Annotated in this window: 46 protein-coding genes (1 of these 46 running past the window's edge); 41 read left to right on the top strand and 5 right to left on the bottom strand. The window is 39.4% G+C overall.

The annotated features are described in order from the left end of the window. Positions 1 to 93 carry the beginning of an IclR family transcriptional regulator gene (locus EKM82_RS07180; protein WP_125767621.1) on the bottom strand. It extends 687 nt beyond the left edge of the window, so only the first 93 of its 780 coding nucleotides appear in the window; its start codon is at positions 91 to 93; its stop codon lies off the left edge, out of view. Positions 94 to 253: 160 nt separating this feature from the next. Between EKM82_RS07180 and kduI the strand changes: the two genes are divergently transcribed. The 19 genes from kduI (at position 254) to EKM82_RS07085 (ending at position 23,753) form a co-directional block, all read left to right on the top strand. Next, on the top strand, positions 254 to 1,099 hold the full coding sequence (kduI, locus tag EKM82_RS07175; RefSeq protein ID WP_125767620.1) for a 5-dehydro-4-deoxy-D-glucuronate isomerase: 846 nt from the start codon (positions 254 to 256) through the stop codon (positions 1,097 to 1,099). Positions 1,100 to 1,172: 73 nt separating this feature from the next. Then, entirely contained in the window at positions 1,173 to 1,988 is an 816-nt protein-coding gene (gene kduD / locus EKM82_RS07170) for a 2-dehydro-3-deoxy-D-gluconate 5-dehydrogenase KduD (protein ID WP_125767619.1), read from the top strand. 15 nt (positions 1,989 to 2,003) lie between these two features. Then, positions 2,004 to 2,651: a bifunctional 2-keto-4-hydroxyglutarate aldolase/2-keto-3-deoxy-6-phosphogluconate aldolase gene (locus EKM82_RS07165; protein ID WP_125767618.1), complete on the top strand. Its 648-nt coding sequence runs from the start codon at positions 2,004 to 2,006 to the stop codon at positions 2,649 to 2,651. Between the two features lie 16 nt (positions 2,652 to 2,667). Next, positions 2,668 to 3,699, top strand: coding sequence for a sugar kinase (locus EKM82_RS07160; protein WP_125767617.1), 1,032 nt, complete (start codon positions 2,668 to 2,670; stop codon positions 3,697 to 3,699). A 229-nt stretch (positions 3,700 to 3,928) separates the two neighbouring features. Continuing rightward, positions 3,929 to 5,548, top strand: a complete 1,620-nt coding sequence (locus tag EKM82_RS07155; RefSeq protein WP_125767616.1) for a mannitol dehydrogenase family protein — start codon at positions 3,929 to 3,931, stop codon at positions 5,546 to 5,548. Then, on the top strand, positions 5,548 to 6,627 hold the full coding sequence (uxuA, locus tag EKM82_RS07150; RefSeq protein WP_125767615.1) for a mannonate dehydratase: 1,080 nt from the start codon (positions 5,548 to 5,550) through the stop codon (positions 6,625 to 6,627). The genes EKM82_RS07155 and uxuA overlap by 1 nt, the downstream gene beginning before the upstream one ends. 22 nt (positions 6,628 to 6,649) lie before the next feature. Then, positions 6,650 to 8,062 (top strand): glucuronate isomerase, encoded by a 1,413-nt coding sequence (gene uxaC, locus EKM82_RS07145; RefSeq protein ID WP_125767669.1) that lies wholly within the window; start codon positions 6,650 to 6,652, stop codon positions 8,060 to 8,062. Positions 8,063 to 8,326: 264 nt separating this feature from the next. Continuing rightward, entirely contained in the window at positions 8,327 to 9,421 is a 1,095-nt protein-coding gene (locus EKM82_RS07140; protein ID WP_125767614.1) for a glycoside hydrolase family 88/105 protein, read from the top strand. 20 nt (positions 9,422 to 9,441) lie between these two features. Further along, positions 9,442 to 10,746, top strand: coding sequence for an ABC transporter substrate-binding protein (locus EKM82_RS07135; protein WP_125767613.1), 1,305 nt, complete (start codon positions 9,442 to 9,444; stop codon positions 10,744 to 10,746). Positions 10,747 to 10,865: 119 nt separating this feature from the next. Beyond that, on the top strand, positions 10,866 to 11,729 hold the full coding sequence (locus EKM82_RS07130) for a carbohydrate ABC transporter permease (RefSeq protein WP_125767612.1): 864 nt from the start codon (positions 10,866 to 10,868) through the stop codon (positions 11,727 to 11,729). A gap of 1 nt (position 11,730) precedes the next feature. Beyond that, complete coding sequence (locus EKM82_RS07125; RefSeq protein WP_125767611.1) at positions 11,731 to 12,603, top strand: carbohydrate ABC transporter permease; 873 nt, start codon at positions 11,731 to 11,733, stop codon at positions 12,601 to 12,603. A 5-nt stretch (positions 12,604 to 12,608) separates the two neighbouring features. Next, positions 12,609 to 13,307 (top strand): hypothetical protein, encoded by a 699-nt coding sequence (locus EKM82_RS07120; RefSeq protein ID WP_125767610.1) that lies wholly within the window; start codon positions 12,609 to 12,611, stop codon positions 13,305 to 13,307. Between the two features lie 19 nt (positions 13,308 to 13,326). Continuing rightward, positions 13,327 to 14,205, top strand: a complete 879-nt coding sequence (locus EKM82_RS07115) for a sugar phosphate isomerase/epimerase family protein (protein WP_125767609.1) — start codon at positions 13,327 to 13,329, stop codon at positions 14,203 to 14,205. Positions 14,206 to 14,221: 16 nt separating this feature from the next. Then, complete coding sequence (locus EKM82_RS07110) at positions 14,222 to 15,385, top strand: Gfo/Idh/MocA family protein (RefSeq protein WP_125767608.1); 1,164 nt, start codon at positions 14,222 to 14,224, stop codon at positions 15,383 to 15,385. Positions 15,386 to 15,403: 18 nt separating this feature from the next. Continuing rightward, positions 15,404 to 16,432: a Gfo/Idh/MocA family protein gene (locus EKM82_RS07105; protein WP_125767607.1), complete on the top strand. Its 1,029-nt coding sequence runs from the start codon at positions 15,404 to 15,406 to the stop codon at positions 16,430 to 16,432. Then, on the top strand, positions 16,426 to 18,240 hold the full coding sequence (locus EKM82_RS07100) for a glycoside hydrolase family 2 protein (RefSeq protein ID WP_125767606.1): 1,815 nt from the start codon (positions 16,426 to 16,428) through the stop codon (positions 18,238 to 18,240). The genes EKM82_RS07105 and EKM82_RS07100 overlap by 7 nt, the downstream gene beginning before the upstream one ends. A 141-nt stretch (positions 18,241 to 18,381) precedes the next feature. Then, positions 18,382 to 20,166: a sensor histidine kinase gene (locus EKM82_RS07095; protein WP_125767605.1), complete on the top strand. Its 1,785-nt coding sequence runs from the start codon at positions 18,382 to 18,384 to the stop codon at positions 20,164 to 20,166. After that, on the top strand, positions 20,156 to 21,619 hold the full coding sequence (locus EKM82_RS07090) for a response regulator transcription factor (RefSeq protein WP_125767604.1): 1,464 nt from the start codon (positions 20,156 to 20,158) through the stop codon (positions 21,617 to 21,619). Before EKM82_RS07095 ends, EKM82_RS07090 begins: the two co-directional genes overlap by 11 nt. 286 nt (positions 21,620 to 21,905) lie before the next feature. Further along, positions 21,906 to 23,753, top strand: coding sequence for a DUF2264 domain-containing protein (locus EKM82_RS07085; protein ID WP_125767603.1), 1,848 nt, complete (start codon positions 21,906 to 21,908; stop codon positions 23,751 to 23,753). A gap of 100 nt (positions 23,754 to 23,853) precedes the next feature. Here the strand turns inward: EKM82_RS07085 and EKM82_RS07080 are convergent, their stop codons facing one another. Continuing rightward, positions 23,854 to 24,834 carry a LacI family DNA-binding transcriptional regulator gene (locus tag EKM82_RS07080; RefSeq protein ID WP_125767602.1) on the bottom strand — a complete coding sequence of 327 codons (981 nt, stop codon included), beginning with the start codon at positions 24,832 to 24,834 and terminating at the stop codon, positions 23,854 to 23,856. A gap of 292 nt (positions 24,835 to 25,126) precedes the next feature. Here EKM82_RS07080 and EKM82_RS07075 point away from each other — a divergent pair, with 292 nt between their 5' ends. The 6 genes from EKM82_RS07075 (at position 25,127) to EKM82_RS07050 (ending at position 32,196) form a co-directional block, all read left to right on the top strand. Next, a complete protein-coding gene (locus EKM82_RS07075; RefSeq protein ID WP_164508164.1) occupies positions 25,127 to 26,452 on the top strand; it encodes an ABC transporter substrate-binding protein in 1,326 nt (441 codons plus the stop codon). Between the two features lie 65 nt (positions 26,453 to 26,517). Beyond that, positions 26,518 to 27,387, top strand: a complete 870-nt coding sequence (locus tag EKM82_RS07070; protein WP_125767600.1) for a carbohydrate ABC transporter permease — start codon at positions 26,518 to 26,520, stop codon at positions 27,385 to 27,387. Beyond that, positions 27,374 to 28,198, top strand: coding sequence for a carbohydrate ABC transporter permease (locus EKM82_RS07065; RefSeq protein ID WP_125767599.1), 825 nt, complete (start codon positions 27,374 to 27,376; stop codon positions 28,196 to 28,198). Before EKM82_RS07070 ends, EKM82_RS07065 begins: the two co-directional genes overlap by 14 nt. 161 nt (positions 28,199 to 28,359) lie before the next feature. Beyond that, complete coding sequence (locus EKM82_RS07060; RefSeq protein WP_125767598.1) at positions 28,360 to 29,487, top strand: glycoside hydrolase family 88 protein; 1,128 nt, start codon at positions 28,360 to 28,362, stop codon at positions 29,485 to 29,487. A 32-nt stretch (positions 29,488 to 29,519) separates the two neighbouring features. Further along, positions 29,520 to 30,344: a hypothetical protein gene (locus EKM82_RS07055; protein WP_125767597.1), complete on the top strand. Its 825-nt coding sequence runs from the start codon at positions 29,520 to 29,522 to the stop codon at positions 30,342 to 30,344. Between the two features lie 19 nt (positions 30,345 to 30,363). Beyond that, complete coding sequence (locus tag EKM82_RS07050; protein WP_125767596.1) at positions 30,364 to 32,196, top strand: DUF2264 domain-containing protein; 1,833 nt, start codon at positions 30,364 to 30,366, stop codon at positions 32,194 to 32,196. Between the two features lie 59 nt (positions 32,197 to 32,255). Here the strand turns inward: EKM82_RS07050 and EKM82_RS07045 are convergent, their stop codons facing one another. After that, positions 32,256 to 32,942: a GntR family transcriptional regulator gene (locus EKM82_RS07045; protein WP_125767595.1), complete on the bottom strand. Its 687-nt coding sequence runs from the start codon at positions 32,940 to 32,942 to the stop codon at positions 32,256 to 32,258. Positions 32,943 to 33,168: 226 nt separating this feature from the next. Between EKM82_RS07045 and EKM82_RS07040 the strand changes: the two genes are divergently transcribed. Together EKM82_RS07040 and EKM82_RS07035 are read left to right on the top strand one after the other, a co-directional pair. After that, positions 33,169 to 34,689: a glycoside hydrolase family 43 protein gene (locus tag EKM82_RS07040; protein WP_125767594.1), complete on the top strand. Its 1,521-nt coding sequence runs from the start codon at positions 33,169 to 33,171 to the stop codon at positions 34,687 to 34,689. A gap of 197 nt (positions 34,690 to 34,886) precedes the next feature. Beyond that, entirely contained in the window at positions 34,887 to 37,562 is a 2,676-nt protein-coding gene (locus EKM82_RS07035) for a glycoside hydrolase family 3 protein (RefSeq protein ID WP_164508163.1), read from the top strand. A 106-nt stretch (positions 37,563 to 37,668) separates the two neighbouring features. Here EKM82_RS07035 and EKM82_RS07030 read toward each other — a convergent pair whose 3' ends face one another. Next, complete coding sequence (locus EKM82_RS07030) at positions 37,669 to 38,280, bottom strand: YesL family protein (protein ID WP_125767592.1); 612 nt, start codon at positions 38,278 to 38,280, stop codon at positions 37,669 to 37,671. A gap of 99 nt (positions 38,281 to 38,379) precedes the next feature. Here EKM82_RS07030 and EKM82_RS07025 point away from each other — a divergent pair, with 99 nt between their 5' ends. The 14 genes from EKM82_RS07025 to EKM82_RS06970 all read left to right on the top strand — a co-directional run bounded on the left by EKM82_RS07025 (position 38,380) and on the right by EKM82_RS06970 (position 54,569). Then, positions 38,380 to 39,342 carry an ABC transporter permease gene (locus tag EKM82_RS07025; protein ID WP_125767591.1) on the top strand — a complete coding sequence of 321 codons (963 nt, stop codon included), beginning with the start codon at positions 38,380 to 38,382 and terminating at the stop codon, positions 39,340 to 39,342. A 37-nt stretch (positions 39,343 to 39,379) separates the two neighbouring features. Continuing rightward, complete coding sequence (locus EKM82_RS07020) at positions 39,380 to 40,294, top strand: carbohydrate ABC transporter permease (RefSeq protein ID WP_125767590.1); 915 nt, start codon at positions 39,380 to 39,382, stop codon at positions 40,292 to 40,294. Between the two features lie 27 nt (positions 40,295 to 40,321). Then, entirely contained in the window at positions 40,322 to 42,070 is a 1,749-nt protein-coding gene (locus EKM82_RS07015) for a type 2 periplasmic-binding domain-containing protein (RefSeq protein WP_225419683.1), read from the top strand. Positions 42,071 to 42,724: 654 nt separating this feature from the next. After that, complete coding sequence (locus tag EKM82_RS11455) at positions 42,725 to 42,925, top strand: hypothetical protein (protein WP_164508162.1); 201 nt, start codon at positions 42,725 to 42,727, stop codon at positions 42,923 to 42,925. 19 nt (positions 42,926 to 42,944) lie between these two features. Continuing rightward, positions 42,945 to 43,610: an SGNH/GDSL hydrolase family protein gene (locus EKM82_RS07010; RefSeq protein ID WP_225419682.1), complete on the top strand. Its 666-nt coding sequence runs from the start codon at positions 42,945 to 42,947 to the stop codon at positions 43,608 to 43,610. Next, a complete protein-coding gene (locus tag EKM82_RS07005) occupies positions 43,610 to 45,073 on the top strand; it encodes an alpha-L-fucosidase (protein ID WP_125767588.1) in 1,464 nt (487 codons plus the stop codon). The genes EKM82_RS07010 and EKM82_RS07005 overlap by 1 nt, the downstream gene beginning before the upstream one ends. A gap of 15 nt (positions 45,074 to 45,088) precedes the next feature. Beyond that, positions 45,089 to 45,910, top strand: coding sequence for an alpha/beta hydrolase (locus EKM82_RS07000; RefSeq protein ID WP_125767587.1), 822 nt, complete (start codon positions 45,089 to 45,091; stop codon positions 45,908 to 45,910). A gap of 27 nt (positions 45,911 to 45,937) precedes the next feature. Then, positions 45,938 to 46,822 carry an ROK family protein gene (locus EKM82_RS06995; RefSeq protein ID WP_125767586.1) on the top strand — a complete coding sequence of 295 codons (885 nt, stop codon included), beginning with the start codon at positions 45,938 to 45,940 and terminating at the stop codon, positions 46,820 to 46,822. Positions 46,823 to 46,826: 4 nt separating this feature from the next. After that, positions 46,827 to 48,302, top strand: coding sequence for a glycoside hydrolase family 1 protein (locus tag EKM82_RS06990; protein ID WP_125767585.1), 1,476 nt, complete (start codon positions 46,827 to 46,829; stop codon positions 48,300 to 48,302). 470 nt (positions 48,303 to 48,772) lie between these two features. Further along, positions 48,773 to 49,927, top strand: coding sequence for an ROK family protein (locus tag EKM82_RS06985; RefSeq protein WP_125767584.1), 1,155 nt, complete (start codon positions 48,773 to 48,775; stop codon positions 49,925 to 49,927). 608 nt (positions 49,928 to 50,535) lie between these two features. Next, positions 50,536 to 50,769, top strand: coding sequence for a hypothetical protein (locus EKM82_RS11450; protein WP_164508161.1), 234 nt, complete (start codon positions 50,536 to 50,538; stop codon positions 50,767 to 50,769). A gap of 107 nt (positions 50,770 to 50,876) precedes the next feature. Further along, positions 50,877 to 52,217: a xylose isomerase gene (gene xylA / locus EKM82_RS06980; protein ID WP_125767583.1), complete on the top strand. Its 1,341-nt coding sequence runs from the start codon at positions 50,877 to 50,879 to the stop codon at positions 52,215 to 52,217. Between the two features lie 132 nt (positions 52,218 to 52,349). Continuing rightward, a complete protein-coding gene (gene xylB / locus EKM82_RS06975) occupies positions 52,350 to 53,858 on the top strand; it encodes a xylulokinase (protein ID WP_191988111.1) in 1,509 nt (502 codons plus the stop codon). Positions 53,859 to 53,906: 48 nt separating this feature from the next. After that, positions 53,907 to 54,569: a YczE/YyaS/YitT family protein gene (locus tag EKM82_RS06970; protein WP_125767581.1), complete on the top strand. Its 663-nt coding sequence runs from the start codon at positions 53,907 to 53,909 to the stop codon at positions 54,567 to 54,569. An 804-nt stretch (positions 54,570 to 55,373) separates the two neighbouring features. Here EKM82_RS06970 and EKM82_RS06965 read toward each other — a convergent pair. Next, positions 55,374 to 57,347 carry a glycoside hydrolase family 127 protein gene (locus EKM82_RS06965; protein ID WP_125767580.1) on the bottom strand — a complete coding sequence of 658 codons (1,974 nt, stop codon included), beginning with the start codon at positions 57,345 to 57,347 and terminating at the stop codon, positions 55,374 to 55,376. Positions 57,348 to 57,671 lie beyond the last annotated feature (324 nt).

Below are 57,671 nucleotides of genomic sequence, written 5' to 3'. Positions count from 1 at the left end.
CGTTAGTGTCTGGCCGTGGGTGGTTGCTAAGGTGTCGAGGATGGCATCGGCTTTAATTAATACGGTGCCGTAAGTTGGTTTAGTTGTGGTCATAAGGACCTACCCTTTCTTGAAACGAATCATTGAATTAAAAATTAACCTGATATTCATTGTAAATCATTCTTGATTTCTTGTTAATAATAGTATATATTGAAAACGTAATCAAGAAAACCGTTTTCTTATTTGGAAAATAAAATTTAGGAGGCTTTTTTCAATGAGTTTTAAGATGATCACTAAATATGCACATGCACCTGAGGATATTGCCCACTACGATACTGACAAATTACGGGAAGAATTTTTGGCCCAACATTTATTTACGGCTGGTGATATTAGCTTAATTTACACTTACAACGATCGGATGATTTTCGGTGGGGTCACACCAACTGACCAACCTTTGGAAATCAAATTAAGTAAAGAATTAGGCGTCGACTATTTCTTACAACGCCGTGAACTCGGTATGATCAATATCGGTGGTGATGGCTTCATTACTGTTGATGGCGAGAAAGAACCAATGGTCACTCATGATGGTTTCTATGTTGGCGTTGGTACTAAAGAAGTTATTTTTGAATCAAAGGATCCTAAGAATCCTGCAAAATTCTACGTGGTTTCCACACCAGGTACGACCAAGTTTCCTAATAAGAAATTACCATTTGCTAATGCAATTGCTATGCCTAAGGGCGACCAAGCGCACATGAACAAGCGGACAATTTACAAGTACATTGACGCGTCACAAATGGATACTTGTCAATTACAAATGGGCTACACCGTTTTGGAACCAGGTAATTCTTGGAACACGATGCCAGCTCATACTCATGCGCGGCGGATGGAAACTTATTTGTACATTGAATTTGCTGAACCTGATACGCGGGTGATTCATTTCATGGGCAAGCCAGACGAATCGAAACATATTTTCTTGAATCCAGAAGATGCCGTAGTTAACCCAAGTTGGTCAATTCACTGTGGCGTTGGTACTGGTAGTTATGCCTTTATTTGGGCAATGTGCGGCGAAAACCAAACTTATGATGATATGGATGAAGTTCCAATGAAAGATTTGAAGTAAAAAGTCAATTTTTGCGCATTAGCTAACTAACATTGGTTAGCGCGACAGACAATTAATTAGAGGAGACAGAATGATGGCACAATCAGCTGAAGAAATTAAGCAAAATGAATTAGCACTTGATAAATTTAAAATGGATCTTTTTTCGTTAAAAGGAAAAGTGGCAATTGTTACTGGTGGTAATACTGGTTTAGGTCAAGGCTATTCAGTAGCTTTAGCTGAAGCTGGTGCTGATATTTTCGTCGCCACTTATGGCAAGGCTGAATGGGACGAAACCCGCAAAATGGTCGAGAAGCGTGGTCGGCGGATCGAATTTACTGATGTTGACTTAACAGCAGCCGGTGTCGCTGAAAAAGTGGTTGCTGAAGCAATCGCAAAATTCGGTCATGTTGATATTTTGATCAATAACGCTGGGATGATCAAACGAAATCCAATTCTGGAATCAAAAGATGAAGATTGGGATCGCGTGATCAACATTAATTTGAACGCGGTTTATCACATGTCAATGGCAGTTTCCAAGGAATTCGCGAAACAAAAATCTGGCAAGATTATTAACATTGGTTCAATGCTTTCCTTCCAAGGTGGCAAATTTATCCCCTCATACACTGCTTCTAAACATGGTGTTGCTGGCTTGACCAAGGCTTTTGCCAGTGAAATGGGTGCTTATGGTGTTCAAGTCAACGCCATTGCACCAGGTTATATCAAGACAGCCAACACGGCTCCAATCCGCGCTCAAAAAGATCGTAACGACGAAATTCTTGGCCGGATTCCTGCTGGTCATTGGGCAGAACCAAGTGAATTAATGGGCGTCGCTGTTTTCTTAGCAAGTCCTGCAGCCGACTATGTCAACGGGATCATTATGCCAGTTGACGGTGGTTATCTCGTTAGATAGGGAAGGTAAAAGTCGATGAATAAAGAAGAAATTCTGACTAGAATTGGTCAAGCCGGCATTGTCGCTGTCGTTCGTGCTGATTCCGTTGAACGTAGTATGGCCGTTGCTAAAGCTTGTATTAGTGGTGGCGTCAAAACAATTGAATTAACTTTCACGGTACCTCATGCTGATCAAGCCATTGCTAACTTGGTCACTGATTATGCTGACGATCCCGAAGTTTTGATTGGTGCTGGTACAGTGATGACCAGTTTCCAAGCCGAATCAGCTATTCAGGCTGGTGCGAAGTTTATTGTCAGCCCTGCTTTCAATGCGGAAGTCGCGATTGCTTGTAACGCTGCGATGGTGAACTACACTCCTGGCTGTTTCACACCAACTGAAGTTTACCAAGCTAAGAAATACGGTGCTAGCCTGGTTAAGATTTTCCCAGCTAGTGTGGTTGGCCCGGCAATCATTAAAGAATTACACGGTCCATTCCCAGAAGTTCGCATTATGACTACTGGTGGTGTTAGTTTAGCTAATTTGACCGATTGGTTTGATGCTGGCGCTTATGCTGTAGGGATTGGTGGCAGTTTAGTCGGTAATGCTCAAACGCCATTGACTGAAATTCAACAACATGCTGAACAATTTACCCAGAAATTAACTGAGTGGCGCGCGCAGAAGTAGTCAGGAGGAAATCGCCATGAAGAAAGTACTGACTTTTGGAGAGATGATGTTGCGGTTAAAACCGCTGGATCATCAACGAATCTTGCAAACTAGTCAATTTGAGGCTGTCTATGGTGGCGCCGAAGCCAATGTTGCTATTTCGTTGGCATTGCTTGGTGATCAGGCCACCTTTATGACGAAGTTCCCTGACAATCTTTTGGGTCAAACAGCACTGAGCAATTTGCGCAAGTATAATGTGGATACGGACCGAATTATTTTCGGTGGACCACGACTCGGTGTCTATTACTTCGAAAAAGGCGCCAGTGTGCGGAATACCAATGTGGTTTACGACCGTGCCGGTAGTTCCTTTGCCGTTTCTCAGGCTCAAGAATACGATTGGCCCAACATTCTTAGTGATGCCGATTATTTTTATTTCTCCGGGATCACACCAGCTATTTCTGATGAGTTGTTTCAGGCGGTTTTGGCTGCTTGTCGCTATGCTCATGAGCACGACATTACGATTGTCTGCGACATGAACTACCGTGGGAAAATGTGGTCGACTGAAAAGGCTCAAGCATCAATGGGACAATTGATGCAGTATGTCAATATTTGCATTGCCAATGATGAAGACTTTGAGGAAACGTTAGGCATTCGTGCTTTCGATGGCGATATGACTCGCGGTATTGATCAACGTCATGATTTCGAGGCGGCCATGCGCGAAGTCACCAAACGTTATCCAAATTGTACGATGGTGGCCAGCGTGCTGCGTAATATTTATTCTGTGGAAAAGAGTCAGTGGACTGGTCTGTTGCTGCGTGACGATGAGTTCTATGAAGCCCCAGTTTACGACATGCACGTCATGGAAGGCGTTGCTGGCGGCGATGCCTTCTCCGGCGGCTTACTCCACAGCTTAGTCAATGACTTTGACCCTCAAGAAATGATCAATTACGCCACTGCAGCCAGCGTGCTTAAACTGACAATCAGCGGCGACCAGAATCTAGTTTCCGATAGCGATATCCGTTCAGTCATGGGCGCAGCTAGCGGTGCTAGTTCTAGTGTGAATCGGTAGAAGAATAATTATAGAAAGACTAGTTGTTATTTCAGCTAGTCTTTTTTTATTGCGATCAATAGCACCATAACAAATGATGGTCACGATTATCCCATAATCATCTTCTCACTAATCAACAAAAAACCTATTAATTCAATTGACAGCGGTTACAGTCTGTGATAATTTAAAGATGTTCAGTTCCTAATATACTAATATATCAGTGGAAATTATTAAATGAGAGGAATTCGCAATGGTTAAATTAACAACAGATTATCAACAACAGGCGGCCGATTTTAAAGTGGCTGGAATCCAAGTGCCAAGTTATGTTCAGGCCCAAATGATGGCGACGACAGCGCAACAGCCAATTTGGGTTCACTTCGGTGGCGGCAATTTGTTCCGCTGTTTTCATGGGGAGATTGCCCAGAAATTATTGAACACTGGTGAGCTGACCAGTGGCGTGATTGTCGCTGAAACTTATGATGATCAGGTGATTGAGCAGATTTATCATCCCTATCAAAATCGGTTCTTACAAGTGGTGATGGCGCAAAATGGTCAACTTCAAAAAACGTTAATGGCCAGCGTGGCTGAAAGTATTTATTACAATCAGACTAATGCTGCTGGTTGGCAACGGTTGGCCGAAATCTTCGCTAATCCTTCATTACAAATGGTGACAATGTCCATTACTGAGAAGGGTTATGGCCTGACTGATAGTCATGGTGAATTAACGGCCGCTGCCAAACACGATATCAGTCAGCAACCTGATCAGGCTCAAACCAATATGGGTGCCATTGCTCGCTTATTATTGATTCGTTTCAATCAGGGCCAGTTACCCATTGCCATGGTCAGCACCGACAATTTCTCTGAGAATGGTCAACGATTCCAAGATGGTATTTTAACCATTGCTCGGGGTTGGGTGGCCAACCAACTAGCACCACAAGCTTTTGTAGATTATTTGTTGGATTCGCAAAAAGTTAGTTTTCCGTGGTCAATGATCGATCGCATCACCCCTAATCCTGCAGAAAAGGTTGCCCAACAGTTAGCTCAGGATGGCTTTGAGGATACGACGATTGTGCACACGGCGAAGCACACGAACATTGCGCCGTTTGGGAATGCGGAAGAAACGCATTATCTTGTGATTGAAGATAGTTTTCCTAACGGTCGTCCCGCGCTGGAGAAATCCGGAGTGATCATGACTGATCGAGCGACGGTTAATGACGCGGATCAAATGAAGGTTACTGCCTGCTTAAATCCGTTGCATACGGGCTTGGCCATTTTCGGTTGTTTGTTGGGCTATCAATCGATTGCGCAAGAAATGACTGATGCGGAATTGGTCGCCTTGACGAAGCAACTAGGCTATCAGGAAGACTTGCCAGTGGTCACCGATCCGAAGATTATTAATCCGCGCCAGTTTATTGACGAAGTGATTAATAAACGGCTCCCTAACGTCAACATTCCAGATACGCCCCAACGAATTGCCAGTGACACCTCGCAAAAGTTAGCGATTCGCTATGGCGTGACATTACAGCATTATTTGGACCAGCAGGCTGATTTGCAGCAGTTAGTGGCCATTCCTTTGATTATTGCCGGTTGGTTGCGTTACTTACTGGCAGTTGATGATAATGGCGCAGAATTTGCGCCAAGTCCTGATCCTCTATTGCCGGAACTCCAAGCAAAATTGGCGGCGATTCAAGTTGGCCAGAAAAATCCCGATTTAGCAGTAATTGCTGATATTCTCGCTAATCAGAACTTATTCGGCGTTGATCTAGTAGCGGCAGGCCTGACTGATAAAATTAAAGAATATTTTGTTGAAATGCTGGCTGGAAAGGGTGCTGTTCGCCAAACTATTCAACAAGCATTGGAGGAAAAATAATGACCGATTTGAAAATGGGTTTTCGCTGGTATGGCGAACAAGATGACCCAATTAAATTACAACAGATTCGCCAAATCCCCGGAACTACTCAAGTTGTGGGCGCCTTGTTCGATGTACCCGTCGGCGAGGTTTGGCCCAAAGAAAAAATTGCAGCCTTGAAGAACCAGGTTGAAGCAGCCGGTTTGAAGCTTGAAGTTATTGAATCAGTGAATATTCATGACGATATTAAGATTGGTCTGCCAACCCGTGATCGTTATATTGAGAACTATCAACAAACGATCCGTAATTTGGCCGAATATGGTATCAAAGTAATTTGTTACAATTTTATGCCGATTTTTGATTGGTTACGGACTGATTTACATTATCAATTAGCTGACGGTTCCAACGTCTTGGCTTTCGAGGCTGATAAATTGGCTGATGATCCTCAGGATATTATTGACCGAGTGAAGAATAACTCGCAAGGTTACGTTTTGCCAGGTTGGGAGCCAGAGCGGTTAGCAGAAATTCAACGGTTATTTAAAGCTTATGCTGATGTTGACGAGACGAAACTGGCTGCCAATATGAAGTATTTCTTAGATGCGATTATTCCAGTTTGCGAAGAATGCGACGTGCGCATGGCGATGCATCCCGATGACCCACCACGTTCATTATTCGGCCTACCAAGAATTTATAAAAACCGTGAAGATATGCTGAAAATCGAACAGATGCATGAATCGCGTTATAACGGCTTCACGATTTGCACTGGTAGCCTCGGCGAAAATCCCGAGAATGATGTGCCGGCAATTATTCGCGAATTCGTTGGGAAAGATCGGGCGCCATTTATTCATGCTCGTAACATTAAGTTTATGGAAAATGGCCGTGATTTCCATGAGGCTGACCACTTATCCAAAGACGGTTCCTTAGATATGTATGAAATTATGAAGGCCTTGCACGATTGCAATTTTGCTGGCTACATTCGTCCCGATCACGGCCGCAATATTTGGGGTGAAGATGGTCGCCCCGGCTATGGCCTATATGACCGCGCATTAGGGATCACTTATTTAAATGGCTTTTGGGAAGCACTGGAGAAGCAAAAATAGAAAAGTTAAAGAGGTTAGTCAATTGAGTTTTTTAGATAATAATTTTTTACTCGAAACTACATCTGCACAAAAGCTTTATCATGATTATGCAGCAAAAATGCCGATTATTGATTTTCATTGTCATTTGAATCCTGAAGAGATTTATGAAAACAAAAATTTTGCGAATATTACAAAAATTTGGCTCAATGAAGGTACTTATGGTGATCATTATAAGTGGCGTTTAATGCGAGCAAATGGTGTGCCAGAACAATTAATCACTGGTAATGGTTCTGATTATGACAAGTTTATGGCTTGGGCAGCAACTATTGAGAAATCAATGGGGAATCCCCTCTATGAATGGACTCATCTCGAACTCCGACGTTTCTTTGGGATTGATACTATTCTCAGTACGAAAACGGCGCCACAAATTTGGGAAAAAGCAAATGAACTTTTGCAAGCAGATTCTTTTAGACCACGAAATTTGATTAAGAACTCTCAAGTAAAAGTAATTTGTACAACTGATGATCCAGCCTCTGAGTTAAAGTACCATCAGTTATTGCAAAAGTCTGAAGTTGATGATCAGTTTAAAGTTTTACCGGCGATGCGTCCTGATAAGGCACTTCATATTGAAGCCAATGAATATGGTGATTACTTATTAGAATTAGCGAGAGTTTCTGGGATTGCAATTAAATCGTTCAATGATTTAATTGTCGCACTGAAACAACGATTTTCCTTCTTTAATACAATGGGCGGTCATTTATCGGATCATTCTTTAGAAACTTTTCATTTCGTTGAAGCGACAACTTCAGAATTGGACGAAATTGTTCAAAAAGGAATTGACAATGAAGTTTTAACCCCCAAGGAGCATAATCAATATGTAACCATGTTAATTGAGAATTTAATGAAGCTAAATAATGACTTCAATTGGACGATGCAGTTTCATCTGAATGCAGCTCGTAATTTAAATAAACCTCAGTTTGCCAAAATTGGTCCAGATACGGGGTTTGATGCAATGGGAGCGCAACCAGATATGGTTACTGAATTTCAAAAATTATTAGTTAAACTTTGTCAAGAAGGTTCAATTCCTAAAGTAATTGTCTATTCTTTGAATCCAAATGATTGGTTATCATTATTGACTGTAATGCAATCATTCCAAGGCAACGGAGAACAAAGACTGCAATTAGGTGCGGCTTGGTGGTTTAATGACACTGCTGAGGGTATGAATAGACAATTAACAACTTTTGCTGAACAAAGCTTACTAGCAAATTTTGTGGGCATGCTGACTGATTCGCGCAGCTTCTTGTCATATCCGCGCCATGAATATTTCCGACGTGTTCTTTGCAATTATTTCGGTCATTTAATTGAACAGGGCCGTGTTCCAGATGACTTTGAAACTATTGGACAAGAAATACAGGATATTAGTTTTAATAATGCCAAAAACTATTTTCAATTTTAAAGTGAATATCATCTTGAAGTTGTCAATTAAAAATAGATTAAAAAAGTACTTCACGCTAAGTGAGGTGCTTTTTTATTATGAATAATAGTTTGGTGTAATCGAAGTGGTATAACCAAGGTAATTGTCTTTAAATTTATTTTGGAGAAAGAAGTACTAATTTTTAATGTTTTTGTACTATTTTTCAAGTATTTTTAGAATTGTATATCATGTAACATGTAATTATAAGCGCTTACATATTATGCTATAGGGAGTGAGAAAATAGTAATGGATGAAGGACAATCAAAATTGATTAAATTGAAAACCACAAAAATGTTTGAATATTTGATCAATTTGAAAGATAGTACCGGTGAATTTACTTATCAGACAGCTGTCGGGCTTGTTGATGATAAAAGTTGGAATTCTTGGAATTGGCCTCAGGGTGTTGCACTGTATGGTCTCGCAAAAATATATCAATCTACAAAAAATGTTGAAATTTTGACGATAATTAAAAAATGGTTCAATGATAATTATCATTATCCAATTCCAGCTAGAGAGCTTAATGTCAATGGCATGATTCCAATTTTAACCTTAGCAACACTAAAGGATGAAATGTCTAATGAAATTCCAAATTTAGATGATTATTTGCAAGAATGGGCAGAATGGGCCATGACTAAATTAAGAAAAACGCCCTTTGGTGGATTTGAACATGATACTTTTGGATCAATTAATAAAAACCAGCTGTGGGATGATACCTTAGTTATGGCGGTGTTACCACTTGCAAAAATTGGAATGGTTCTTGACCGTTCACAATATGTTTCGGCAGCAATGAATCAGTTCGTTATTCATAGTAAGTTTTTAATGGAGCGCGATACTGGTCTGTGGTACCATGGCTGGAGTTTTGACCAAAAAAGTCATTTTTCCCCAGTTTTCTGGGGCCGAGGGAATGCTTGGATCTCAATCTTTATTCCAGAGTTTTTAGAAATTGCTGGCAATCAACTAAATGAATTTGAACGACAGTATTTACGAGATACTTTAAAATACCAAATTCAAGCGTTATTACCATTACAAACGCAAAATGGATTTTGGCGAACAGTGTTGGATGATGAGACATCTTATGAAGAAACATCTGCAACGGCCGGATTTCTGTACGGTATGCTCATGGCTCGAAAATTAAGAATTATTCAAGGATCAGCTTTAAATAAATCGATAGATATGGCCGTTACTGGCTTACTACATCAAGTTAAAGAAAATGGTCAATTGGGAAATGTATCTTCAGGAACACCTGTTGGAAATAATATTCAATTTTATAAGGATATTGCTATAACTGATATGCCATATGGGCAAGCTTTGGCAATTCTTGCATTGTCTCAATTTCAATAAATTTATTTGGAGGAAATAAAATGCTTAGTAAGTTAAAAAAAGCTTCGTTGGTGGTAGCAGCTGCGTTAACCTGTCTTACTCTTGTAGCCTGTGGAAAGAGTAGTAGTTCCAGTGATAAGAGTGATAAAGTCACGATTCGGTTTTCATGGTGGGGCAACGATGATCGTCATAAGGATACATTGAAAGCAATTAAGGCATTTGAGAAGAAGAATCCCGACATTAAAGTTAAGGCTGAATATAGTGGCTGGGACGGATTTGATCAGAAAATGGCGACTCAAGTTTCCGGTGGAACAGAAGCTGATGTCATGCAAATCAATTATGACTGGTACTTGAATTTCTCGCCAAATGGACAAGGGTTCGCAGATTTAAATAAATATAAAAACATTATTGATCTTTCAGGTTATTCTAAAGAAATATTAAAGGCCGGTAATATTGATGGAAAACTCAATGGTATTCCTCACGGAGAAAACACCCGAGTAATTGCGGTTAATAAGGATATTTTAAATAAATATGGCATTACAGAGTATCCAAAAACTTGGACGGGCTGGGAAAAAGTCGCAAAGACGCTACCTGATGATTACTATCCGATTGAATTCTCTAGTTTCTTAGACATTATTTGTTATATTACCCAAAAAACTGGTAAAACTTTTCTAAGTGAAGATGGCAAGATTAACTATAGTCAGCAAGATTTGCAAGATGGGTTTGACTGGTATCAACAGATGGTTGATAGTGGTGTGACACCTTCACGAAAATGGGTTATGGATACGATCGGACACGATTCAATTGCAACAACAAAAGAATTTTTGAATGGTAAATTGACCGGATTTTTTGATTGGACTGCCGTTCTCAATAGCTTTAGCACAAACTTGAAACAGACTGGTATGAAATTAGATATTCCACCATTCCCTGAAGTTGAAAACGCTAAGAGTGATGGTGCCATCAAGAAACCAACAATGTTGTTTTCAATTTCTAAGCATTCACAACATCCTAAAGAGGCAGCTAAGTTTTTAAACTTTATTTTGAATGATCCAGATGGTGTCAAGGCCATGGGAACTTCTCGCGGATTGCCAGTTAATACAAAAGCACAAGCCATTCTAGAAAAAAATGGTCAAGTTGATGATATTACTAAAAAAGCCATTAATTATAGTAAAAATACTACTGGTGTAATGGAAAGTAGATATATGGAGTTAAGTCAAATTGCAACTGCATACAACGATGTAACTGATAGTTTTGGCGTTGGCAAGATTAGTTCAAAGGAAGCAGCAAAAGAAATAATTACTAAAGTTAATGCTGCGGTTAAGCAAGTAAAGAGTAAGACAAACTAAGACTTAAACTCGATGAGTGTCAAAAGCAATTATCTGAGAACTCAACACTCTAAGAATTTATGGTGTTGAGTTTTTCATTCATTACGTTGGAGGCGAGTATTCTGAAAGCACGAAAAAATATGGGCTTATTATATTTATTGCCTTGGTTAATTGGAACTGCTGTTTTTACAGTGTATCCATTTATTAGTTCTTTATTTTATAGTTTTACTAATTATGATTTAATTTCAAAACCAAAGTTTATCGGTTTCGCTAATTACGTGGAAATGTTTACGACGGATCCAGATTTTATCAATTCACTAAAAGTGACGGTTGAATATACAGTTTTGACTGTGCCAATTCAATTAGCCTTTGCGCTATTTTTGGCCTTTATACTGAATTTCAAGTTGAAAGGTATTAATTTTTTTAGAACAGCTTATTATGTGCCATCTATTTTAGGTGGTAACGTCGCAGTAGCAATTTTGTGGAAATTCCTGTTTACCAAGGAAGGATTAATTAATCAAATGATTGAAGCTTTGGGGGGGAAAGGCGTTGGCTGGTTATCTTCCCCTAGCAATGCCATGTTTGTATTAGTAATCTTAGGCGTTTGGCAGTTTGGTTCTTCAATGGTGATTTTCTTGTCGGCATTGCAACAGATACCATTAGATCTGTATGAGGCGGCTCAAGTGGATGGCGCAAAAAAATGGACAATTTTCTTTAAAATTACTATTCCGCTAATTACACCAACAATCTTTTTCAATTTGGTAATGCAGTTGGTTAATAAATTACAAGAATTTAATGGTCCTTATTTAATTACAAATGGTGGGCCAACCAAATCGACCTATTTTACATCATTAATTATCTACGATAACGCATTTAAGAATTTTAGAATGGGTTATGCCAGTGCCATGTCATGGGTGCTTTTCACAATAATTGCAGCTTTAGCTTTAATCATTTTTAAGACATCAGATCGTTGGGTTTATTACTCAGACGGAGGTAATAATTAGTATGGACGCAGAATCTGTAAATAATAAAGTTCGTCGTAAACATACAATAAATGTTGTTTGGCGTTATGTGCTTTTGATAATTACTGCAGTGATCATGATTTATCCAATAATTTGGTTATTAGGGGCCTCTTTCAAAAGTAATGCTGAAATATTTGGCTCGATTGGCTTTTTGCCTAAACATATTGATTGGAGTTCATACGTTAAGGGATGGAAGACTGGTACGGAATATACGTTTACGACTTACTTTTTGAACTCTTTTAAAATAGTGATTCCTAAAGTTATTTTTACCGTAATAAGTTGTACGTTGACAGCTTATGCGTTTACTAGATTTGATTTTCCAGGAAAGAAGTTTTTCTTTGGAATTGTTATTTCAACATTATTTTTACCAGCCGTAGTTACTAGAATTCCTTTATATATCATGTGGCGTAATTTCCATCTGCTTGATTCTTACGTACCATTAATTTTGCCAACTTTATTTGCACAAGAATCTTTCTTTGTATTTATGTTGGTTCAGTTTATGCGTGGAATTCCCAAGGAGTATGATGAGGCTGCAATTATAGATGGCTGTAATTCCTTCCAAATTCTAATTAAGATTTTAGTTCCTATGATGAAACCAGCAATTATTACGGTGGTATTGTTTCAGTTTATTTGGTCAATGAATGATTTCCTACAACCGTTGATATATCTTTCAAGTGTTTCCAAGTTTCCAGTTGCAATTGCACTCAAGATGGCTACTGATGCATCATCGGGATTTGTACCATGGAATCAAACAATCGCAATGTCGTTAATTGCTCTTTTACCATCACTTATTTTGTTCTTTTCAGCTTCGAAAAGCTTTGTTGATGGTATGTCTGCCGGTGGGATTAAAGGATAAATCTTATGCTGAATAAATTGTTGGCACCATTTGGTTTTCAGTCAATTCATAAAATAATTAATAACTTCTATGAATTGTTCAAGCTTAGTTTAATCTTTACCTTGTTTAATATTCCTTGGATTGTTTTAAATATCGCGTTTAAATTTACGCCGGTAACTGGGATTATCTACGGAATTGTCAGTTTGATTCTATACCCAAATATTAAGGCATTATTTTACGGCATGCATCGTGTCCTAAATTTTGCTGATCAATACACGTTTATCCAATATATAAAAATATTTTTAACAACTTGGCGACAATTAACTGCAAAATTTTGTTGGTACTCTGTGGGAATTAATAGTGTACTATCAATTTACTTTATTGAATTCAGTCTGATTATCAAATCGCCAGCATTGAAATTTATGATTATTCCATTCATCATTATCGGAATTTTTATGATGGCAACATTCGTACTTTTTTTATTGATAACCGCTATAAATGATGGGACTGAAGAAATGGGTACAATGCTTAAACTGGCAGTTTTTCTAAGCTGGCGCAATTTGTTTAGTGCGATGATTTTAGCATTGCTATTAATGTTGTGGCTTAGTTTAGGATACTATGCACCCATTGTTAATTTGTTATTTGGAAATGAACTCGTATTCTGGCTTGTATATAAGTTTCTTTATTTAAGAATAAGTCGATTAATTCAACGCGATAAAAATTGAAAACGGAGGCACGACTTTAATGGCCAATTTTATTATTTCAGGATTTGCTGATGAAATATCAACTGATCTAAATGAACAGATTCAAGTTTTACAAGCAAATAATATTCACCATATTGAATTGCGAGGGATTGGTAGTAAAAATGTCAGTCAATTCACTTTTGATGAAGCTAAAAAGTATAAAAAGCAACTGGATGATCAAAACATTTCCGTTTCTAGTATCGGATCGCCCATTGGTAAAATCGGCATTAATGACAGCTTTACGCCACACTTGAATCTTTTTCGCCATGTACTTGAAATCGCCAAGATTTTTCGGGCACCTTATGTCAGAATGTTTAGTTTTTATATTCCCCAAGATGAACCTGCGGATAAGTATAAAGATGAAGTGATCAAGCGATGGCAAGCATTTATGGAAATTGCTCGCGAATATCCTGAAGTAACCTTATTGCACGAAAATGAAAAAGAAATATTTGGAGATACTCCGGAACGTTGCTTATTTTTAGTAGAAACAATAAATTCACCACAACTAAGAATCGCATTCGATCCTGCCAATTTTGTGCAATGTGGTGTCGACGTATATTCAAGAGCATTTCAACTTTTGGAGCCGTACATTGATTATCTTCATATTAAGGATGCAAATAAAATTGATGGTGGAGTCGTCCCCGCTGGTTATGGAGATGGGGAAGTGGCAAAGGTCTTAGAGTCTCTTATTAACGAAAATTATAACGGTTATTTGTCAATTGAACCTCATTTAGCAACTTTTTCTGGGTATGAAAATTTGGAGCATGGGTCAGTATCATTGACTAATACTGGAAAGAATAATGGTGCGCGAACATTTACAATCGCAAGTAACGCTTTAAGAAAGATACTAATTGATCAGTTACGTCAGGAATGGCATTAATCGCGGAGGAAACCAGATGAAAGAACTCAAAATTGCAATTATTGGTGTCGGTAACATAGGCAATCTTCATGCCGGATATTTATCAGCGGGAAAAATTAAGAGTGCAAAGTTAGTTGCTCTCTGTGATACGAATCCTAATAAATTGAAGTTAGCTAAGGAAAAGTATGGTAAAGAATATCAATATTTTGATAATGATGATGATGTATTAGCTGACCGTATCATTGACGCGGTTATTATCGCTACACCACATTTCGCACACCCTAAGATTGCGGCGGCGGCTATTAAGGCAGGTAAACATGTTCTTAGTGAGAAACCTGCCGGTGTTTATACGAAGGCGGTGCGTGAAGCGATTGATATTTCTAAAGAACATCCTGAACTAACATATGCATTAATGTATAACCAGAGGATGAATCCAGTTTATCAAAAGGCAAAGCAACTTGTTGAAGATGGTGAAATTGGTGAATTACGAAGAACCAATTGGATTATCACCAATTGGTATCGCTCTCAAAGTTACTATGATTCTGGTGATTGGCGGGCAACTTGGGCTGGTGAAGGCGGTGGCGTGTTATTAAATCAAGATCCACACCAACTGGATTTGTGGCAGTGGATTTGTGGCATGCCCAGTAGAATTATGGGTTTTGCATATTTTGGCAAACATCGTAATGTCGAAGTGGAAACAGAAGTGACGGCATATGCTGAATATGCAAATGGGGCCACCGGCGTATTTGTAACGACCACAACTGAGACTCCTGGAACAAATCGGTTTGAGATTATCGGCTCTAAGGGAAAAATCGTCATTGAAGATGAGCGCCTGAAGTTTTGGCAATTACAAACTGATGAGCGAGATTGGAATAGAGAATATACGGGTGGATTTGGAGAACCAGAAGCATGGAAAATAGATATACCTGTTATCTTCGACGGAACAACCGGCCATCAAAAAATTGTCCAGAACTTTGTCAATCATATTTTATTCGGTGAAGAATTATTAAGTCCTGCCAGTGATGGAATTTATGGCCTATCAATTTCAAATGCAATTTATTTATCAACCTGGGAAGGCCAGCAATGGATTGATCTGCCTATTGACGAAGATCGGTTCTTAAAACACTTGGAGGATCATATTGCTAATTCACAAGTGAAAAAGACTGAAAGCAGGATTTTAAATACGAAAAACACATATTAATATGGGAAGTTGTTAAAAATGAATTTCGGAATAATTGGATGTGGCTCAATTGCTGCTGTGCATGCGGAAGCAATTAAGAATATAAAAAATGCCAATCTAGTGGCTTGTTGTGATATCGATATAGATAAAGGTAAATATTTTGCGAGAACCCATTTTTGCCGATTTTATGCTTCATTCCAGGAGCTGTTACATGATGATACTATCGATGTTGTCACGATTGCCACGCCTCATTTTTTACACGCCAAAATGGCAATTATGGCGCTGAATAATAAAAAGAATGTCATCTGTGAAAAACCTATGGCCATTAATATGGCCGAAGCCCAAATGGTTGTTGCGGCCATACAGAACAGTGATTGTCAGTACACTGTTTGTTATCAAAATAGGTTTAATCCGGCAATGATTGAACTGAAAAGGGAAATATTAAATAATCAATTTGGTAAATTGCGCGGGGTTAGTGGCATCGTAACGTGGCATCGTGATGCAAACTATTATAACTCGACAAATTGGAAGGGACGTTGGTCCACTGAAGGCGGCGGCGTTTTGATAAATCAAGCCATTCATACGATTGATGAAATTTATTGGTTGGCCGGGATGCCAGTGAAAATTAAAGGAAAAATAATGACGGCTTCCCTCGATGATACGATTGAAGTGGAAGATTCAGCAATGGCCACGGGAATACTCCCTAATAACATTCCAATTGTTATTTTTGCGAGCAATGACTATTCGTCTGATCCACAACCTCAAATGTTGTTTGATTTCGAATTAGCAAAAATTAAATTATCTGCCAATTCACTTTATATTAACGATGAACCTGTACTAATAAATAAACAGAAGCCTACAGTAGGCAAGAATTATTGGGGAATTGGCCACCAAAAATTATTTGAGACATTTCTTGATAAGATAGTAGGTCATACTAATGCATTAACGAGTTATCTACCTTGTATTGATGCTGCGCGGTCTTTAGAGATTGTAAGAGCAATATATGAATCTGATCGAACGAATTCTTGGGTAAAATTAAATAATTATGTAGGTGAAAATAATTGTTAAAAAAAGAATATCCACAACCACAATTTCAAAGAGATTCTTGGCAAAATTTAAATGGAGAATGGAATTTTTGTTTTGATGATCAAAATGTTGGTTTGGAAGATGGTTGGTCTGAACAAAGTGATATCTTTCAATCCAAGATAAATGTTCCCTTTGTCTATCAAAGTAAACTTAGTGGCCTTGAAGTTCGGAATGTACACGATGTTGTTTGGTACCAACGAACATTTTCGATTAATAAAAAATCGGAAAAAGAATATTTATTACATTTTGGCGCGGTTGATTATTCAGCTAGTATTTTTGTTAATGGTCAGTTAGTGGAAAAACATGATGGTGGCGAAACAAGCTTTGCTGTTAATATTACTACTGCTGTTACTAGCGGAACCAATAACCTAGTGGTGCGGGTCGAGGATTATCATCAAGATGAAAGTATTCCACGAGGCAAGCAGTCATGGGAAGAGCCGCCGACAGCTATTTGGTATACGAATACAACGGGTATTTGGCAGACCGTTTGGCTTGAAGAAGTTGCTGTAACACATATTAAAAAACTTTTTATTACACCCAATTTTGATGATGGCACTGTTCAAATTAAAATACACTTAAGTAATTTTCAATCTGGGTTGAAAATAAAATATGCAATTAGCATGAAAGAAGAACAGGACTTTATCGGTACAATAAATGCTAATCAAGCCGTAATGACTGTCAATGTTGATCTTTTTCAGAACCATATTTTTCGAACAAGCTATCATCGTCCCGGATGGTCTTGGACGCCAGAACACCCTAATTTATTTGATTTAAAACTAGTACTTGTTGATGGTACTGAGGAACTGGATAAAGTCTCAAGTTATTTTGGTATGAGGAAGATAAGCCAAAAAAATGGTATGGTCTATTTGAATAATCAACCTTATTATCAAAAACTTGTCCTTGATCAGGGCTATTGGCCAGATGGATTATTAACGGCTCCCAGCGATGAGGCCTTTATTAAAGATATACAACTAGCGAAAAGCATGGGATTTAATGGTTGTCGCAAGCATCAGAAAGTGGAGGATCCAAGATTTTTATATTGGGCAGATCGCCTAGGATTCTTAGTATGGGAGGAGTGTGCATCGTTTCCATCTTATACAAATGATGCTGCCACGCGGTTAATAAACGTCTGGAATCAAATAGTTGATCGTGATTATAATCATCCTAGTATCGTGACGTGGGTACCATTAAATGAGAGTTGGGGTGTTCCTAATATCCAAAGAAATCGACAACAACAGCATTTCTCACAGGCACTTTTCCATCAAATTAAAAGCTTAGATTCAACGCGTTTAGTTATTTCAAATGATGGTTGGAGTCAGACAGAGACAGACCTTTGTACGATTCATAATTATGCCCATGGAAAAGTGGGGGAAGCGGAACAACAACTTGAATTTAAGAAGACGTTAAGTGATTTAAACCAATTACTCAGTTACTACCCGGCTGGGAAACGAATTTATGCAGATGGTTTTCATTGGCAAGGAGAGCCATTTATCTTAAGTGAGTTTGGTGGTATTAGCTATCAAAAGAGTCAACAACAAGGCTGGGGATATACAGCTGTTCATAGTGAAGAAGATTTTCTACATGAATATGAGCGGCTACTCAAGGATATATATAGTTCAGAGATACTGTGGGGCTTTTGTTATACTCAGTTAACCGATGTAGAGCAAGAAATTAACGGCCTTTTAACTTATGACCGGCAATTGAAGGTCCCGCTTGAAAGAATAAGGGCAATTAATAATCAATATCATTTATCGACAATTCAAATTAATAACCAATGTGAAGTCAAATAAAAATAATGAACTCGTTAAATCTAATATAGATAAAACGAGTTTTTTTGAATTTACTCAAATCAAAATGTAAGCGTTTTGATATAATTAAACTATTATGGGTCTTGTCTAAATAATGAATCATGCAAAAGTGTAGGATTAAAAATGCAATGGATAAATAATACAAAAATAAGTAAGAAATTTGCAGTGCTGTCGTTAAAGACGAAATTACGAATGTTATTTTATGGCCTAATAACTATCGTAACAATATTATTAATTGGCGTTGGTAGTGTTTTGGTTTCGATGGTTGCTCAGGAAACTTATAAGAGTAATCGCGATCAATTAGCGGTTTTATCTAACGACATAAAGAATAGTTTCTCTCGAGTTGAAGAGCTAATAACGGCTTTTCACCAGGATACAAGACTACAAGAGCAATTGGAATCAGTGAATCACGCTGGGATATCTCAAAATGAAAAATATAAGACGCTATTTAATATAGATCGAGAAATGGGTTGGTTAGTTGCAAGTTCTAAAGTAAACTCATGGGTTCTCTTTGACCAAAATAAGCAAGTTTTATTAGGAAATAAGGAGCAACTAGATCAATATATTGGTGAATATAAAATTAAGAATTATTTGGGCAGTATCAAAAATGATTCAGAAGAAGGCGCTTGGTTTTTTGACAAAACGAGTCATAAGGCCGTCTTTGTTCATAATCTTTTTGATACACGAAAATTGATTATGCGCCCCATTGGCGTACTAGTGTTTACGGTAGATCTGAATTATATTGATGATTTTATGCGTGATTCTGGCATTTTCTCGAATGAAGACTTTTTAGTCATAAGTAATGAAGAACAAAGTTATTCAACAATACCAAGCAGATTGGTAACTGCTGAAAGAGCACTTCAAAATAAATCGACTAAGGATTATAAGTTCATACACATCTATCATCACAGATATTATGTCCTTTCCGATTTAATTACGATTGCTAATAGGTCATTTGTTATTAATTACTTTATTTTGAATCGTTTGATAATTGCAAAAATAATAATTGTTACCATTATTTTGCTTTTAATAATTTTTTTGATCATTGTGCTTTGCATATATGCAGCTAATTATTTTTTGAATCGTCTCATTACACCGATAAATGTTTTAGCTGACAATATGCAACTTTTTAGTAATTCTAAGAATTTGGATGTTCTACACGATCAAATTGTTAAACTTCCCGGAGTCAAGCGACGGGATGAAATTGGTTCTTTGTATAAGAGTTTTGAGCGATTACTTGACGAAATAGATCGATTAGTTATTAAAGACTATCAGTCACAAGTATTGACACAGGAAATGGAAAACAAATATTTAATGGCACAAATTGATCCTCATTTTTTATACAACACTTTAAATTCAATTAATTGGATTGCTTTAAATCATGAAGATGAGGAAGTTTCACAAGTAGTCACTTCATTAGCATTTTTACTACGTGAAAAAGCAAATCCGAAGGTACAATATAATTCAATTGTAGATGAATTAAATATCGTTCAAGCCTATATTAAAATTCAGAGTATCAGATTTGGCGAACGACTTGTTTTTAAAGTTAATTTGCCCGGGAGTACTACTCTAGAAAATATTCAAATACCGAAACTAACGATTCAGCCAATTGTTGAAAATGCGGTTAAATATGGTGTTGAGAAGTCGGATCGTCCAGTCAAAATTACGATTAGGGTTAGATTGGTAAAACAAAAATTAATAATAAAGGTATTCAACGATGGTGAGGGATTTGATCCGCGTAATGTTACATCGGAATCAACAGGAGTAGGAATTCACAATATTTCATCAAGACTAAAGCTTTTGTACGGTGATAAAGCGGGTATTAGTATTCAATCCGCACCGCATGAAGTAACAAATGTGTTAATTTGGTTACCAATAGTTAGAAAGGATAATTCAAATGAACAGTGAGCCCAGATTAATCATCATTGATGACGAACGACTAAATGCCAACGGGATTGAAATGATCATTAGACGAAGTAATCTGCCGGTTAATATTTGTGATGTTTTTTATTCAAGTAGTTCGGCATTGAAATATTTATCAGAAAATCAAGTTGATATCATTTTAACTGATATAAAAATGCCCAAAATTAGTGGATTGCAGCTCTTAGGTGAATTAAAAAAGAGAAGTATCACTGCAGAAGTAATAGTATTCACCGGTTATGGTAGCCTGACTTACGCACAAGAAGCTATGAACTATGGTGTGAAATACTTTATTGAAAAACCAGTGTTGCCTTCAATGTTATGCCACAGCATTGAAGAATGTATCAAGGATTGGCAGCAACATACGATTGAAAGAGAATTAAAACTAAAAGAAATACTTGAGAATGTTCTTTTTGATGAGTGCCAGAAGGTAAGTATTAGGATTCCATCGTTTGATTTGCTTGTTTTTTCGGAATTAAAATTTTCCAAATTGCATGATTTAATTGATGACTACTTGAATAAAAATAATTACAAATATTGTCGCATTAATCGTTCTGGTAATGTTTTATACTGTTTGTTTACAAGAATAGATTATGGCGTTTTATTTCGAAAAATAGCAAATAATATTCATGGTGAACCAATTGCAATTTCATTTTATACGGATACGACTATCAGTAACATTAAGAATAAATTTTTAATGAGTAAAAGAATAACCAACTTTGATTTTTATTTACAACACCCTAAAATGTTTGTGAATGAGATTATCGATGAAGAAGTCAAGCAGACAAAGTTATTTACACAATTGTATCTTCAACTGAAAAGAAGTATGGCTGGTCAAGGACTGCATGATATAAGCTATCTGTTTACTGCTTTTGGAGATAAATGCTGTGAGTGTGGTATCGAACCAAATATATTTAGAAGAAACCTTGAAAGACAGCTATATAATCAGATGATTAAGGCCGACTTACCAAAAGATCTGATAGCAGAATTAACTAAAGAAGTATTAGGTACGAAGGATATTACAAGTGTAATAATCGTCGTCAAAAGGGCTATGAAAGAATTGAGTGATCTTAATAATAGCCAACTTCAGAAAGTCGATATTGTTGGGAACTTGAATACGATTATTCGTGAACAATATGGATTTAGCGATTTATCGTTAAAATGGATTTCAAATAATCTTTTATTTTTAAATGCGGATTATTTAGGAAAGAAGTATTTGCAGATTTCTGGTGAAAAGTTTTCAAATGTTTTGTTACGAGTAAGAATGCAAAATGCTGCGGAATTATTACAGAAAAATTATAAGATTTATGAAGTTGCGGTGTTAGTTGGGTTTGAAAATAATCCAGATTATTTTAGTCAGCAGTTCAAACGCTTTTTCCACTTAACTCCCCATCAGTATTGTAATAATTTAAAAAATCGCCAACCATCTAAATTAAACTAATGATTAGAAAATCTATTTGATTACTAGATAATACATTCTAAAACTTTTGATATTTATCAATAATATTAATGTACGGCTACCGTTCATTAGTATCTTGATTTTAATTAATGAATAGTATATATTGAAAACGTAATCAGAAATCGGTTTTCCTATATAGAAATTATTCTAATTTTTAAAAATAGTGGTGTCCCTAAATTGGCTGTCAAATGTATTTTGGTCAAATTGACGCCGTTTAGGGACACTTTTTTATTTAAAGTTCAGTTATTATTGGAGACTAAATTTTATCATGACAGCATACAACAAAGAATTACAACAGAATCCGTTGAAGACGCGGGCTGATTATGAGCAAGCTTTATTGACAATATTGGCGCCGGTTTATCACATTATTGAAACCGAAAAAACACCAGGTCGCGTTCATTTAGGTGATAGTGGTTCGGTTTATGAACAGAGTCGGCGTGATATCGAAGGCTTTATGCGAACACTGTGGGGTGTAGGGCCGTTATGTAGTACGCCAGAACGGGCCCAGCAGCATCAATATTATTATGACTTGGCTTGCCAAGGGATTTTAGCAGGTGTCAATCCAGAATCGGAATTTTATTGGGGTGAATTGCATCCTTATGACCAATTATTTGTTGAAATGGGTTCGCTGGCGACCATGTTGACGTTGACTAAGGATTTCTTCTGGGATGAATTAACTGCGACTGATCAACAGCATATTTTCACTTGGCTTAATCAGATCAATCAATACAAAATACCTGATACCAACTGGTTATTTTTCCGAGTCTTGGTTAATAATTTCTTTGAGCAGGCAGGGTTGCTCACTGATTCAACGGCAATCGACCGTGATTTAGCTAAACTTGATAGTTTTTATTTAAATGATGGCTGGTATTTTGACGGCTATCCTAACCAAATCGATTATTATATTCCTTTCGGCATGCAATATTATGGTGTGTTGTACGCGGTGCTAGGGCAGCAATCAGGGAATCCACATTTGCAACTGTTTCGTGATCGGGCCAGTCAATTTGCCGCCACTTTCAAAAATTGGTTTGTCAACTCTGGGGCAGCACTGCCATTTGGCCGGAGTTTAACTTATCGTTTTGCACAATCAGGTTTCTGGGCAGTTAGTGCATTTGCCAAGTTAGCTTTAAATGGGGTGACGCTTGGCGAACAGAAGTATTTGTTATTACAAAATATGCGCCACTGGTTTAGCAAGCCAATCTTTTCAGATAGTGGTTTGCTAACAATCGGCTATATGTATCCTAATTTAGTAATGGCGGAAGGTTACAATGCGCCGGGCTCACCTTATTGGGCCTTGAAAAACTTTATTGCCCTCGCATTGCCTGACGATGATGAGTTTTGGCAAGCTGCTGAAGTTCAGCCGAAATTTGTTGAACAAACTGTTAATCCTTATTCGCGGATGTTAATGATTCATGATCCGGCGGGTGACGAATTGCAGGCTTTTACTGCCGGCCAACATTCTCACGAGCACGCTCATGGCGAGTCAAAATATGAAAAATATGTTTACTCCACAACTTTTGGCTTTAGTGTTAAAAAAGGTGACATGTTAGTTCATCAAGGGGCTTTCGACAACACCTTGGCACTATCCGATAATGGGTTCGGTTATCAGACTGCCTTTGGTTATCAGGATTACCAAGTCCATGAGCAATATGTTTATTCATTGTGGCAGCCATGGCCTGACGTTAAAATTAAAAACTTTATTATTCCTTGTTACCCTTGGCATTTCCGGGTACATGTCATCGAAACTGGTCGCACTTTAAATTATGTTGAGGGATCTTTCAGTGCGCCAGTTGACGGGCAAGCGATTGAAACCAACCAAGGCAGTTTTTATGATTCTTCCGTGGGTACGATTGGGATCGTCGATTTAAATGGCAATTCTGAAACAAAATTGGAATTACCAGAACCGAATACTAACTTGTGCTATGCCCGGACAATTTTACCGATTTTACGAGGACAGTTGGCAAGCGGTAAACATATTTTATTTTCTGCTTGTCTCGGTGCAGCTAATGAACACAAATTTGCTGGTTTACCAGAAATTAAAGCGACATTATCAGGTAATATTTTTCATGGCCGAATTGGTCAAGCAGTATTCCTAATACCTCTCGCCGAAATCTAACACGTGAATTAAATTTAACGGGATAGTAATAGAGCAGCTGATTTCAAAGGAATCAGCTGCTCTATTACTATATGTTGATCGGCAATGTGATAGTTGGCGTTTATTTTAGTTTAACTGAGTCTCGAAGAATCAATTCAGGGATTAGCTCGATAGTTTCAGGATAATTAGAATTTGATTTAATCTTAAAGTATTGATCGACAACTTCTTCGGCCCAAGTTTTTTTATTAACTTTGATAGTGGTTAGTCCAGGGGAAACAACGCTGGATACGTAGGAGTCATCAAAACCAACAACACTGAGATCCTCACCAACTGTCTTATTTAGACTACTAGCAGCGTGGTAAATTCCTAGAGCCATGTCGTCGTTAAAACAAAGATAGGCATTGTATGTGTTTTGTTCAAGAAAGTGACGACCTAACTGATAAGTAGTGTTAGGATCGAAATCACCACTATAAACGTGGCTGTCAAAATCGTCATGTTTATAGAATTTTTTATAGTATTTTCTGGCAGCTTTCAGTCGTTGCTGGCTGTTATATGAATTATTATCACCAGTAATAATACATATATTTCGGTGAACGGACTTAGATAAGGTTTCAAATAAATATTTAATGCCTAATTCATTATTGATAATTACATTGGCTGTTTTTTTCGCTGCAATTTCATTGGTCATAAAAATTGTCGGTTTATGTAAATCATAGGCAATTCGACGTAATTCTGCCTCATCAGAGCGATAATTCAGAACAATTAAGCCGTCAACCATATCAGTTTTAACGAAATTCGGAATGCTACCACTAACTGCTAATAGTTGATACTTTTTCTGTGCAAAAATATCCTGAATTTCCTGGATAACATCACCATTAAAGTTACCTTGATAGGTATTGACGACAGCACAAACGATATTAGAATCATTGGTACGCAAATTCTGGGCTGATAAATTGGGAACATAATTTAAATCAGCAGCAATTTTTTTAATTTTAGCCTTAGTGACCTCACCAACTTGTGAGCTGTCATTTAAGGCATATGAAACCGTGGCAACAGAGACCTGAGCAATTTCAGCGATTTGTTTTAAACTTGTTTTTTTCATTATGAAACTCCTAGACAATCTGATAGTTATAGTCTACTACTATGAATGGATTTTAACTAACAATGAGTAAACCACCAAATCAGTTTTGCTTAAACGATTAAGTTAATTACAGGCATTTTGTTTGAATTTGCCAAACTTTATGATTAATTTTACAAAATAGTCTTGACTATAGCAAGCTAATCTATTATTATTCTGGTTGTGGTCACGCTTACATGCATGAAATATACCTTTTAACTTAAACGTTTAAGTTAAGGAAAGCAAACTTATTTTCAATGGAGAAGGGTTGATTGAAGTGAAGAAAAAAGGTTTTTTAGGTTTAACAATTGCGGCATTGGTATTGGTTCTAGGTGGTTGTGGTAAAAAAGAGGCCAGTGATAAATCTTCAAGTAGTAATTTTTCAACTGCAGCACGGGTTAAAAATGCGGATTTAAAAGTATACGCTCCGAAAGGAAAAAACACTGATTGGTTAAATGGAGTGGTTGATCGTTACAACAAAAAATATGATACGAAAATTAATTTGAAGACAACAGATGTGGCACCAACTGCGATTACTCAAAAACTAACACCTTTATTAGTTGGTCATGAAGTCTTGCCGGATATTTCATTTATTCAAGACAGTGACATTACTGGTATTCTAAAAAAATTCCCGAAATCATTTGAAAACTTAACCAGTAATGGCATGGAAAATCAAATTGGCAAACTTATTTATTCAACGAAGACCTCATCTCTAAAAGCAACTGCACCTAATCATGATCTTTTCGGTGTACCACAAGATTTAGGTATGGTAACAATGTTTTATCGTCATGATATCTTTGAAAAGGCTGGCATTGATGCAGCAAAAATCAAGGATTGGGATGAATTGATTGCCGCCGGTAAAATTATTAAAAGGAAAACTGGTAAGAGCTTGCTTGCATTAGATGCAAATGGTGAAACTTCATTGGTCACTATTATTATGCAACAGCAGAATGTGCCCTTGATTGATAAAAAGGGTAACGTCAACATGACAGGTACAGCAACTAAAAATGCCATTAAAATTGTTGATAAATTGAAAAAGTCTGGCACAGTTTCTTATTATTCAAGCGATAAAGATCGTTACCCAATGTTTCAAGACAGTGCCGTGATTATTGAAGGTACTTGGTTAGCCGGTAATATGACAGTAAATTATCCAAAGCAATCTGGCTTATGGCGGATGCGGACAATTGTTGGTTACAGTGCTGATGATCAAGGTAAGAATCCTGTTAATGGTGGTTCATCTTGGTATGTTGGCGCTAATTCTAAGAACAAAACTGCTGCTTTACAATTATTAAAATTTGCCATTACTGATAAGGCGTCACAGGCAGACTTGTTGGCTCGGGGGAGTGCAGCAGCAACTAAGAGTACTTATGATAGCAAGGCTGGTAAGGCCGAATATCCATTCTTTGGTAATCAAAAGATTTTTGACGTTATTAAACAAGCTGGAAATAATGCAATTGTGGTTTATCAATATCCATATGCTAGCGATGCTAACAACTATCTTAAAATGGCTGTTTACGATTACTGGAAGAAAGGCGATTTAAACGCACAATTGAAGAAAAACTCAGAACAACTTGCCCAAAAATATAACGTTAAAGTGAATTAAACAGCGACGAAATACTAGGCGTTAAATTTAAAAAAAATCGTTGTTCTCAGGAGGCAAGCTCGCACATGGATAAATCAATCAGAAAAACACCTTATCTTTTTCTTAGTCCATTTTTATTATTATTTGTGTTAACTATTTTAATCCCGATTATCATTTCATTATTTTTTAGTTTTATGAGTATTCAAGGTGACAGCATTACTTTTGTGGGATTAGCGAACTTTAAGGCACTTTTTCGCGATCCTATGTTTCTGCAATCTTATTTAAACGTCTTAATTATTATGGTAGGAACAATTCCCTTCATAATTTTATTGGCGATTTTCTTTGCAGTCTTACTGAATAATCCAACAATTAAAGGTCAAGGTTTTTTCAAAACAGTTTATTATTTACCAACTGTTACCTCATTAGTTGCAGTTGCTTCAGTATTTATGACTTTTTACAACCCAATGGGGATAATTAATTCTTTCTTGCATCTTTTCGGTGCTGGTCCAGTTCCTTGGCTGTCTGATCCGTTTTGGGGCCGCATTGCCATGTTTATTGTCATTATTTGGCAAGGCGTTGGTTACTATACCATTCTTTTCTTGGGCGGATTACAGGGTGTTGATAAGGAAATTTATGAGAGTGCTGATATTGATGGCGCATCTGCGTGGGTTAAATTCTTTCATATCACCGTGCCGTTATTGAAACCAGTTATTTTATTAAGTACCGTCTTAGCTACCATCAACGGATTAAATACGTTCGAAATTCCTAATATTATGTACAGTAATACTTATGGGCCAGGTAGTATTGCCTTAACTGTTGGTGTTAATTTATATAAAACAAGTTTTGAAATGATTGATTTTGGTAAAGCCTCCGCAATTGCTTGGAGTATGGTATTGGTTTCAGCAATTTTATCCTTTATTCAATTTAAGGTAGGTAAAAAAGATGAAACAAAATAAAAAACACGTTGGCATTTATATTTGTTTAATTATTGGCGGAATTTTATTTCTAATACCTTATATCTACATGTTAATTGCTTCAACGCAAAACAACACGATTATTTTAAGTAAAACAATCGACTTTAGAATTAGCAAATATTTCGGCAAGAATATGAAATATCTGCTAGATAATTATCAGTATTTCCGCGTGATCTGGAATAGTATCGTGGTGACAGTTATTGGCACAATCGTCTCAACCTTTGTGACAACATTAGCTGGTTATACGTTGGCCAAATATAAATTTGTTGGTAATAAATTTATATTTTCTATGATCATGCTATCGCGTATGATTCCGGGATTTGCCGTTTTGATTCCAACATTCCTAATCTTTAGTAAAGTTGGTTTAACAAATTCATATGCTGGGATTATATTGCCACTGATTGCATCTGCTAATGCCGTATTTATTATGAAACAATATGCTGATTCATTTCCGTATGAATTAATTGAGGCTGCTCGAATTGATGGTGCTAAGGAAGGATTAATATTCTTCAGAATTGTTGTGCCACTGTTAAAACCCAATATTATTGCTTCAGGAATGTTGATTTTCATGGGCTATTGGAATTCTTATATTTACCCATTAGTCATGATTTCAGATTCAAACAAGTTTGTGGTACCACTTGTTGTTCGGAATATTACGCAAGCATCACAAGATGATTTGAATTATGGTGCCATGATGGCGGCGCTGGCAACTTCTGTGTTACCAATACTTTTGCTTTATGTTTGGGTACAAAGTAAATTTAAGAGTACCGAAATGTCAGCAGGTATTAAATAAAATAGTTTAAATAGACTTCTATTAACTGAGATATATTCTGAAGTTAATAGGAGTTTATTTTTAAAGATTGATTTTAGGCATTAAGAAGTATATATTTGAAATGGATTCAAGAAAACGCTTTTCTTATATAGAAAATAGCAATATTTTAATGAGGTGTGACGATGCAACAAACACAAACTTGGGCTGCGGAAAAGTTGACCCAAATCGAAGAAAAAATGATTCAAGTTGTCCGAAGAAATCAAGGAATTATTCCCTATACAACTGACGAACAAGGTCACTTTAAGGACATGTTCAAAGAAATTCCTACTTGGTGGACGAATGGCTTCTGGGGTGCGCTGCTCTGGCAAATGTACACGCTAACTAATGATGATTTGTATCAGCAAGAAGCAATCGCGACTGAGGCAAAACTTGATGGCAATTTAATGAATGCTGAAGGTTTGGATCATGACAATGGTTTCAAATGGGAATTAACGGCAGTTGAAAATTATCGCTTAACTGGTGCCAAGGATTCACGCAATCGTGGCTTGCTAGCGGCTAATAATTTGGCTGGTCGTTTCAATTTGAATGGTCGTTTCATTCGCGCTTGGAATGACTGGGGTGATTTGAACCGTAGTGGTTTGGCAATCGTTGACTGTCTGATGAACTTGCCATTGCTGTATTGGGCTAGTGAAGAGACGCAAGATCCACGCTTTAAGCAGATTGCCGTGGCTCATGCTCAAACAGCTCAAGAATATTTAGTGCGACCAGATGGCTCAGTGAAACATATTATAGTTTTTGATCCTGAAACTGGTGCTTATTTGCATTCTGAAGGCGGCCAAGGTTATGGTCATGGTTCTTCTTGGACCCGTGGTCAAGGTTGGGGCATTTATGGCTTCACTTTAAGCTATGAGTATACGAAGGATGAAAGTTTCCTTAATACGGCTAAGCAAATTGCGAATTATTTTATTGCCAATATTCCTGATGATGGCTTAATTCCCATTGATTTTCGGCAACCTAATGAACCTTGGCTGGAAGATTCTTCAGCGGCGGCAATTGCTGCTAGTGGCTTATTAGAATTAGCAAAATATACGACTGGCCGTGATCAAGAAATTTTCCAAGCAGCTGCGGTTAAATTATTAAAGGCCTTGGCGGATCACAGTTGTGATTGGCAATTGGATCATGACAATTTATTGACCAGTTGTTCAGCATCGTATGACGAGGAAAATCATGAATATCCGATTATTTATGGTGATTACTTCTTCATTGAAGCGTTGGCGAAACTAGCTGGACACGAATTTAAGATTTGGTAGTTCATTAATTTGTAAGTGGAGGCACTTTTGGGATGCTAGAAATTAAGATTATTGATCAAAACGGAATTGTTAGACAAGGTAAAAATGATTATGAAGAGCAACTGCGGCCGTTAGTATTTTCTGGTGAAGAATATGCTTATTTGGCTACACAGGCCTTTACTTTTGTTGAAGGTGATCAGATTGTCGTCCAAGTTGATCGACCCGGTTATTATTGGCTGAAGTTAGACGAGGCCTTGGATAATACTTTGGTCTACATTAAGCAGGCGGTTAATTATGACGTTACTTTAACCGCCAACGCTGGGGACGCTCGCCCTGAGACTGCTTTTCATGGCAAAAGGCATTATTTGGCTGTGCGCCGGGCAACGAAGGCTCAAATCGAAGCCCAACAAAATTTATCATTAAATCCGCACGATCAAAAGAATTTCAACGGTAGTTATCCCCATGCTTCTGCCAATGTGGAAACGCGTAATGACGCGACTTTCTTTGCTTGTAATGCCATCAATGGTATTCTTGCTAATCAAATGCATGGCGAATATCCTTACCAATCCTGGGGAATTAACCGCCAGGCCGATGCCGCTTTGACAATTGATTTCGGTCGCGAGGTGCAATTAGCTGGTGTGGGCATCGTTTTGCGGGCTGATTTTCCCCATGATAGTTACTGGACAGCTGGTACTTTAACGTTCTCAGATGGGTCAACTGAGGTCCTCCAATTTGAAAAAGAGACAACTTTACAGCAATTCAACTTTGCTCCAAGAGTTGTGGACCAAGTTGTTTTTAGTCAGTTACAAAAAGCAGACGATGAATCACCATTTCCAGCATTAACTGAAATCGAGTGTTATGGTCAAAATTTAAATTAAAACAAGGGAAGACAATCAAATGATCAATGAGCGTCTTAAAAACAATCAATTTACAACTAAGAACGACTTCCAGCAGGCGTTGCAGGATATATTAGCACCGTTAATGCCACAGCTAAAGCAAAATGGTGTTCATGGCTACTTGGATTTAGGTAGCAGTGGCACCAATTATGTTAAAAAAACCCGTGAGATTGAAGCATTTCTACGACCTTTATGGGGATTAGCACCATATTCTGTTGATGAAAACTCCGAATATCTTGAGCTAGCGATTGAAGGAATTAAGCAAGCAACGAATCCGAATTCTCCCGACTATTGGGGCGATATTCGCGATTATGATCAAATTATTGTCGAAATGGCAGCATTAGCCACTTTCATTCTTTTGAATCCAGAACTGATCAAGCAAAGATTCTCGAAACCGGAGCGAGAGAATTTATTTAATTGGCTAGGTCAATTAAACGAACACAAGCCCTTTGAGAATAATTGGTTATTTTTCCGGGTGCTGGTTAATGTGGCTTTAAAGAAGAATCAGCAACCTTATTCTCAGGAGCTATTGGATCGAGACTTAGATAAAATCGACAGCTTTTATGTCGGGGATGGCTGGTATTTCGATGGCACGCCGTTACAGCGCGATTATTACATTGCTTTTGCCATCCATTACTACAGTTTAATTTATTATCGTTTCATGCAAGACGAGGATCCTAAACGTTGTGCAGCGATTAAGGAACGTGCGATTGCCTTTGCTCAAGATTATCAGTACTGGTTTGATGCCAAAGGTGAAGGAATTGCTTATGGCCGTAGTTTGATCTATCGTTTCGCCCAATCAGCGTTTCTTAGTGCTTTAGTTTTTGCAGATATTGAAGCGTTGCCTTGGGGTGAAATAAAAGGCCTTTTGAGTCGGAACATGCATAATTGGTTTCAGCAGGATGTCTTCAGTAATGACGGTTTATTAACAGTTGGCTATCATTATCAGAACTTAGTTTTCGCTGAAGGTTATAATGGTCCAGGCTCACCATATTGGTCACTGAAGGCTTTTCTCCTTTTGGCAGTACCAGCTAGTCATCCATTTTGGCAGAGCGAGTCCTTGCCACTGCAGTTGGCCAAGAATTTATATCCTTGTGTGTCGGGACGTAATTTCTATCAGCATGATTCTGCGCAAACATTACTTTGTTTTCCAGCTGGTCAAGCTAATGAATATCAAAGTCATGGCAGTGCCAAATATAATAAATTTGTTTATTCAACTAAAACTGGTTTCAGTGTGCCCAAGTCAAGCTACCTTTATCACCAAGGCGCCTACGATAATTGCTTGGCTTTAGCCGAGGGCGACCATTATTTCCGGACCAAAGATTTGGATACCAAGTTTGAGATTCTGGCGGATCGCGTGATTCATTATTGGCAGCCGTGGCCAGATGTGGCCATTAAAACAACTTTGATTCCCTTTGACGGCTGGCATTTGCGGATTGAAGAAATTCGTAATCAACTTGAAATTGATGCCTATGAAGGTGGCTTTAGTGTACCGTTTGCCGAAGATGCTGCTCGGCAAATTAGGCCAGGAGATTCAACCCAAGTTGCTTCAACAGTCGGCATTTCTTGGTTAAAGAATCTCCATGGTTTTACTGAGGCTGACGTTGCGAAAACTGAACCTAATACTAGTCTGTTCTTCCCATTGACGAATTTGCCGTATTTGAAACAGCATTTAGCAGTAGGCCAGCACTTATTGGTTTCGGCGGTAGGTTTGACTGATCAAGTTGCGCCAGATTTGGCCGCGATTGACGTGCAATTACGTGCGGGTCAATTAATGATTAAAACTGAACAGGGCAACAAAGTGATTCAGTTAACTGCCCCAGACTTTGCCTAAAATATAAAAATCCTGACTAAAGTTTTAAAAACTTCGGTCAGGATTTTTATATGGCTTGATTATTGATCAACTTCAGGAATGTCTTCGAAATAATCTGGAAAGGCAGCCACAACGTTTTTGGCATCTGCGTCCACCATATGGAGGTGTTTGCTGACAAGTTGTTGTAGCTGCTGGAGATCACCATTTTCAGTATAGGTAATAATCGCTTGATGCTGGGCAATGATTTGTTCCCAGTTCAAATTTTTAACTTCCAATCGTAAAAAGCGGAAGCGATCAAACTGGAAGTTGAGTGGCTGCAACCATTCCCAAATAAAATCTTTCTCGGCAATCGTGTAGAAAAGTTTATGGAACCGTTCGTCTAACTCAAAGAAATTACTGAAATCATTCATTTGCAGGTAAACTTGCTGCAATTGAATGATTTTTTTGAGTTCGTTGAGATACTTAGGTGTCATTTTCTGAGCAGCCTCAACACAAACTTCTTTTTCAATATTCTCACGCACAAAACGAGCCTGATAGACTTCATTTAAATTTATTTTTGCCACATAAGTTCCTCGTTGCGGAATGACCCGGAAGAGACCTTCCCGCTGCAGACGAATTAGGGCTTCACGTAACGGGGTGGCACCAACACTTAACTTCTGTTCAAGTTCTTTTTTATTGACGGTAGCTCCTGGTGTTAATTCAGCATGGATAACCATCTGTTTTAATTTACTGTAGGCTTCTTCTTGATAATTGACGAGATCAGGCATATTTTTCATCCTCAGAAATAATATTAGATTCAATTCAACTCTAATATATTAGTATATCTTATGTCAATTAAAATCATCGCTTGCGCTTTTAAAAACGTTTAAAGATGAAGTGACGAATTCTAGCGGTACTTTTAAATTGGGGACTTGAATTATCCATTGAAAGGGTTATCATTTAATAGTTAGTTAGCGATACAAACAAACTTTATTTATTTTGTGGAGGTTTATGATGAAGTACTCAAATCCTGTTGTTCCTGGATTCTTTCCCGATCCAAGTGTTTGTCGCGTTGAGGACACTTATTACTTGGTCTGCAGTTCATTTAATTATTTCCCCGGCGTTCCCTTATTTGAGAGTAAAGATTTAGTTAATTGGTCACCAATTGGTCATGTGTTAACTCGTAAGAGCCAGCTAGATTTAACGGACTCACCAACTAATGGTGGTATTTATGCGCCGACGATTCGCTATCATCAAGGACGGTTCTACATGGTCACCACCAATGTTGATCATGGTGGTAACTTCTACGTCTGGACAGATAATATTTATGGTGAATGGTCTGATCCAATTTGGGTGGATCAAGATGGCATTGATCCGTCATTTTACTTTGAAGGCGACACCGCTTATTTCATGAGTAATGGGACTGATGATGAAGGTAAGAGCGGTATCTGTCAATGTACTTTAGATATTAAAACTGGTAAGAAGTTAACGCCAACGAAATGTATTTGGCAAGGTGCCGGTGGTCGTTATCTTGAAGGCCCACATTTATATAAAGTGGCTGATAAATATTTGTTAGTGGCTTCTGAAGGCGGTACGGAATATGGTCATATGTTGGTTTGCGCCAAAAGTGACCAGATTTATGGCCCTTATGAAAATGATCCTGACAATCCTATTTTGACCAACCGTAATTTAGGTGGTTATCAAATTCAAGGTTGTGGTCATGCTGACTTAGTTTCTGATCTTAAGGGTAACTGGTGGTTTATTCATTTAGCTTTCCGCCAGCTTGACCGTTGGCAACAACAACATGTTACTGGCCGTGAAGTTTATTTAGTGCCCGTTACTTTTATTGATGGCTGGCCAAAGGTGGGTCATGATGGCACGACTCGGGCCCAATTTGAAACTGATCGAATTGCCAGTGATGTTTCCCAAAGTCCAGTGCCTAATTTAACCTTGGCTAATTCACAGATTGGCAATCAGTGGTTATTCTTGCAAAATCCTGATCTGGCCAATTATGATTTGAGTCAGTTGCCAGAACAGGTTGGTTTGCAAGGCACAACTGTGACCATGGATGCTGCCAAGGATTCGCCAACATTCTTAGGCACCCAACAACGTGGCATTGCTTTTACGTTGAAAACCAAGGTGCAATTAACAGCTGGCGAGGCTGGAATCACTGCTTATATGACTGATGAGCAGCATTATGATTTAGCGGTTCGGAAAACAGCTACAGGTTTTGAATTGTTCCGTCGAATTCGGTTAGGCGAAGCTCGCCAAGAAGATCATTTGATCAGTTTACCAAGTGACACCGATCAACTTGAAGTTACGTTGATTTTAACTGGTTCACCTGATCAATATAGTTTTACAGCCGCAACTCAAGGTCAGACTTATCAATTAGGAACAGCAACAACGAAGTATCTTTCCAGTGAAGTTGCTGGTAACTTTACCGGGGTAATGTTAGGTATTTATGCGCAAAAGTCTGCTGATGCAGCAAGTAGTTGGGCAAACTTTAGTCAGTTGGTTTATCAGAATCAGGACTAAATAATATATCGCAGGCAATGATGAATTAGGTAAAAAATCATTGCCTGTTGTACTATACTGAAACGTGTTCGGGTCTGCAGCTGGCTATGGCTAACTGAAATATTTCAATGATCGGCTGGCACCGCTCATCAAAATATTTGCAGTTATCCTACGCCAGCAAACCGCAGCCCCTCACACTCTATCTTAGGAGGTTTTTTATGAACTGGTCACGTGAACAGGCACAGGATTTAGTGGCGCAATTGACGCTTTCGGAAAAAATTGGCTTATTGTCGACTGCGCAAACGGCGGTGCCACGATTAGGGTTACCTGCTTTTAATATTGGTGGCGAAGCGGCTCATGGGATTGTTGACCGTGAGCAGTATCACACGACTTCATTTCCAATTCCGCTAACATTATCGCAGACTTGGGATCCGGACTTAACTGAGAAAATTGGGACTGTCGTTTCTGATGAAGCGCGGGCCTTGTACAATACCACTGGCCGCAAACATTGGCTGATGCCTTGGGCGCCGACAATTGATTTGGAACGCGATCCACGTTGGGGTCGTAATGAAGAGGGCTATGGCGAAGATCCATATTTAACCGGCCAAGTCAGTGGCGGTTTGATTCAAGGTTTTCAAGGCCAGGACCATATTTTAAAAATGGCCGCAGCACCAAAACATTTCTTTGCTAACAATAACGAAGAAGGTCGTGGCGGTACTTCAAATACAGTCATTCCCACTTTAAAGAACGAATATTATTTGAAACCATTTAAGTTTGCTTTTTGTAATTGGCAGGCGCAATCAATGATGACGGCCTATAACGGGATCAATGGGATTCCGGCAATGCAGTCACCAGAACTGGCCACAGTTAAAAATGATTGGCAAATGGACGGCTGCATCGTGACTGATGGTGGTGCCTTAACCTTAAATCTTGAGGAATATCATTATTACGATAATTATCCAGAAGCGGTTGCCGATGCCTTGAAGAAGGGGATTGACTGCTTCGTTGATGATGCTGAAAAAGTTGAAGCTGCTGCCCAAACTGCTTTGGACCAGGGCTTGATTACGGAAGCAGATATCGACCAAGCAGTGACGAATACCTTGAAAGTCCGGATTCAGTTAGGTCAATTAGCCGATACCAAGACACCGTATGATGGCTTAGGTCAGCAGGATATTGGCAATGCTGATCACGATGCGGTAGTTCAAGAAGCTTATGCTGCTGGCAGTGTTTTGTTGAAAAATGATGCTGACTTATTGCCCCTAAATGGTAATCAAGATGTTTTACTAACTGGTCCTTCCGCGGACTTGTTCCCACGGGACTGGTACGCCACAATTCCGATGAATCGGGAAACCGTTAAAAGTGGTTTAGAAAAACGGCTGGGCGATAAATTACACTATGTTGATAGCAACGACACGGTTAAAGTCACCTTTGCGCCTAACTACTTGGCCCAACCAACTGATTTTCAAACTGCCACGTTTACCATTGAACGCTGGCAAAACCAGACGGTCTTCTTGCGAGACTGTGAGACTAAGCGTTATCTCCGCTTAAATGAAGCTGGTCAGTTAGAACTCGGGACAACTGAAGTTTATGATTGGGTCGTCCGCGAAGCCTTTCATTTGGCGGCTGATAATCAACTATACGCGGTTGACCATAATTTCAAGGCTAGCGACGTGAACAGTTTGAGTAGTAATGGCTATTTGAAACCGGCTGTTGGCCAAATGACGATTGTTGAATCAGGGATTGATCGCGTAACAGCCGCTGCGGCTAAGTACGACACCACGATTTTTGTTGGTGGTAATCATCCGATGGTTAACGCTCGCGAAACTGAAGATCGGGAAAATATTGAATTGGCACCAAGCCAACAAGCAATTTGTGAAGCACTAGCAACGACCATGACCAAAACAGTGGCGGTCTTAGTAGCTGGTTATTCATTTGCAATTCAGGATTTACCGGTGGACGCCATTTTATTCAGTGGTTACGCGGGACAATCGATGGGGACGGCGCTAGCCAAAGTACTTTATGGCGAAATGGCTCCAACTGGGAAGTTGTCGCAAACTTGGTATAACCGCCAGTGGCAAGCACAGATGCCAGCTTTAACTGATTATGATATTGAAAAATCAGCTCGGACTTATCAGTTCGTGGCCAATCAGCAGGTGACATATCCTTTTGGCTATGGCTTAACTTATGGCCAATTGCAGATTAAAGCGGTCACACCTAATTTGTCACAGCACCAAGTTCAAGTTACTTTAAGCAACAATTGTCATTTTACAGTGACTGAAACTGTACAAGTTTATTTACAAGCGACTGGTTTGCAGGACCGGCAAGATCGCCAGCAACTAATTGCCTTCCAGAAAGTTACCTTAGATGCTGGTGAAATGGACACGATCACGCTAGCCTACAATCTGGCCGACTTTGCTTGGTATGATCCTAAAACTGGCCAGAATTATTGGCCTGAAGGTGATTATCAGTTAGCTATTGGCCGTTCTTCAGCGGAAATCGTTAAGCAAGTACCGCTTAAATTAACCATGGGTCAGCCAGTCGTTACCTTGACTAAATTACCAGCCGCAGCTTTTGATGATTACGAACAAATGACTTTGGTTAGCAATCGTGACCAATATGAATTAGTCCAATTAGCGGCGAACGGGTTTGTTAGTTATCGGCAATTGTTATTGCCTAGTCAACAACTGCAAATGAAGTATTACGCGCAAAATGACGGTGAGTTGACCGTGATTAATGGGGATAATGACCAAATTTTAGGGCAGTTCTCTTATCACTCTGCCGACTCCGAACAAGAAATGCTAATCGATTTAGTAAATGTTTCCGATAAAAAAATAACGCTAAAGCTTGTCAGCTCAGCGTTAATCACTCTTGATAGTCTTGCGGCAATCAAATAATTAGTAAAAATATTTAGATAGTTAGTAAATTGTATTTACAAATCAAATTTTAAGTCATATAATAATGATGTTGTTGAAACGCTTACAGCTTTTCTCAAGCAATTATTCATTCATTACTACCATATTTCTTGAAGATGTTTTTCAACAAGAAAGATTTTACGTAAGCGATGAAGGCTAAGCCGAAGATGATATACATGACTCGAGCGAATTCAGAGACATAACCTAAACCAAATGCCGCCGCGTCAATTGCGAGCAAGAGCAAAACTTTAAAGAAGTTCGGTAGCACCATTAAGACCGCGTTTTTAAAAGTTTGCTTGATCGAATTTTGAAAACGGCCAGCAAGTGGAAACAGGAGTTCAACCACAAACGCGATCAGCGCTAAGATGACGATTAAAACGACAAAGATAGGCTGCGACACGATCGAGTTGAACTTTTGCCAGAAGGCAATGTTGAAAGAAATAATGGCAATGACAGCAGCGGTAATCAAAAAGATAATCGTAGTTGATTTGAAATTAAGCTTGAAGTTTTTGAAATATGTTTTCGTTAACGGTAAGTCTTCATTCTCAATGTAAGACAAAGTGGTATTAAATAGTGACGCGAGCGCAGTACCGATTGTAAAAATCGGCAAACAAGTTAGTAGGAACGACAAATTCAAAGCCGTGAAGCTAACTAAAGTGCCCATGAAGCGAAAAAATGGATTATCAGTATTGAATTTCATTTTGGAACCTCGTTTTCTATGTTGGTTTGTTCGTAACGCCTACTATCTTAACTTAAGGTTTTAAATATTTGCAAGTTATTTTGTGCTAGGAGGATTATCATGCAAGAGGCTTTGAATGATACTCAGGAATTAAAAGATTTACAAAAGCAAAAGAAAAAAATGCAAAACCGGCGTGGTAAACGATTATTTTACCTCATTATTCCATTTATAATTTTGGTTTTGCTGTTCTCATATTACCCACTGTTTGGTTGGGTATACGCGTTCTTCGATTATCAACCACCAATTCCGCTGAGTCAAAGTGAATTCGTCGGTTGGAAATGGTTTGCGATGTTGATCCAAAACAAAACGCAAATGCATCAAATCGTTCAGGTATTAGCGAATACCTTTGCCATGAGTTTTCTTAATATTTTGACTTCATTCTTACCCGTTTTATTCGCAATTGGTTTGAACGAAATCAGAAATAAGCACTGGAAGAATATCATTCAGACGTTAACCACTTTACCAAACTTTATTAGTTGGGTTTTGGTTTACTCAATCGCTTTTGCAATGTTCTCTAGCAGCGGTATGGTTAACACCTTGTTGCAAAACTGGCACTGGATTGCTGAACCAATCAAATGGTTGGATAGTGATTCTCATACTTGGTTGAAGATGTTGCTTTGGAACTTATGGAAAGGCTTAGGCTGGGGTTCAATTATGTACTTGGCTGCTATTGCCGGAATTGATCCTGAACTTTATGAAGCCGGACGGGTTGACGGTGCCAACCGTTTGCAATTGATCCGTCACATTACAATTCCTGCATTGATGCCAACTTACTTCGTTATGTTGATGTTAGCAATTTCTAACTTCCTGTCAAACGGGATGGACCAGTTCTTCGTATTCCAAAACGCCTTTAACTTAACTCATATCCAAGTGCTTGACTTATACGTTTATAACGTTGGTATGGGAAATAACAGTTTGTCCTTAGCGACGGCGTTATCAATGTTAAAGAGTATCGTCAGTGTGGTTCTCTTGTATGTCGTCAACTTTGTTTCCAAGAAGACCCGTGGCGAGTCCATTATTTAGTGGACCAGGATGTCAATGAGATAGGAGCGTGTGAAAATTGTCTAATATTGAAAAAAGTGAAGTCACTGGTGGCGAACGTGCTTTCAAGGTATTCAACTATTTATTCTTTATCATTTTTACCTTGATCTGTGTGTACCCATTCTATTACTTAATTATTAATAGTCTTTCTGCTAATAACTTGTCAGCAGCTGGGAGCATCAATTTCTGGCCTAAGGGTTTACACCTTTCCAACTATGCAGCCGTCCTGAAACTTGATGGCTTGCCATTAGCAGCATTAGTTTCTGTTGGCCGTACGGTGATTGGGACTGTCTTAACCGTGATGGCCTCAGCATTCTTAGGTTTCATGTTTACCCAAGAAAAAATGTGGCATCGGAAGTTCTGGTATCGCTTCGTCATTGTGACAATGTACTTCAATGCCGGCTTGATTCCAATGTTCATTACAATGAAGAACTTGCACTTAACGAACACATTTTGGGTTTACGTTTTACCTGCAATCGTACAACCATTCAACATTATTTTGGTTAAAACATTTATTGAATCATTACCTAAGTCGTTGGAAGAAGCGGCTGAACTCGATGGTGCAACTACTTTACAAACATTCTGGAAAGTTGTTTTGCCAAGTTGTACACCAATCCTTGCCACAGTAGCTATCTTTACTGCCGTTGGTCAATGGAACTCATTTCAGGATACATTAATTTATATCACAGATCAGAAGCTATATTCTCTTCAGTATTTGCTTTACCAGTACATCAACCAAGCTAGTTCGCTAGCGGCAATGGTCAAAAATAATGCAGGAGGTGCGTTAAACATGGGTGCGGTGGCAACACAACAAACGCCAACATCCATTCGTATGACCGTATCAATTATCGTTGTTTTACCAATCATGTTTATTTATCCAATGTTCCAGAGATATTTTGTTAAAGGGATTATGCTCGGAGCTGTGAAGGGTTAGTATCTTTAGGAGGTAAGTGGAAGAATTATGAAGATGAAAAAATTAGCATTAATGGCAACTACGTTTGCGGCAGTTGCATTAGCATTAGCAGGGTGTGGCAAGTCTAACGACAGCGCCACTGAAAAAGACGATGGCAAGTTAATGAAGGTCACTGTCTATGATGATTTAGCAAACTATCAAGGGACCGCTAAAGGCTGGTTCGCCAAGATGGTTAAAGACAAGTTCAATATTGAAATGAACATTGTCGCTCCTAACGTTGCCGGTGGTGGTAGTACTTTATTTGATACTCGTTCTGCTGCAGGTAACTTAGGTGATATCGTCATTACTGGTTCAAATGATGGCCGCGCTAAGAAATTAGTTAAAGCTGGTTTAATTTCAGATATGACACCATATATGAAGGGTATGAAGTACCTCAAGCAATACTCTGGTGCCACAGACGCTTTCCAAAAGGTCGCTGGCGTTAAGTCAGGTATTTATGGGATCCCTGCATCAGTTAGTTCTTCGTCACCAACATCATCATCAGAAGGTACTGAACCAACATTCGGCCCTTACATTCGTTGGGACTTATATAAAGAAGTCGGCTACCCAGAAATCAAGACTTTAGATGACTTGATTCCGATCTTAAAGGAAATGCAAACTAAAGCCCGCGCTGAAAATAATGATCAAAAGATTTATGCTTTGTCATTATTCAAAGACTGGGATGGCAATATGATGAATAATGCCAAGCAACCAACAACTTTCTATGGTTATGATGAATTAGGTTTCGTCTTAGCTAAGGCTGATGGTTCTGATTACCAAAGCATTACGCAAACGAACGGCCAATATGTTAAAGCTTTGCGTTTCTTCAACAAAGCAAAACAAGCTGGCTTAGTTGATCCTGAATCTTCAACTCAAAACTACGATACCATGTATTCTAAATATACTGATGGTAAAGCATTATTCTCATTCTGGCCATGGTTAGGCCAAGCAGCTTACAACACAACTGCTAACAAAGAAGCTGGCAAAGGCTTTATGCTGGCACCAGTTCAAGATATGAAGATCTTCTCTTATGGGAATACAACTAATGGTTCAAGTACCTTTATCGGTATTGGTAGCAAAGCTAAGAACAAGCAACGTTTAGTTAAGTTCATTAACTGGTTGTACTCACCAGAAGGTGTTTCTGCAGCCGGTGCTCAAACTGGTGGTACTTCAGGTCCTGAAGGTTTGACTTGGAAGATGGATGGCAAACAACCTGTCTTAACTGACTTTGGTAAGAAAGTCTTCTTAGAAGGCGGCGCTAAGGTTCCTGCTAAGTGGGGCACTGGTAACTACAAAGATGGTGTTTCTCAATTGAACTACCCAGCAGTTATGCCTAATGACATCAACCCTGAAACGAAGTACTCATATAGTTATACTTTGTGGCCATCAGTTCTTAAAGATACTAAGACTAAGTTGGATACAGACTGGTCTTCACACATGGACAATGCCACAACAACAATGGACTACTTGAAGAAAGAAAAGAAGATCTTAGTCGCTCCAGGTGCAAGCTATGTAACTCCTGAAGAAGATTCTGAAATTTCTTCATTACGTGGTCAAATCAAGACTCAAATTGTTAACACTTCTTGGAAGATGACTATGGCTAGCAGCGATTCTGAATTCGATAGCTTATTGAAGAAGATGCAATCAACTGTTGACGGCTTAGGTTACAAGAAAGTCTTGAAAGTTGACATGAAGAATGCCAAGGATCAAAACAAAGCCCGTGTTGCAATTAAGAAAGAATACGCTAACAAGAAATAGTTAGTTCAAAACAAAAGTTAGTAGACTTTGAGGGGCTGTGCTAGGTCCGAGCAGAATTGTTTCGTTAAATTATTTGCTGTGAACAAGCTCCGCAACCCAGAAATTTCTGTTTAACGTCGACACCCTCAGAATCTAATGCTGATTCTGAGGGTGTTTTGTTTATGAAAATAACAGATTTTACACGGAATAAAGTCTGACTACACTGGTTTAATAGCGTGAAGCTGAATAGTGCCAAGACTTCCCCAATTTGGTTTGGTGGTGGCTGGGCGATTTAGAGGGCGTGGAACATGGTGGGCGTTGATCTGAGCCCCTCCTGCGAACGGTCTCAGATACAAGCCTTATTCTAACCGCTAAAGCGGCAAGAATAATTTCACCATTGACGCCAATCGCCAAGCCACCACCAGAATATACTAACAGAACTGATTACCATCGTTCGGAAAAACAGGTTGGTGTGAACTAATAGTTTGATTGACAAGCTTTCTGGGGTTGACAAAATCAGCAGGTTATAGAGTTGGAAATGGATGATCAATTAGACTGTTTTGGTTTTACTATTCAAACTTAGTATTAACATCAGTTTAGCAAAGTTGAGTAACTCCACAATAACTGCCTTAATCACTAACAACAGTAAAGTGCACTACCTCAACTCCAGACGAAATGGAGGGCGTGGTTGTCAGCCGCCAAATTTTTCTTAGCGATTTATCGCTTAGAAGAAGGCTCGTATTTGAAACAATTTGGTTTTTAATTGGTTCAAATCGACGCCGGCAGCGTTCCACAACCAGCAAGCCCGGAATGAAGTCAGAACCAATTCTGTTTGTTAACTTCACACCATTACTTGTTAGTGAGACTTCATTATAGGAAGGATTCGTTTAAATTGTTGTTAGAAAAGAATTCTAAATTAATTTTTATTGGCGATTCAGTCACTGATTGTGGCCGTGATTACAATGCTGAACCAGCTGGCTGGGGCTCGCTCGGTAATGGCTATGCCAACTTAGTCAACGCCGCTTTAACAGCCCTTTATCCCGAATACCGAATTATGGTGATCAATAAGGGTGTTAACGGCAATGATATTCTGAAATTATCCGCTCGTTGGCAACAAGATGTCTTGGATCTAAAGCCTGATTATGTGTCGGTTTTAATCGGGGTCAACGATGTTTGGCGCCATTTCGATAATGCGGTCTTTCAGCAGCGTGATGATTTAGTCGATTTAGCTTTATATCGTCAGAAATACCAAGACTTGATTGATCGAACCAAGCCGAATGTTAAACAGATGATGATTATGAGCCCAGCCATGTTTGAACCGAATCATCAGGATCCAATGCGGGCTCAAGTTGATCAGTATCGGCAAGTAGCTGAGGAATTGGCTCACAAAAATGGTTTACTTTATATCGATACGCAAAAAGCAATTGATCATTTCTTAGAAACAACTTCAAGTTATATTTTGACCCAAGACCGGGTTCATCCTGGTGATTATAAAGGTCATATGTTAATGGCCAACACTTGGTTAAATGCCATAGATTTTGATTGGAAACGAGGACAATAATGGTTACTACTGTTGAAGAAATAAAGAAGTATAACGAACAAGGCCCGTTCAAGGCTAATTGGGAATCACTTAGTCAGTTTGAAGTGCCAAAGTGGTTCAAACAAGCCAAGTTTGGTATTTTCACTCATTGGGGACTTTATACCGTTCCTGAATATCGCAATGAATGGTACTCCAGAAACATGTATATTCAAGGCTACCCTGAATACGAGCACCATCGTAAAACTTATGGTCCGCAAGATAAATTTGGTTATAAAGACTTTATTCCGATGTTCACCGCGAAGAAATTTGATCCTCAAGAATGGGTTGATTTATTCAAACGGGCTGGGGCGAAGTATTATTTCCCAGTTGCTGAACATCATGACGGTTTCCAAATGTATCATAGCGAGATTTCTCATTATAATGCCTACGAAATGGGACCTAAACGCGATATTATTGGCGAGTTAAAAACAGCCACGCAAAACGCTGGCTTACACTTCTGTACTTCTAATCATCGAGCTGAACATTGGTGGTTCATGAGCCATGGTCGTGAATTCAAGAGTGATATTCATGATCCAATGAAGAAGGGCGACTTCTACTGGCCAGCAATGCCGGAGCCATATAACCAAGCACTTTTCAGTGATCCTTATCCAACGACTGAATATTTGGATGATTGGTTAATGCGGGTGGTTGAAATTATTGACCGCTACCAACCAGAATTATTGTACTTTGACTGGTGGATTCAGCATGATGCTTTCAAACCATACATTCAGCAATTAGCGGCTTATTACTATAATAAAGGCCATGAACTTGGTTTCCCAACTGGTATTTGTTTCAAGTATGACGGCATGGCCTTCGATACGGGGATTACTGACGTTGAACGTGGTGGTTTTGCCACACCAAAGCCGTTCTACTGGCAAACCGATACGGCCATTGCCAACAATTCTTGGTGCTATACAAATTCATTGGAATATAAATCCGTTAACGAAATTTTGATTACGTTGGCTGATGTTGTTAGCAAGAATGGTAACTTACTGTTAAATGTTGGTCCTAAAGCTGACGGTTCAATTGCTGATCATGACCGGCAAATGCTTGAAGAAATCGGCGATTGGCTAGCGGTTAATGGTGAAGGTATCTATGGTAGTTCACCTTGGAAAATCAGTAATGAAGGGCCAACGAATATTAAAGAAGGTATGTTCCAAGACTTATCTGCTTTGCATTATGGCATCAAAGATATTCGTTATACTGCCAATCATGGCAGTGTTTATGCCTATGTGCTTAATCCTGAAGGTCAGACACAAACAACTTTGACCGCTTTCCATGAATTCGACGAGAAAAATGAACCAACTTTCCATGGTGTTATTAAGTCAGTTGAGCAATTAGGTCAAGGTGAAACCACGTGGCAAATTAAACCAGAGGGCATGGTCGTGAACATCAAACCTGATGCAGCTAATCATCCTGTTGGTATTAAAATTAATTTGAAGTAAAGGATCGCGACAATCATGCAATTAATCGAAAAAACAATTAAAACAAAACTTACTGACAATGCTAAATTTTATGGCTACGTTTTAGATAACTCAGAAGAAATGGATATTAATCGGCGGCGGCCAGCGATTCTAGTGATTCCTGGCGGGGGTTATGTGATGACCTCTGATCGTGAAGCTGAACCAGTGGCCATTAAGATGCTTTCTAAAGGTTATCAGGCTTTTATCTTACGTTATAATGTTGCGCCAGTTCATTACCCAGCATCATTATTGGAAATCGCCAGTTCGGTCAAATTAATTCGCGACAACGCCGAAGCTTGGCATGTTGATCCAGATAAGATCATCGTTGCTGGTTTCTCTGCCGGTGGTCATTTAGCTGCTAATTTAGCAACTGCTTGGAATAGCAAGCTGTTGAAAGATTACGGTTATCAAAGTGCTGACATCAAGCCTAATGGTTTGTTACTGGGCTACTCAGTCATTTCATCAGGTAAGTATGCGCACGTTGACTCCTTTAAGAATTTGCTTGGTGATGACTATGATAATGAAGCCATTCGCGAGAGTGTGTCTTTGGAGAAACAAGTCACAGCTGATACACCGGCAACTTTCTTATGGCATACCTATACTGATGATTGTGTGCCAGTTGAAAATACATTACTGTTTGCTGACGCACTGAAAAAGGCCAATGTGCCATTTGAAATGCATATCTTCCCTAAAGGTGGTCACGGCTTAAGCATTGCGACTGCTGAAACAGCCATTCCTAACGGTTATGGCATTCAACCAGAAGTTAGCGTTTGGCCAGATTTATTTGCAACTTGGGTCAAGAATACTTTTAATAATTAAAAAAATTCGGAAGAGTGGTGACTAGCAATGAAGTTCTTATGTTTTGATGTTGGTGGGACTTTCGTTAAATATGCCGTCTTTAATGAACAAGCAGAATTTTTGGTCAAGGATAAATATCCGACTGATTCTTCGACACCAGCTAAGTTTTTTACACAAATGGCAGCTATTGCTAATCAATATAACGATTTAACTGCAATTGGCATTAGTTTTCCTGGCTTCATTGACACCGATAGTGGTGTTGCGGTTCGTGCCGGTGCTTTAGGTCAACTAGATGGTCAGAATATTGTGCAATCATTAAGTGCTAAACTTGATCGTCAAGTACCAGTGGCCATCGAAAATGATGCTAAATGTGCTGCTTTAGCTGAAAAGTTAAATGGTAATGCCCAAGATGTGCATGATTTTGCCGTCATCACATTAGGTACTGGCGTTGGTGGTGGCATTGTGATCAACAACCAAGTCTTACATGGTGCTGGTTTCCGGGCTGGCGAATTTGGCATGATGGTCACTGATTACACTGCTAAAGGTGTGGCCACCTTACATGATTTAGCTTCAACAAGAGCTTTGGTCACTCGTTATGCAGAAGCTAAGCAGTTATCTCCAGATGAAGTTTCTGGTGAACAAATTATGGCTAATCTAGCCGATCCTACTACTAAATCAGTGGTTGAGAAATGGGCCGAACATGTCGCAATTGCGATTTATAATCTAGTTGTGACTAATGCGCCACAACGCGTGTTAATCGGTGGTGGGATCAGTCAGAATCCATTGGTCATGCCATTTATTCAAGAGGCTTTGCAGAAGATGCCATCTTGGTCTGACTTCCAGGCCGAAGTTGGTACTTGTGCTCATCATAATGATTCTGGCCTAATTGGGGCTTTATCATTAGCAACAAAGACAGTTAAGGAGGCTTCATAATCGTATGTATTATCAAAAATTAGATGATTTTCCTAAGAATTTCCTTTGGGGCGCTGCTTCGGCTGCTTACCAAATCGAAGGCGCTTATAACGAAGACGGTAAAGGCCCATCAATCTGGGATACTTATGCCCATACTGAAGGCAACACTTATAAGGGTACCAATGGTGATGTAGCGATTGATCATTATCATCATCTAGAAGAAGACGTTGGTTTAATGGCCAAAATGGGCTTGAAAGCTTATCGTTTCTCCGTTGCTTGGAGTCGGGTGATTCCTGACGGCGAAGGTGAAGTCAATCAAGCTGGTTTAGATTTCTATATTCGCTTAGTGAAATTATTAAAAGAAAATCATATTGAACCAGTTTTGACGTTATATCACTGGGATTTACCACAAGCTTTACAAGATAAATATTTAGGCTGGGAATCACGGAAAACCGTTGACGCTTTTGCTAAATATTGCCGGGTCTTATTTGAAACCTTCAAGGATGACGTGAAGTATTGGGTCACCATGAATGAACAAAACGTCTTTACTGGCCTAGGCTATCGTTGGGGCAATCATCCACCTAAAGTTACTGATATTAAGCGGATGTATGCGGCCAACCATATTGTGAACTTGGCTAATGCCACAGCAATCAATTTATTCCACGAAATGGTACCAAAAGGGTTGATTGGACCAAGCTTTGGTTATGGTCCCGTTTATCCATTAACTGGCGATCCGAACGATGTTTTGGCTTCAGTTAATGCTGATGACTTCAACAATAACTGGTGGCTAGATGTTTACTGCCGTGGAGAATATCCATACTTCATGATGAAGCGTCTGCAAGCTATGGGCATTGCCCCAGAAGTGACAGCTGCTGATCAGAAATTATTGAAGAGTGCTAAACCTGACTTCTTAGGCATCAATTACTATCATGGTGGCACGGTGCAAACAAACCGGCTCCAAAAGAAAGTTGCTGATAACGATAAGAAGGACTTCTCATCAACTGATCCATACTTGATGCAGCCTAAAGAAGATCAGGCCCAATCACCTGAAATTCCGATGTTCAATTCTGTTTCAAGTCCTTATCTTGAAAAGACAGAATGGGGCTGGGAAATTGATCCAATTGGTTTCCGGGTAGCTTTACGGCAAGTCTATGAGAAATATCGTTTACCAATTTTCGTGACTGAAAATGGCTTAGGTGCGGCTGATCAGTTAGTTGACGGTCAAGTCAATGATGATTATCGAATTAAGTATTTAGCTGACCATGTTAAAACCATGAAGGAAGCTATCACTGATGGTGTGGAAATGATCGGCTATTGTGCCTGGTCATTCAGTGATTTACTCAGCTGGTTAAACGGTTATCGCAAACGTTATGGTTTTGTTTATGTCGACCGGGATGACGATGGTCCTAAGGAACTTAAACGGATCCCTAAGGCTAGCTATTATTGGTATCAGAAATTGATTGCGAACAATGGCGCTGACGTGCAGGAGAAAAATGACTAAAAAACCGCCTGCATTTCTGGGTAATTTAACCAAATTTGATAGCGTTTGCACTAATTAGTTGCTTCTCGCCACATTTTAGTAGACAATATGAATAAAGTAGTTAGTTAGGCCACCCAAGTAACTTATTGTTAAACGCTTTATTTTGGGTAGCAATAATCATAATGAGCGTGCTGAGACCTGGCGTAGAATGGCTTGTCACTGAGCACAATCATTATTAATGGAAAAGTCTGCATCAACTTGACTGAACTGATGAATGGAAATAACGATTAATTATTTTAAAGATTAGCACTGCTTAGATTAGGTTGGCAGTCATCTTTGGTAAAAAGCGATTTCTACCAGCAGTAAGCAGCTTGATAATCTGATTATATAGTAGGCAAAAGTCAAAACTTCATGGTTAAATGATAAATGATTTGTGCTTAACTTGATTGCAGACGCTAATGAAAAATCAGAATAATCTGGAGTAGGGCGTTATGATGCAATCAAACAAAAATTTAGTGCGTGTTTTAAATGAGCAACGGGTTTTGCAACAGGCGTTTAATTACGGCCCAATTTCCCGAAGCCAAATTTCGAAGAATTTAAATCTGAACAAGGTCACTGTTTCTGATATTGTTGCCAGTTTAATTGATCAAGCTTATTTGATTGAATTAGGCCAAGGTGATAGTACTAAGAATGGTGGTCGCAAGCCAACTTTGTTGAAATTCAACGCTCAGTTGGGTTATGTGGTGAACTTTGATTTAGGTTACGATTATATTGATCGGATGTTTAATCTGATGGATGGCCGCGTAGTCAGCGTTGAGCGCTACCCAGCTAAGGATATGTCGATTGAGGATCGCTTGGAATTAATGTCCAGCTTGGTGCATACCGAGCGGCTACAGGCTGATGTGCCATTATTAGGTGTTTCAGTTGCCGTTCACGGTATTATTGATCAGAATCAAGTCTTGTATACGCCATTTATTGATTTTAAAGGTTTAGATATTGCCAAGATTCTTGAAGAAAAACTGGAAGTACCAGTCTTACTTGAGAACGAAGCCAATCTTTCGGTTATTTATGAACGTGATTTTGAAAGTCGGGATGACATCGATAACATTGTTTGTATTAGTATCCATAAGGGGATTGGTGCGGGTATTATCATTAACAACGATCTGTATACGGGCAAACATGGTGAAGCCGGTGAAATTGGTCACCAAGTTATTTACGATCAGGACTTCATGAATCATCGCGAACCTAATACGATTGAGAAATATTGCTCGGAAGATTCCGTTTTGGACACGATTCGACAAGTGACCAAACAAGCGGATATTCAGACAGCTGATATTTCAAGACTCTATTATCAAAATGATGCGCAAGTCCATTTGATTGTTGATGATTTCTGCTTCTATATTGCCAATATTATTTACAATACGATTGTGACTTTCGATCCCAAGCGAGTGGCGTTGAACTCAAGTCTAGTCTCAGCGATTCCTGAATTGTTAACTAAAATCAAATTGAATATTCCTCATTTAACCAATGATGAAACCCAAGTTGACGTGGTTGATAATGTGCGCAATGCGACGATGCTAGGCGGCTGTTCCATGATCATTCACCATATTCTTGAACTAAACAGTGGTCAATTATTCTTCAGATAAAAATGAAACCATTTCCGATTAATTTCGGGAATGGTTTTTTGTGTTGATTAGGTGCTAAGACTTCCCCAATTGGAATGGTGGTTGCTGGACGATTCCAGTGATTGGCAAGCGTAGTAATTAGTATTGCTTAATTTAAATTGGTTTTGGGCAGTAGAGTGGACAACTCCGTTCCGGCCGGCGGGGTGTGGAACGCTGCCGACGCTGATTTAAGCCTTTGCTGTACAAAGTCTTAAATACAGGTCTTGTTCTAAGTGGCACAGCCACCAAGAACAATTTGGCGGCTGACACCCCGGCGGCCTGCACTGCGTTTTGAGTGAGGCTGGTTCAATTTAGATTAGTCGGATTAAATGCCAGTACCGGTAAAGTTGGTGTGACCCGGTAATCGGCTGATGAAATTAGGAAACTCAGCACCACTATTTAGAAAAATAGATTGTAGAAACTAACAAAGATTGTTTGACAATTTTTCTGGATGAAACCAGGAACTGCCAAGCAAGCTTATTTTGTGCACTGTTTAGTTGTCAGAATAATTCTAGTCAAGTTGATTTGTCCTACTGCAATTGCCTTAACATCTAATACTGCTGAAATGCACTACCTTAACTCCAGACGAAATGGAGGGCGTGGTTGTCAGCCGCCAAATTCTTCTTAGCAATTTATTGCTTAGAAGAAGGCTTGTATTTGAAACAATTGCGGTCTTCAATTGGTTCAAATCGATGCCGGCAGCGTTCCACAACCAGAAAGCCCGCAATGGCGTCAGATTCAGTTCTGCCCCGTGTTTTCACCGGGTTTTTGAGCATCAGTATAACGATAAATTGACTACTAAAATTCGGCTGATATTTTTTTAAATTGTTGGTGACAAACCCTTGTTTATTTTTTAGGAAAGCGCTATACTATTTCTGTAAGTAAGTTAATTATATAAACAAACTAAATAAAGTTCTGGAGGCTTTTCATAATGGCTAAAACATACTTCCCTAACGAAGGTAAAATTCCTTTTGTTGGGACTAAAGAATTAACATCTGGCTTAGGTTATCACTATTACAACGCTGACGAAGTTGTCGGCGGTAAGAAAATGCGCGACTGGTTACGTTTCTCAGTTGCTTACTGGCATACTTTTGGCCAACAATTAAACGATATCTTCGGCGATGGCACGGCTGTTCGTCCTTGGAATGGTTTAACTGGTATGGACCTTGCTAAAGCTCGTGTTGAAGCATCATTTGAATTCTACGAAAAAATGGGCGTTGACTTCTATTGCTTCCATGATCGTGACGTTGCTCCTGAAGGCTTGACTTTACGGGAAACAAACAAGAACTTAGACGAAATTACTGATATGTTTGCTGAATATCAAAAACAAACTGGGATGAAGGTTCTTTGGAACACAGCTAACATGTTCACTAACCCTCGCTTCGTTTCTGGTGCTGCTTCATCACCATTCGCTGACATCTTCGCTTATGCTGCTGGCCAAGTCAAAGAAGGTTTGGACATCGCTAAGAAAGTCGGCTCTGAAAACTATGTCTTCTGGGGCGGCCGTGAAGGTTACGAATCATTATTAAACACTGACATGCAACGTGAACAAGAACATTTAGCTAAGTTCTTCCACATGGCTGCAGATTACGCTAAGGAAATTGGTTACGAAGGTCAATTATTACTCGAACCAAAGCCTAAGGAACCAATGATGCACCAATATGACTTTGACGCTGCGACAACGATCAACTTCATGAAGACTTACGGTTTGGATGGCACTTACAAGTTGAACCTTGAAGGTAACCATGCTAACTTAGCTGGTCACACTTACCAACACGAAATCCGGGTTGCTCGTGAAGCTGGCTTGTTAGGTTCATTGGATGCCAACCAAGGCGACAAGTTAATTGGCTGGGATATTGATGAATTCCCATCTGACTTATACGAAGCTACTTTAGCAATGTACGAAGTTGTTGAAAACGGCGGCTTAGGTCGTGGTGGTTTGAACTTCGATGCTAAACCACGCCGTTCATCATTCACTGTTGATGACATGTTCTATGGCCATATTGTTGGTATGGATACCTTCTCAGCTGGTTTGAAGGTTGCTTTGAAGTTGAAGGAAGATAAAGTCTTTGAAAACTTCATTACTGACCGTTATGCAAGCTACGATTCAGGTATTGGCGCTGATATCGAATCCGGCAAGGAAGACTTCAAGTCATTGAATGATTACATCATTGACAAGCCACAAACTGCCTTATTAGCAGCAACTAAGTCAGGTCGGATCGAAGAATTGAAAGATACTTTGAACCACTATATCATCGAAACTTTACATTAATCATTAATTAAAAAGACAAGAAAAAGAGTAGGGCAATAACATTGCTTTGACACAAGATGTGGCAAAGACGGACGTAACAGTCAGGTGTTTGCCCGGCTCTTTTTTTATGGAAAAATAAAGTGAGGATAAATCATGAAATACGTTATTGGTGTTGACCTAGGTACCAGTGCGGTTAAAGTTCTGTTAGTCGATCAAACTGGTCAGGTAACCGCGCAAGCTAGTGCTGCTTATCCATTACAGCAACCACAACCTGGTTATAGCGAACAAAATCCTGAAGATTGGATCATTGGCGTTAAAGCTGCTATCCAGAAATTATTTACGACTAGTAAAGTTGCGGCTAGTGATATTGAAGGGCTCAGCTATTCCGGTCAAATGCACGGCTTAGTTTTATTGGATGCTGCTGGTAAAGTTTTGCGGCCAGCAATTCTTTGGAACGATACCCGGACGACCAAGCAGTCTGAAGAAATTATGGCTAAAATGGGCGACAAATTCCTTGAAATTACCCGTAATCGACCATTAGAAGGGTTCACCTTGCCTAAGATCCTTTGGGTCAAAGAAAATGAACCTGAAATCTTCAAGCAAGCGGCAACGTTTGTTTTGCCGAAGGATTATGTGCGTTATCGCATGACCGGCGAATTGAATATGGAACTCTCTGACGCCGCTGGAACAGTCATGGTGGATATCGCCAAGAAAGCTTGGAGTCAAGAAGTTTGCGACGCTTTTGATTTGCCAATGTCAATTTGCCCACCATTAGTTGAAGCCACTGACAAAGTTGGCACGATTTCGGCTGAATTTGCTAAAGAAAGTGGTCTCTCAGCAACGACCTCTGTTTTTGGTGGTGGTGCTGATAATGCTTGTGGTGCCATTGGTGCTGGTATTTTGCGGCCTGATCAAGCGATGTGCAGTATTGGGACTTCTGGCGTGATCCTCGCTTATGAGCCAGATACTCAAGCCGACTATCACGGTCAATTACATTTCTTTAACCATGCCGTTCCTGGCCGTTTCTATTCCATGGGCGTCACTTTAGCTGCTGGCTATAGTTTGAGCTGGTTTAAGAAGACTTTCGCTCCAGAAGCTTCATTTAACGATTTCGTTGGTAGTGCATCGACTTCAACGATTGGTGCCCACGGTTTGTTGTTTGCACCTTACATTGTTGGTGAACGGACACCGTACGCCGACGCGAAAATCCGTGGTAGTTTTATTGGCATTGATGGGAAACAAACACGGTCTGATTTCGTTCGCGCCGTGCTAGAAGGAATTGTCTTCTCCTTCCGCGATATTTTAGATATTTACGAAGCTAATGGTAAGAATTTCAAGCAATTAGTTTCTATTGGTGGTGGCGCCAAGAGTGAACTTTGGTTACAAATTCAAGCTGATATCTTTAATAAAGAAGTTGTGCGTTTGGAAAGTGAACAAGGGCCTGGTATGGGCGCTGCCATGATCGCCGCTGTTGGCTTAGGCTGGTTCAGTGACTTTAGCGGTTGTGCTCAGAAGTTTATCGCCGTCAAAAAAGTTTATCAACCAAATCCAGAGCATGTTGCTGAATATCAACAGCTACATCAGATTTATCAACAGATTTATCCCCAAACGAAAAAAATGACTGGTGCGCTACTAGATTTTGAGGAGTCACATCAAGTATAATTCAGAGCGTAAACGCTTTATTCAAATTGAGAGGTCTAAATTTTTAGTATGAAAATTTTGGGTTATCAACCACGAGAACTTGCCATTCGCAGTGGCTTTGCATTAATTGGTGTGACAATTCAAGGCTTCGGAGCGGCAACGTTGCGGGTCGCGGGTGTGGGCGTGGACCCATACTCGGCAGCAAATATTGGCGTCGGTAAATTGCTTGGTATGAGTCTGGGTATTTATCAACTGATTATTAACGCTGTGATTTTGATTGCCATGTTGCTGTGGGGCCGTAAATATATCGGTACTGGTAGTGTTTTTAATATGGTTTGCGTCGGTTTCTTCATTGATTTATTTACGGCGATATATCATGATCAATTCCATTTGACCAAGGTTTCGCTACCTGTTGAAATTGTGATGCTAATTATCGGTACATTGATTTTTACCTTTGGTGCCTCGTTTTATATGGCAGCAAAAGTGGGGACCTCACCTTACGATGGCATTTCGCCAATGATTGTCGACCATACTGGCTGGCATTATCGACCAGTCCGTCTAGTTCAAGACATTAGTTTCTTGGGCTTGGCTTTACTAGTTGGTGGTCCTGTCGGTATTGGTACGATTGTTACCGCCTTTTGTTGCGGGCCTTTCATTGTCTTCTGGGACGAAAAGATCGGTTCCCCATTAATTGAACATTACAGTCGGCCCAAGGTTACTGAAGTGGAATAGTGACTGAACTTCCTCAATTTAAACCGATTTTGGGCAGAGTAGTGGACAACTCCGTTGCGGCGGTTGGAGTGTGGAACGTTGCGGGCGTTGATTTGAGCTTTCAAAATTAAAGCAAAACTGGTGCAAGACTCCCCCAATTGGAAAAGGTGGTTGCTGGGCGATTGTTTTGGCGTGGAACGCTGTGGCCGTCGATTTGAGCTTATTGCTGCGCAACAATCTCAAATTCGAGGCTTATCGTAAGTGCTAAAGCACCAACGATAATTTCACAGCTGACGCCAATCGCCCAGCAACCACCTGATAAAACTAACGAAATTGATCACCACTGTTTGGCCGAACCAGATTGTGGTAAGACAAAATCGGTGTGACAAACTCTACTGAGAATAGAGTCGTCACACCGATTTTTTTATGCTGTTCAACTATTATTACTGATTGAATTGAGATAATGAATCTTGCTAGTATTGACTTAAGCACTAACATAGGTGAAGTGCACTAATTCAGCTCCAGACGGAATGGAGGGATCTTGTCGTCAGCCGCCAAATTGTTCTTAGTGGCCGTGCCACTTAGAACAAGGCTTGTATTTGAGATTGTTGCGCAGCAATAAGCTCAAATCAACGCCGGCAGCGTTCCACGACAAGCAGCCCGGAATGTAGTCAGACGTTATTCAGTTTAAATACCCACACCATAGATTTTTATGCCTGCCTTTATCCGCCTTATTTCTAATTAAGTTCTGAAAGTGTCAGCAAAAAAGCAGTTGGACAAGTTATCAACAAGTAACTTGTACCGACTGCTTTTTGCTGTTCATTATTAGTGTTGCCGTAACCAGACTTGCATCTCGCCAGGTTGGCGATTAGCCCAGGCAAAATAAGGAATAAAGGTTAAACTTTGGGCTGTTGTTGGCCGCGGATTCTGTGCCGATTGATAAAGTTGGTCAGAATTAGTCGAGGTGAGTTTTGCACCGGTTGTGGAAACTGTGGTTAATTTTAGGGGTAAACCCAAATCGACATTATCTTGAATTTGGAAAGTTGATTCAGTGCCAAGACTTAACGTTGGTAAATGGGCACCATTATCGGCCTGCTCCAAACAGTAAACCAGTGGTCCCCGCTCAACAGCAACTTTGCCTAAGTCAGCAGTAACTAATGGGTTGGCTTGCGTCGTGCGAACGGCCATATCTAACGCCAGCTCAATCGTTGTTGTGGCTGGCCAAGGACCAGTTAATTTCAGATAACCGTGATCCAAGTCCAGTAAATCATTTTGCAATTGGCCATTAATTTTAACGGTGTAATTCGCTTGCGACCAATCAGGAATGCGAATGGCAAAAGTGAATTCGGGCTTGTTCTGTGTATTAATGGTGTAGCTGATATTCCCAGACCAGGGATAATTGCCAGATTGCGTAATCGTTAAATCAGCACCGAAAGTGGCGGTGTGACCAACGAATTGGTTGCTGTAAATCGTCTCGTCTTTAACTGTGTATAAGTATTGGTCAAGGGAGGCAATCAACCGCGCCAGATTTGGTGGGCAACAAGCACAGCCAAACCAAGCCGGACGAGAAACTTTGACGTGTGATTTATTCGGATCAAGCGCGCTAGCTTCAGGATTAACGGCCAATGGATTCACGTAAAAGAAGTGTTGACCGTCTAATGACATGCCGCTAATGGTACCATTGTAAAGCTCTCGCTCCATCACATCAGCGTATTCGCCATCAGGATTATTTTCAAGCATTTGCTTGGCGAAAAAGACCATTGCGCAGGAAGCACAAGTTTCGCAGTACATGGTGTCATTAGGCAAATCATAATCAAACGTAAAAGCTTCACCGGCCACAGTCGAACCGACGCCACCAGTGACATACATTTGCTTATCCACAATGTTTTTCCACAAATGTTGACAAGCGGCCTGTAAACTTTCGTCGTGGGTTTGGCGAGCAACGTGGGCCATGCCGGTCAGCAAATAAGTCATCCGCACAGCATGCCCTTCGGCAGCTTGCAGCTCGCGAACGGGTACGTGATTCTGGAAATATTGCTGACCGTTGTCTTCTGGTTCAGCAAAAGGAAAATCAGCTGGCAAAGGTTCATTATTATTTGCTTGTTCAGCAAAAAAGTTAGGCTTGGTGCCACGTTGGTTGATCATATAGGCAGCCAAGTCACTGTAACGTGTTTCGTGAGTTTCATCAGCTAATTTTGCTAAGGCCAATTCTAATTCGGGATGGCCTGGATAACCGTGCATTTTATTTGCTTCGGGACCAAAGTGAGCGTCGATGCAATCGGCCATTTTGGTAGCAATTGTTAAGGCCAATTGATTGCCGGTTGTTTGATAATAAGCGACACCGGCTTCAATGTAGTGGCCCATACAATAGAGCTCATGGCTGAAAGAAACGTGTTGGAACTTTAATTGGGGCGCCCGGATTTGGAAGAAAGTATCCAAATAACCATCTGCCTCTTGGGCTTGACTAATTAACACCAACAGATCATCAGCAGTTTGTTGTAACTTTTGATCAGGGGCGTAACGCAAGGCATAAGCCACGGCTTCCAGCCATTTATAAACGTCGGAATCCTGGAACCAGAAACCGTAAAAATCACCCTGAGCTAAACCAGCAGCAATTTTCAGATTTTGAACGGCATGGCTTTTTTCACTGGCCTTAAAAGCGTTGGCGTTCTCACGCTCAATATCAATTTTGACATCATCATTAATGACCGACCATTGATAAGGAATCATCACGTCTTTAACAATCCGACGATATTCGGACCAAAATGGGTCGGTGATTTGAATTTTAGGTTGTTTCATTTTAACGAGCTCCTTTATTGACTTAACTGTTCTAAGTGTAAAGGCTTTCTTCAATCAGAGAAACTGTCATAGTCGTATAAAAGGTGGACAAAACCGACTATCTGGTTTTGGAATGGGAACTTACCGAGTCTTTCGTAATTGGAAAGGTGTTTGCTGGGTGATCTTAATGGCGCGGAACGCTGTGGTCGTTGGTTTGAAGCCGAACTGGTTTTAGACAGAGTCGCAAACACTTCGTTGCGGCGGTTGGGTTGTGGAACGTTGCCGGCGTTGATTTGAGCTTATTGCTGCGCAACAATCTCAAATACAAGCCTTCTTCTAACCGCT

Origin of the sequence: Lapidilactobacillus wuchangensis, from assembly GCF_003946645.1 — a bacterium.
Classification (GTDB): Bacteria; Bacillota; Bacilli; order Lactobacillales; family Lactobacillaceae; genus Lapidilactobacillus; species Lapidilactobacillus wuchangensis.
The sequence above is the reverse complement of the archived record's forward strand: the minus strand, read 5'-3'. Positions and strand labels throughout refer to the sequence as shown.

Excerpts from the sequence above, each read along its gene's own strand:
- kduI (WP_125767620.1), top strand. The coding sequence starts at position 254 with ATGAGTTTTAAGATGATCACTAAATATGCACATGCACCTGAGGATATT.
- kduD (WP_125767619.1), top strand. The coding sequence starts at position 1,173 with ATGGCACAATCAGCTGAAGAAATTAAGCAAAATGAATTAGCACTTGAT.
- EKM82_RS07165 (WP_125767618.1), top strand. The coding sequence starts at position 2,004 with ATGAATAAAGAAGAAATTCTGACTAGAATTGGTCAAGCCGGCATTGTC.
- EKM82_RS07160 (WP_125767617.1), top strand. The coding sequence starts at position 2,668 with ATGAAGAAAGTACTGACTTTTGGAGAGATGATGTTGCGGTTAAAACCG.
- EKM82_RS07155 (WP_125767616.1), top strand. The coding sequence starts at position 3,929 with ATGGTTAAATTAACAACAGATTATCAACAACAGGCGGCCGATTTTAAA.
- uxuA (WP_125767615.1), top strand. The coding sequence starts at position 5,548 with ATGACCGATTTGAAAATGGGTTTTCGCTGGTATGGCGAACAAGATGAC.
- EKM82_RS07140 (WP_125767614.1), top strand. The coding sequence starts at position 8,327 with ATGGATGAAGGACAATCAAAATTGATTAAATTGAAAACCACAAAAATG.
- EKM82_RS07135 (WP_125767613.1), top strand. The coding sequence starts at position 9,442 with ATGCTTAGTAAGTTAAAAAAAGCTTCGTTGGTGGTAGCAGCTGCGTTA.
- EKM82_RS07130 (WP_125767612.1), top strand. The coding sequence starts at position 10,866 with ATGGGCTTATTATATTTATTGCCTTGGTTAATTGGAACTGCTGTTTTT.
- EKM82_RS07125 (WP_125767611.1), top strand. The coding sequence starts at position 11,731 with ATGGACGCAGAATCTGTAAATAATAAAGTTCGTCGTAAACATACAATA.
- EKM82_RS07120 (WP_125767610.1), top strand. The coding sequence starts at position 12,609 with ATGCTGAATAAATTGTTGGCACCATTTGGTTTTCAGTCAATTCATAAA.
- EKM82_RS07115 (WP_125767609.1), top strand. The coding sequence starts at position 13,327 with ATGGCCAATTTTATTATTTCAGGATTTGCTGATGAAATATCAACTGAT.
- EKM82_RS07110 (WP_125767608.1), top strand. The coding sequence starts at position 14,222 with ATGAAAGAACTCAAAATTGCAATTATTGGTGTCGGTAACATAGGCAAT.
- EKM82_RS07105 (WP_125767607.1), top strand. The coding sequence starts at position 15,404 with ATGAATTTCGGAATAATTGGATGTGGCTCAATTGCTGCTGTGCATGCG.
- EKM82_RS07095 (WP_125767605.1), top strand. The coding sequence starts at position 18,382 with ATGCAATGGATAAATAATACAAAAATAAGTAAGAAATTTGCAGTGCTG.
- EKM82_RS07090 (WP_125767604.1), top strand. The coding sequence starts at position 20,156 with ATGAACAGTGAGCCCAGATTAATCATCATTGATGACGAACGACTAAAT.
- EKM82_RS07085 (WP_125767603.1), top strand. The coding sequence starts at position 21,906 with ATGACAGCATACAACAAAGAATTACAACAGAATCCGTTGAAGACGCGG.
- EKM82_RS07080 (WP_125767602.1), bottom strand. The coding sequence starts at position 24,834 with ATGAAAAAAACAAGTTTAAAACAAATCGCTGAAATTGCTCAGGTCTCT.
- EKM82_RS07070 (WP_125767600.1), top strand. The coding sequence starts at position 26,518 with ATGGATAAATCAATCAGAAAAACACCTTATCTTTTTCTTAGTCCATTT.
- EKM82_RS07065 (WP_125767599.1), top strand. The coding sequence starts at position 27,374 with ATGAAACAAAATAAAAAACACGTTGGCATTTATATTTGTTTAATTATT.
- EKM82_RS07060 (WP_125767598.1), top strand. The coding sequence starts at position 28,360 with ATGCAACAAACACAAACTTGGGCTGCGGAAAAGTTGACCCAAATCGAA.
- EKM82_RS07055 (WP_125767597.1), top strand. The coding sequence starts at position 29,520 with ATGCTAGAAATTAAGATTATTGATCAAAACGGAATTGTTAGACAAGGT.
- EKM82_RS07050 (WP_125767596.1), top strand. The coding sequence starts at position 30,364 with ATGATCAATGAGCGTCTTAAAAACAATCAATTTACAACTAAGAACGAC.
- EKM82_RS07045 (WP_125767595.1), bottom strand. The coding sequence starts at position 32,942 with ATGCCTGATCTCGTCAATTATCAAGAAGAAGCCTACAGTAAATTAAAA.
- EKM82_RS07040 (WP_125767594.1), top strand. The coding sequence starts at position 33,169 with ATGAAGTACTCAAATCCTGTTGTTCCTGGATTCTTTCCCGATCCAAGT.
- EKM82_RS07035 (WP_164508163.1), top strand. The coding sequence starts at position 34,887 with ATGAACTGGTCACGTGAACAGGCACAGGATTTAGTGGCGCAATTGACG.
- EKM82_RS07030 (WP_125767592.1), bottom strand. The coding sequence starts at position 38,280 with ATGAAATTCAATACTGATAATCCATTTTTTCGCTTCATGGGCACTTTA.
- EKM82_RS07025 (WP_125767591.1), top strand. The coding sequence starts at position 38,380 with ATGCAAGAGGCTTTGAATGATACTCAGGAATTAAAAGATTTACAAAAG.
- EKM82_RS07015 (WP_225419683.1), top strand. The coding sequence starts at position 40,322 with ATGAAGATGAAAAAATTAGCATTAATGGCAACTACGTTTGCGGCAGTT.
- EKM82_RS11455 (WP_164508162.1), top strand. The coding sequence starts at position 42,725 with ATGGAGGGCGTGGTTGTCAGCCGCCAAATTTTTCTTAGCGATTTATCG.
- EKM82_RS07005 (WP_125767588.1), top strand. The coding sequence starts at position 43,610 with ATGGTTACTACTGTTGAAGAAATAAAGAAGTATAACGAACAAGGCCCG.
- EKM82_RS07000 (WP_125767587.1), top strand. The coding sequence starts at position 45,089 with ATGCAATTAATCGAAAAAACAATTAAAACAAAACTTACTGACAATGCT.
- EKM82_RS06995 (WP_125767586.1), top strand. The coding sequence starts at position 45,938 with ATGAAGTTCTTATGTTTTGATGTTGGTGGGACTTTCGTTAAATATGCC.
- EKM82_RS06990 (WP_125767585.1), top strand. The coding sequence starts at position 46,827 with ATGTATTATCAAAAATTAGATGATTTTCCTAAGAATTTCCTTTGGGGC.
- EKM82_RS06985 (WP_125767584.1), top strand. The coding sequence starts at position 48,773 with ATGATGCAATCAAACAAAAATTTAGTGCGTGTTTTAAATGAGCAACGG.
- EKM82_RS11450 (WP_164508161.1), top strand. The coding sequence starts at position 50,536 with ATGGAGGGCGTGGTTGTCAGCCGCCAAATTCTTCTTAGCAATTTATTG.
- xylA (WP_125767583.1), top strand. The coding sequence starts at position 50,877 with ATGGCTAAAACATACTTCCCTAACGAAGGTAAAATTCCTTTTGTTGGG.
- xylB (WP_191988111.1), top strand. The coding sequence starts at position 52,350 with ATGAAATACGTTATTGGTGTTGACCTAGGTACCAGTGCGGTTAAAGTT.
- EKM82_RS06970 (WP_125767581.1), top strand. The coding sequence starts at position 53,907 with ATGAAAATTTTGGGTTATCAACCACGAGAACTTGCCATTCGCAGTGGC.
- EKM82_RS06965 (WP_125767580.1), bottom strand. The coding sequence starts at position 57,347 with ATGAAACAACCTAAAATTCAAATCACCGACCCATTTTGGTCCGAATAT.